The 50,018-nt window shown below is 41.3% G+C and carries 49 protein-coding genes; 5 read left to right on the top strand and 44 right to left on the bottom strand.

Annotated features, from left to right (window positions below; all coding sequences use genetic code 11):
• Positions 1 to 956 precede the first annotated feature (956 nt).
• Together IEV74_RS17345 and IEV74_RS17350 are read left to right on the top strand one after the other, a co-directional pair.
• Positions 957 to 1,700 carry a threonine/serine exporter family protein gene (locus IEV74_RS17345; protein ID WP_188456637.1) on the top strand — a complete coding sequence of 248 codons (744 nt, stop codon included), beginning with the start codon at positions 957 to 959 and terminating at the stop codon, positions 1,698 to 1,700.
• Between the two features lie 75 nt (positions 1,701 to 1,775).
• Positions 1,776 to 2,219 (top strand): threonine/serine exporter family protein, encoded by a 444-nt coding sequence (locus tag IEV74_RS17350; RefSeq protein ID WP_188456638.1) that lies wholly within the window; start codon positions 1,776 to 1,778, stop codon positions 2,217 to 2,219.
• A 191-nt stretch (positions 2,220 to 2,410) separates the two neighbouring features.
• On the opposite strand, the gene IEV74_RS17355 is transcribed toward IEV74_RS17350, so the two are convergent.
• Both IEV74_RS17355 and IEV74_RS17360 read right to left on the bottom strand, forming a co-directional pair.
• Entirely contained in the window at positions 2,411 to 5,479 is a 3,069-nt protein-coding gene (locus IEV74_RS17355; protein WP_188456639.1) for an efflux RND transporter permease subunit, read from the bottom strand.
• A complete protein-coding gene (locus IEV74_RS17360) occupies positions 5,476 to 6,330 on the bottom strand; it encodes an efflux RND transporter periplasmic adaptor subunit (RefSeq protein WP_188456640.1) in 855 nt (284 codons plus the stop codon). The genes IEV74_RS17355 and IEV74_RS17360 overlap by 4 nt, the downstream gene beginning before the upstream one ends.
• A 320-nt stretch (positions 6,331 to 6,650) precedes the next feature.
• On the opposite strand from IEV74_RS17360, the gene IEV74_RS17365 reads away from it, so the two are divergent.
• On the top strand, positions 6,651 to 6,839 hold the full coding sequence (locus tag IEV74_RS17365; RefSeq protein WP_188456641.1) for a YjfB family protein: 189 nt from the start codon (positions 6,651 to 6,653) through the stop codon (positions 6,837 to 6,839).
• A 74-nt stretch (positions 6,840 to 6,913) separates the two neighbouring features.
• Here IEV74_RS17365 and IEV74_RS17370 read toward each other — a convergent pair whose 3' ends face one another.
• On the bottom strand, positions 6,914 to 7,225 hold the full coding sequence (locus IEV74_RS17370; protein ID WP_188456642.1) for a hypothetical protein: 312 nt from the start codon (positions 7,223 to 7,225) through the stop codon (positions 6,914 to 6,916).
• A 172-nt stretch (positions 7,226 to 7,397) separates the two neighbouring features.
• On the bottom strand, positions 7,398 to 7,817 hold the full coding sequence (fabZ, locus tag IEV74_RS17375) for a 3-hydroxyacyl-ACP dehydratase FabZ (protein ID WP_188456643.1): 420 nt from the start codon (positions 7,815 to 7,817) through the stop codon (positions 7,398 to 7,400).
• 175 nt (positions 7,818 to 7,992) lie between these two features.
• Here fabZ and IEV74_RS17380 point away from each other — a divergent pair, with 175 nt between their 5' ends.
• The gene (locus tag IEV74_RS17380) at positions 7,993 to 8,139 is read left to right on the top strand and encodes a lmo0937 family membrane protein (protein WP_188456644.1); all 147 of its coding nucleotides are present in this window, start codon (positions 7,993 to 7,995) and stop codon (positions 8,137 to 8,139) included.
• 41 nt (positions 8,140 to 8,180) lie between these two features.
• Here the strand turns inward: IEV74_RS17380 and IEV74_RS19960 are convergent, their stop codons facing one another.
• The 4 genes from IEV74_RS19960 to IEV74_RS17400 all read right to left on the bottom strand — a co-directional run bounded on the left by IEV74_RS19960 (position 8,181) and on the right by IEV74_RS17400 (position 11,458).
• A complete protein-coding gene (locus IEV74_RS19960; RefSeq protein WP_188456645.1) occupies positions 8,181 to 8,648 on the bottom strand; it encodes a DNA-directed RNA polymerase subunit beta in 468 nt (155 codons plus the stop codon).
• 101 nt (positions 8,649 to 8,749) lie between these two features.
• Entirely contained in the window at positions 8,750 to 9,580 is an 831-nt protein-coding gene (locus tag IEV74_RS17390) for a flagellar hook-basal body protein (protein WP_188456646.1), read from the bottom strand.
• Positions 9,581 to 9,591: 11 nt separating this feature from the next.
• Positions 9,592 to 10,398, bottom strand: coding sequence for a flagellar hook-basal body protein (locus tag IEV74_RS17395; protein ID WP_188456647.1), 807 nt, complete (start codon positions 10,396 to 10,398; stop codon positions 9,592 to 9,594).
• A gap of 58 nt (positions 10,399 to 10,456) precedes the next feature.
• Positions 10,457 to 11,458 carry a rod shape-determining protein gene (locus tag IEV74_RS17400; protein ID WP_188456648.1) on the bottom strand — a complete coding sequence of 334 codons (1,002 nt, stop codon included), beginning with the start codon at positions 11,456 to 11,458 and terminating at the stop codon, positions 10,457 to 10,459.
• Positions 11,459 to 12,458: 1,000 nt separating this feature from the next.
• On the opposite strand from IEV74_RS17400, the gene IEV74_RS17405 reads away from it, so the two are divergent.
• Entirely contained in the window at positions 12,459 to 13,523 is a 1,065-nt protein-coding gene (locus tag IEV74_RS17405) for a nuclease-related domain-containing protein (RefSeq protein WP_229683236.1), read from the top strand.
• A gap of 174 nt (positions 13,524 to 13,697) precedes the next feature.
• Here the strand turns inward: IEV74_RS17405 and IEV74_RS17410 are convergent, their stop codons facing one another.
• The 36 genes from IEV74_RS17410 to IEV74_RS17580 all read right to left on the bottom strand — a co-directional run bounded on the left by IEV74_RS17410 (position 13,698) and on the right by IEV74_RS17580 (position 49,848).
• Positions 13,698 to 14,024 carry a hypothetical protein gene (locus IEV74_RS17410; protein ID WP_188456649.1) on the bottom strand — a complete coding sequence of 109 codons (327 nt, stop codon included), beginning with the start codon at positions 14,022 to 14,024 and terminating at the stop codon, positions 13,698 to 13,700.
• Between the two features lie 98 nt (positions 14,025 to 14,122).
• A complete protein-coding gene (gene spoIIID / locus IEV74_RS17415; RefSeq protein WP_188456650.1) occupies positions 14,123 to 14,407 on the bottom strand; it encodes a sporulation transcriptional regulator SpoIIID in 285 nt (94 codons plus the stop codon).
• Between the two features lie 461 nt (positions 14,408 to 14,868).
• Positions 14,869 to 15,000 (bottom strand): hypothetical protein, encoded by a 132-nt coding sequence (locus tag IEV74_RS19900; RefSeq protein WP_268233846.1) that lies wholly within the window; start codon positions 14,998 to 15,000, stop codon positions 14,869 to 14,871.
• 106 nt (positions 15,001 to 15,106) lie between these two features.
• The gene (locus IEV74_RS17420; RefSeq protein ID WP_229683237.1) at positions 15,107 to 16,180 is read right to left on the bottom strand and encodes an AimR family lysis-lysogeny pheromone receptor; all 1,074 of its coding nucleotides are present in this window, start codon (positions 16,178 to 16,180) and stop codon (positions 15,107 to 15,109) included.
• A gap of 245 nt (positions 16,181 to 16,425) precedes the next feature.
• The gene (gene spoIIQ, locus IEV74_RS17425) at positions 16,426 to 17,388 is read right to left on the bottom strand and encodes a stage II sporulation protein SpoIIQ (protein ID WP_188456651.1); all 963 of its coding nucleotides are present in this window, start codon (positions 17,386 to 17,388) and stop codon (positions 16,426 to 16,428) included.
• 228 nt (positions 17,389 to 17,616) lie between these two features.
• Positions 17,617 to 18,783: a stage II sporulation protein D gene (gene spoIID, locus IEV74_RS17430; protein WP_229683238.1), complete on the bottom strand. Its 1,167-nt coding sequence runs from the start codon at positions 18,781 to 18,783 to the stop codon at positions 17,617 to 17,619.
• A 348-nt stretch (positions 18,784 to 19,131) separates the two neighbouring features.
• Positions 19,132 to 20,088, bottom strand: a complete 957-nt coding sequence (locus IEV74_RS17435; protein ID WP_373284369.1) for an ABC transporter ATP-binding protein — start codon at positions 20,086 to 20,088, stop codon at positions 19,132 to 19,134.
• A 53-nt stretch (positions 20,089 to 20,141) separates the two neighbouring features.
• Entirely contained in the window at positions 20,142 to 21,092 is a 951-nt protein-coding gene (locus tag IEV74_RS17440) for a C40 family peptidase (RefSeq protein WP_188456653.1), read from the bottom strand.
• 23 nt (positions 21,093 to 21,115) lie between these two features.
• Positions 21,116 to 22,213, bottom strand: a complete 1,098-nt coding sequence (locus tag IEV74_RS17445; RefSeq protein WP_188456654.1) for a dipeptide epimerase — start codon at positions 22,211 to 22,213, stop codon at positions 21,116 to 21,118.
• 27 nt (positions 22,214 to 22,240) lie between these two features.
• On the bottom strand, positions 22,241 to 23,161 hold the full coding sequence (locus tag IEV74_RS17450; protein WP_188456655.1) for a S66 peptidase family protein: 921 nt from the start codon (positions 23,159 to 23,161) through the stop codon (positions 22,241 to 22,243).
• A 224-nt stretch (positions 23,162 to 23,385) separates the two neighbouring features.
• Positions 23,386 to 25,023 carry a peptide ABC transporter substrate-binding protein gene (locus tag IEV74_RS17455; protein WP_188456656.1) on the bottom strand — a complete coding sequence of 546 codons (1,638 nt, stop codon included), beginning with the start codon at positions 25,021 to 25,023 and terminating at the stop codon, positions 23,386 to 23,388.
• A gap of 21 nt (positions 25,024 to 25,044) precedes the next feature.
• Entirely contained in the window at positions 25,045 to 26,049 is a 1,005-nt protein-coding gene (locus IEV74_RS17460) for an ABC transporter ATP-binding protein (protein WP_188456657.1), read from the bottom strand.
• A gap of 9 nt (positions 26,050 to 26,058) precedes the next feature.
• Positions 26,059 to 27,012: an ABC transporter permease gene (locus IEV74_RS17465; protein WP_188456658.1), complete on the bottom strand. Its 954-nt coding sequence runs from the start codon at positions 27,010 to 27,012 to the stop codon at positions 26,059 to 26,061.
• Positions 27,013 to 27,948 carry an ABC transporter permease gene (locus tag IEV74_RS17470; protein WP_188456659.1) on the bottom strand — a complete coding sequence of 312 codons (936 nt, stop codon included), beginning with the start codon at positions 27,946 to 27,948 and terminating at the stop codon, positions 27,013 to 27,015. It lies immediately after the preceding gene.
• 12 nt (positions 27,949 to 27,960) lie between these two features.
• Positions 27,961 to 28,785 carry a D-aminopeptidase DppA gene (gene dppA / locus IEV74_RS17475; protein WP_188456660.1) on the bottom strand — a complete coding sequence of 275 codons (825 nt, stop codon included), beginning with the start codon at positions 28,783 to 28,785 and terminating at the stop codon, positions 27,961 to 27,963.
• Between the two features lie 896 nt (positions 28,786 to 29,681).
• A complete protein-coding gene (gene murA / locus IEV74_RS17480) occupies positions 29,682 to 31,007 on the bottom strand; it encodes a UDP-N-acetylglucosamine 1-carboxyvinyltransferase (protein WP_188456661.1) in 1,326 nt (441 codons plus the stop codon).
• A 33-nt stretch (positions 31,008 to 31,040) separates the two neighbouring features.
• A complete protein-coding gene (locus IEV74_RS17485) occupies positions 31,041 to 31,760 on the bottom strand; it encodes a YwmB family TATA-box binding protein (protein ID WP_188456662.1) in 720 nt (239 codons plus the stop codon).
• Positions 31,761 to 31,883: 123 nt separating this feature from the next.
• The gene (locus IEV74_RS17490) at positions 31,884 to 32,114 is read right to left on the bottom strand and encodes a DUF1146 family protein (protein WP_188456663.1); all 231 of its coding nucleotides are present in this window, start codon (positions 32,112 to 32,114) and stop codon (positions 31,884 to 31,886) included.
• 658 nt (positions 32,115 to 32,772) lie between these two features.
• Positions 32,773 to 33,168 carry a F0F1 ATP synthase subunit epsilon gene (locus tag IEV74_RS17495; RefSeq protein WP_188456664.1) on the bottom strand — a complete coding sequence of 132 codons (396 nt, stop codon included), beginning with the start codon at positions 33,166 to 33,168 and terminating at the stop codon, positions 32,773 to 32,775.
• 83 nt (positions 33,169 to 33,251) lie between these two features.
• Complete coding sequence (gene atpD, locus IEV74_RS17500; RefSeq protein ID WP_188456665.1) at positions 33,252 to 34,664, bottom strand: F0F1 ATP synthase subunit beta; 1,413 nt, start codon at positions 34,662 to 34,664, stop codon at positions 33,252 to 33,254.
• 39 nt (positions 34,665 to 34,703) lie between these two features.
• Complete coding sequence (gene atpG / locus IEV74_RS17505) at positions 34,704 to 35,564, bottom strand: ATP synthase F1 subunit gamma (RefSeq protein ID WP_188456666.1); 861 nt, start codon at positions 35,562 to 35,564, stop codon at positions 34,704 to 34,706.
• A gap of 99 nt (positions 35,565 to 35,663) precedes the next feature.
• Positions 35,664 to 37,175 carry a F0F1 ATP synthase subunit alpha gene (gene atpA / locus IEV74_RS17510; protein WP_188456667.1) on the bottom strand — a complete coding sequence of 504 codons (1,512 nt, stop codon included), beginning with the start codon at positions 37,173 to 37,175 and terminating at the stop codon, positions 35,664 to 35,666.
• Positions 37,176 to 37,193: 18 nt separating this feature from the next.
• Positions 37,194 to 37,727 carry a F0F1 ATP synthase subunit delta gene (locus IEV74_RS17515; protein ID WP_188456668.1) on the bottom strand — a complete coding sequence of 178 codons (534 nt, stop codon included), beginning with the start codon at positions 37,725 to 37,727 and terminating at the stop codon, positions 37,194 to 37,196.
• Positions 37,724 to 38,272 carry a F0F1 ATP synthase subunit B gene (gene atpF, locus IEV74_RS17520; RefSeq protein ID WP_188456683.1) on the bottom strand — a complete coding sequence of 183 codons (549 nt, stop codon included), beginning with the start codon at positions 38,270 to 38,272 and terminating at the stop codon, positions 37,724 to 37,726. Before atpF ends, IEV74_RS17515 begins: the two co-directional genes overlap by 4 nt.
• A 344-nt stretch (positions 38,273 to 38,616) precedes the next feature.
• Complete coding sequence (atpE, locus tag IEV74_RS17525; protein ID WP_099159400.1) at positions 38,617 to 38,829, bottom strand: F0F1 ATP synthase subunit C; 213 nt, start codon at positions 38,827 to 38,829, stop codon at positions 38,617 to 38,619.
• A 99-nt stretch (positions 38,830 to 38,928) separates the two neighbouring features.
• Positions 38,929 to 39,651 carry a F0F1 ATP synthase subunit A gene (gene atpB / locus IEV74_RS17530; protein ID WP_188456669.1) on the bottom strand — a complete coding sequence of 241 codons (723 nt, stop codon included), beginning with the start codon at positions 39,649 to 39,651 and terminating at the stop codon, positions 38,929 to 38,931.
• A gap of 23 nt (positions 39,652 to 39,674) precedes the next feature.
• Positions 39,675 to 40,043 carry an ATP synthase subunit I gene (locus IEV74_RS17535; protein ID WP_188456670.1) on the bottom strand — a complete coding sequence of 123 codons (369 nt, stop codon included), beginning with the start codon at positions 40,041 to 40,043 and terminating at the stop codon, positions 39,675 to 39,677.
• A 557-nt stretch (positions 40,044 to 40,600) separates the two neighbouring features.
• On the bottom strand, positions 40,601 to 42,790 hold the full coding sequence (locus IEV74_RS17540; protein ID WP_188456671.1) for a S8 family serine peptidase: 2,190 nt from the start codon (positions 42,788 to 42,790) through the stop codon (positions 40,601 to 40,603).
• A gap of 194 nt (positions 42,791 to 42,984) precedes the next feature.
• The gene (gene wecB, locus IEV74_RS17545; RefSeq protein ID WP_188456672.1) at positions 42,985 to 44,097 is read right to left on the bottom strand and encodes a non-hydrolyzing UDP-N-acetylglucosamine 2-epimerase; all 1,113 of its coding nucleotides are present in this window, start codon (positions 44,095 to 44,097) and stop codon (positions 42,985 to 42,987) included.
• A 30-nt stretch (positions 44,098 to 44,127) separates the two neighbouring features.
• Positions 44,128 to 44,757, bottom strand: a complete 630-nt coding sequence (gene upp / locus IEV74_RS17550) for a uracil phosphoribosyltransferase (protein WP_188456673.1) — start codon at positions 44,755 to 44,757, stop codon at positions 44,128 to 44,130.
• Between the two features lie 134 nt (positions 44,758 to 44,891).
• Entirely contained in the window at positions 44,892 to 46,148 is a 1,257-nt protein-coding gene (gene glyA / locus IEV74_RS17555; protein WP_188456674.1) for a serine hydroxymethyltransferase, read from the bottom strand.
• 24 nt (positions 46,149 to 46,172) lie between these two features.
• Entirely contained in the window at positions 46,173 to 46,748 is a 576-nt protein-coding gene (locus IEV74_RS17560) for a TIGR01440 family protein (RefSeq protein ID WP_188456675.1), read from the bottom strand.
• A 36-nt stretch (positions 46,749 to 46,784) separates the two neighbouring features.
• On the bottom strand, positions 46,785 to 47,225 hold the full coding sequence (gene rpiB, locus IEV74_RS17565) for a ribose 5-phosphate isomerase B (protein WP_188456676.1): 441 nt from the start codon (positions 47,223 to 47,225) through the stop codon (positions 46,785 to 46,787).
• 28 nt (positions 47,226 to 47,253) lie between these two features.
• A complete protein-coding gene (locus IEV74_RS17570; RefSeq protein WP_188456677.1) occupies positions 47,254 to 48,546 on the bottom strand; it encodes a methyl-accepting chemotaxis protein in 1,293 nt (430 codons plus the stop codon).
• Between the two features lie 27 nt (positions 48,547 to 48,573).
• On the bottom strand, positions 48,574 to 49,176 hold the full coding sequence (locus IEV74_RS17575; RefSeq protein ID WP_188456678.1) for a low molecular weight protein arginine phosphatase: 603 nt from the start codon (positions 49,174 to 49,176) through the stop codon (positions 48,574 to 48,576).
• A 117-nt stretch (positions 49,177 to 49,293) separates the two neighbouring features.
• A complete protein-coding gene (locus IEV74_RS17580; protein ID WP_188456679.1) occupies positions 49,294 to 49,848 on the bottom strand; it encodes a manganese efflux pump MntP in 555 nt (184 codons plus the stop codon).
• Positions 49,849 to 50,018: the final 170 nt, after the last annotated feature.

The following is a 50,018-nucleotide window of genomic DNA, read 5'->3' on the forward strand; positions in this document are numbered from 1 at the left end:
ATGTTCCTGCCCTCCGGTTGATGCTCGGGCTCTTCGGTTGATGTTCCTCGCTTTCGGGTTGATGTTCCAGCCCTCCGGTTGATGCTCGGGCTCTCCGGTTGATGTCCTGGCACTTCGGGTTGATGTGCTGGCTCTCGGGTTGATGTTCCTCGCTTTCGGGTTGATGCTCGGGCTCTCCGGTTGATGTTCCTCGCTTTCGGGTTGATGTTCCTACCCTCCGGTTGATGCTCGGGCTCTCCGGTTGATGTTCCTCGCTCTCGGGTTGATGTTCCTGCCCTCCGGTTGATGCTCGGGCTCTCCGGTTGATGCTCAGCGCTTTCGGGTTGATGTTCCTGCCCTCCGGTTGATGCTCGGGCTCTTCGGTTGATGTTCCTCGCTTTCGGGTTGATGTTCCTGCCCTCCGGTTGATGCTCGGGCTCTCCGGTTGATGTCCTGGCACTTCGGGTTGATGTGCTGGCTCTCGGGTTGATGTTCCTCGCTTTCGGGTTGATGCTCGGGCTCTCCGGTTGATGCTCGGGCTCTCCGGTTGATGTTCTGGCTCTCCGGGTTGATGTGCTGGCTCTCCGGTTGATGTGCTGGCTCTCCGGTTGATGTGCTGGCTCTCCGGTTGATGTTCCTCGCTTTCGGGTTGATGTTCCTGCCCTCGGGTTGATGCTCGGGCTCTCCGGTTGATGTTCAGCGCTTTCGGGTTGATGTGCTGCTATTCGGGTTGATGTGCTGGCTCTCCGGTTGATGTGCTGGCTCTCCTGCCGATATTCACCCTCTCCCGTCGATTTTCTACTCTCCCATAAATATTCCACCCTCCCAACAATATTTAATCAAAACCATCATTACCACAACAAAACAGCAGCATTTTTCACTTTTCCAACCGTTCCACCTTTCATTCCCCAACCATTCCCCTTATAATTATCTAGACAGATTAGTGCGGATGTTTTCATATAAAGGATGTGAAAAACATGAACAATCAACATAACATTGTAAAAGTGTGTATGCTGGCGGGAAAAATTATGCTGCAGAGTGGTGCGGAGACGTATCGTGTGGAGGATACAATGAATCGAATTGCTTCTACTTTTGGGCTTCCTAATGCACAGAGCTACGCTACGCCAACTGGCATTAATTTTTCTATCGACATATCGGAAGTCACCAATTTTATGAGGATTTCAAATCGCTCAACTGATTTACATAAAATTGCAGAAGTAAATAATATTTCGCGGATGGTTGCTGCTGGAGAGATTGAATTAAAAAAGGCTCTTACAATGCTGGAAAGTGTTGATAGGGATACGCCTACGTTTTCGAGCTGGCTTCAAGTCATTGCTGCTGCTTTTGTCAGTGGATGTTTTACCATTATGTTCGGCGGGATTTGGGCTGATTTTATTCCATCGTTTGTTATCGGCGGGATGGCCTTTGCGGGAATGCTTTGGTTTGAGCGATTAGTGGAAATTCGTTTTATTGCTGAATTTTTTGCCTCGTTTATTATTGGGGTGCTAACTCTGGCATTTGTGGATAATGGCATTGGTGTCTACATGGACAAAATCATTATTGGGGCCGTCATGCCGCTTGTGCCTGGCCTGCATATTACCAATGCAGTCCGGGATTTGATGGCAGGTCACTTGGTCGCTGGCTTGTCGAAGGGTGTTGAAGCAGTATTGACCGCTTTTGCCATTGGCGCTGGGATCGCTGTCGTTTTTGGGTTATTTTGATAGTATTCGGCAAAGAGCGGGAAATGACAAACTCACATCAAACGGAAACTTTTCCACAGAAAGGAGATAATTCACATGGTAATACTTGCACAACTTGTAACAAGTTTTATCGCCGCTGCTGGTTTCGGTATTTTATTTAATGCACCACGGAGATCGCTGATTCAATGCGGGCTTGTCGGTATGCTGGGCTGGATTTTATACTATGTGCTTGTTCTGCAGGAAATGGATGTTGTTCCCGCTACTGTACTTGCAGCAATGCTTGTTGGGGGATTAAGCCAAATCTGCGCAAAAGTTTATAAAACCCCGGTTATCATCTTTATCGTATCCGGAATTATCCCGCTCGTACCTGGTGGAAGTGCATACGATGCCATGCGCAATTTTGTGGAAAACGATTATTTTACCGCAGTACAGCTGTCAGCGAAGGTTATGCTGTTGGCGGGTGGAATTGCGATTGGGCTCATGTTTTCAGAGGTTGTAAAGCAAATGATACGGAAATGGTCGTGGAAAAGGACACGTTGATTACATTTTTGATGATGATTGATATTCTGTACGGTACTTGGCTATTTCAGTCAATATTTTCATACAGCGGTCGTTTTACCCATTGTCCAGTATCCTTACAGTCATCGAAATTCCCGCTTTTCGATCACCAATATACCTCCAAACACTACAAAAAAAGAACCACCCTCCCAGGCGGCCCTTCACACAAAAAACTATGCGCTCTCCTTCTTCTTCCTTCTCGTAATCTTTCCAGTCAAATCATCAAACAATGTATAAACAACCGGAATCAATAGCAGTGTAAATATACTTGATATCGTTAATCCGAATATAATCGTAACTGCTAATGGCTGCTGTGTTTCTGCCCCTTCGCCTAGTGCTAGGGCTAATGGCACCATTCCAAGGATTGTAGTCAATGTTGTCATTAAAATAGGTCGCAAACGGCTTGGTCCCGCTTCTAAGATGGCTTCATACCTGTCAATTCCTTTTCGCCGCAAGATATTAATATAATCCACGAGTACGATGGAGTTGTTGACGACTATTCCGGCAAGCATAATTACCCCGATGAAGGCTGGTATACTTAGTGGCAGTCCTGTTACAAACAGTCCGAGCAAGACACCAATTACGGTTGCCGGCATTGCAAACATGATGATGAGCGGGAATAGGAAATTTTCAAATTGTACTGCCATTACCGCGTACACTAGGAAAATGGAAAATACCAGTGCTAGCGCTAAATCTGAGAATGACTCAGCCATGTCCTCTGCCTGCCCGCCAATGTTGTAGCTGTAGCCTTCTGGCAGATTCATGTCAGCTAATATGGCTTCAATATCTTCCACAACTCCCGCCAGGTCACGGTCGACAACCTCACTCGTAACATTCATTTGCGGCTGTTGGTTCTCCCGCTGTAATGTTACTGGTCCTTGTACCTCTTTAAATGTCGCGACAGTTTCCAGTGGGATTGCGGTTCCTGTTTGCGATTGAATCGTCATCGTTTGCAGATCACTAATTGTACTGCGTTCATCCTCAGGATACATGAGTGTGACATTCATTTCGTGGCCTTCTTCACGATATTGTGTCGCCACCTGTCCCGTGAACTGCAGTTGAATCTGACTTGTAATTTGCTGCTGTGTTAAACCATACATGGCCGCTTTTTCTTCATCAATCGAAATGGTTTGCTGTGGTACACCCGCAGCTGCTGATGATTCAGGATTATACACACCATCAACTTCAGATATCTGAGCTACGACACGATCAGCTAATTCGCGTAACACTTGATGCTCGGGACCGTTTAACTGAATTTGTACAGGGTCACCCATCCCCATTCCACCGTCCATAACACTAACGGTAAACTCCGCACCAGCAATCGTTTGGATGTCATCATTCATTTCCTGCACAATGTCTGTCGTTGTTTTTTCCCGTTCCGATGATGGGATTAGCTGCATGGTATAGGTCGCTTGATTAGCATTTCCTCCCATTGCACCGAAACCACCGCCGCCGATACTCACATAATTTGTTTCAATATCTGCTTCATACGTTGTTAATTTTTCATTAACCTGTTCGACAATGCCTTCCGTATATTCAAGCGAACTTCCAGCTGGGGCTTCCACTTGAATTTGAACCTGTCCCTGGTCTGATGAAGGAATGAATTCCGCACCAATAAATGGTATCAGCGCAAGACTTGCTGCAATTGCCGCTGCTGTACCGATTACCGTTGTTTTCCGATGCTTTAGTACCCACTTTAATACATTGCGGTAACCGTTATTAACGCGATTCATGAAACGATCAAACCAATATCTGCGTCCATTGTCTTCCATAGCCTTTGAAAGTAATTTTGACGAAAGCATTGGTACGAGCGTTACGGCAACAACAAGTGATGCAATTAGCGAGAAGGACACTGCTAAGGCAAGTGGTGTAAATAAATCCGATGCAATTCCCTCTACATAAACAATTGGCAAAAATACAACCAAGGTAGTCGTTGTTGAAGCAATAACAGCTGGTGCGAGTTCCGATGCCCCTTTTGTTGCTGCTTCAAATAAACTATAGCCGCGCTGGCGATAGGAGTATATATTTTCTAAAATAACAATGGAGCTGTCGACCATCATTCCAAGCCCCAGCGCAAGTCCTCCGAGCGTTAATACGTTCAGCGTTTCACCGGTAAAATACATTAATGTAAACGTGGAGATAATGGCAATTGGGATAGAGATGCCGATAACAATTGTTGCACGAACGCTTTTTAAAAATAACAGTAAAACCAGGATGGAAATAATCCCGCCAAGCAGGATGTTTTGCACAACAGAGCTTATCGATAGCTTAATGAATTCCGATGTATCAATAATAACATCCAGGTTTACGCCAGGTGGCAACTTATCCTGTATTTCATCCATTCCTGCCCGAACATTGTCAGCAACTTCCACCGTATTGCTGTCGGTCTTTTTCATTACGGAGAGCACAACAGATGGTTTTCCATTTACAAGAGTCGAAGTTGATGATTCTTTAAATGTATCCTTTACCTCCGCAACATCTTCTACATGAATCTTTGCACCTTTTTCCGTTTGAACAAACGTTTGTTTAATAGCATCGATTGACTCAAATTCGCCTGTGACTCGAATTTGCAGGTCCTGGTTTCCTTTTTCAACAGACCCTGCAGATGCTGACTTATTGGAACTATTCAGTGCTTGCACAAGCATTTGCGGTGAAACACCGTATTGCTGCAATTTTGCCTGATCCAGAATAAGCTGGATTTCACGTTCTTTTCCGCCTTCAACGGTTACAGATGCGACACCGCCCTGGCGTTCAAAGAATGGTACAAGCTGCTCATCCGCAATTTGTGTTAGTGCTGCTGGGTCTTTACCGGTCAGACCAACCCAGATAACTGGCAATTGATCCGGGCTGAACCGGAGAACGCTTGGATCACCCGCACCTTCTGGCAGCATTCCTTTTACTTGATCGATTTTTTCCCTTACGTCGAGTAATGCCTGATCAAGATCGGTTCCATTTTTAAACATCATCATCACTAGTGAGGACCCAGCCTGGGATTGTGATTGAACCGTTTCAATACCCTCAACCGAACTGACGGATGACTCGATTGGCCGGCTGACTAGGTTTTCAACTTCCTGTGGTGCTGCGTCATTATATGTAGTTGCGACAACCGCGATGGGCAGATCAATCTTTGGAAATAGATCGATAACAAGGCTTCGAACAGATACGAAGCCTAATGCTAATATCGCAAGCACAATCATGATGACACCAACTGGACGTTTGACGGAGGTGTTAACTAACTTCACGATTTATTCCCCGCTTTCACAACGTTCACTTTGCTGCCATCTGCTAGTGTCAGCTGACCGCTTGTTACAACCTGGTCCCCTTTTTTCACTTCACCTTCAATGGCTGTCTTATCTGATTGTGTTTCCTTCACGGTTACATTTATTTTTGCAGCTTTATCATTGTTAACTACATAAACAAACGATTCGCCGCTTTCTTCTACAATTGCTTCTGTTGGTACAATAATTGCATCCTTAACTTTTTGCTCCGGGACATGCAGCACGGCAAAAGACCCTGGTAAAATTTCAGCATCCTCATTGTCCATTGCTGCTTCAATCGAGTATAAGCCAGTTTCGTTTGGCAATGACCCAATTGACGTTACCTTCGCCTCATGCTTTTCCCCGTCTATAACAGCATTATATGTTTCTTCTTTTTCGAGCAATGCCAGGTCATCTCCCGTAACATTAAATTGCAGGCTCAATGAACGTAAATCGGCAATTACGGCTAGCGGTTCCGAATTAGAAACTACCGATCCCTCATCAGCAGATAATTTGGCAACCTGCCCCGCTTTTGGTGCATAAATATTTCTTCCTGCAATGGTTGCAATTAAATCATTCTCATCCACTGTGTTTCCATTTTCCACTTCAAGGCTGGTAATTTCACCAGGCACCTGCACCATTACGGGTGTCTGTGAAGCCGGTTGAGTTCGACCATAAATCTCCTTTTCAATAACTAAGTCCTCTTGAATCGCTTGTGCAGTTTCCACAGGTGTAATACGGTCTTTTTTGTCCTTGTTTGTTTCATCCTCCTGATTGCATGCAGTAAGCAGTCCGGTAAAAATCACTGCAATTGCAAGTAAAACAATTTTTTTCATAATGGGTATGTACTCCTCTTTTCCTTTTTTAAAACGCTATGTCACCAAGAAGTGCAATCTTTGAATATTTCAGCTTCATATGTTATATCTTTCTCATCATACGGGCAGCGGGGTAAAATGGTTTCACTTTATTACCTTAACCTTTCTACATCATAAGTGTTTTGCCTTGTATGAAGCAAGGTTATAGTGTGAATTTTTTATTTACTTTTGGAGAAGCGGAAATAATGCACGTTCTGGAGTTTTTTTTCAAGAAGGAGTACTAAAGATTGCTGGAAATTATGTCGAAATAAGGGGGAAGGTCACAAATTAGGGGTGATTACATGGATGTAGCAGCAATGTCTGTTGTAATGGCAAATACGCAGGTACGAGCCGATGCAAGCTTAGCTGTTATGAGTAAGGTAAAGGGTCTTATGGAGCAGCAAGGACAGCAATTGATGGAATTGCTTCAACAATCAGGGCCACGTGCACCGCATCCAACTTTAGGCAATGTGGTTGATTTGGAAGTGTAGCATATTTGTGCTCCTGGGTCAGACGAAATCCCCTGCAGTACAGGGGATTTCATCCAGGCAATTATAATGATGACTTATTGATTTTTATTATCATCTTTTAGCAAGTCGTCGTTATTGTTATTATCATTGTTGTTGCCATTGCCGTTGCCGTTATCTCCATTCATGTCGCCATTCATATCCCCATTTTGGTCACCATTCAAATCACCGTTATCATCCTGAAGGTCTCCACCCTGATCATCATTTAAATCTTGATCACCATTGTCCTCCTGGTTAAGTGGTGCCTCATCGTCCTCTACCGGGTCCCCATTGTCATTGTTACCACATGCAGCGACAAGTGACAATGCCAAAATTGGAGCGCCAAACTTTATTAGCAATTTCCTTTTCATTGTTAAATTCCTCCTTTAATCGTTCACTTTCAGCCTTAGCTTAACCATTTTTTTTAATGTGATACTAATAAAGAAGAGAAATTTTATATAGTTACATTTTTACTTGGATGCCCGCAAGTTTTTAAAATTTAAAATCCCCTATACGAAAGATGTACAGGGGATTAATCAAACATTATTTAATTGCAAAGGTGATTTCCGCTTCACAGGCAACTTCGCCATCAACGGTTGCAACACCTTTACCCTTTCCGATCGGTCCTTTTAAACGCAGGATTTCCACTTCAAGCTTCAGCTGATCCCCAGGTTTGACCTGACGCTTAAATCGGCATTTATCAAGTCCAGCCAAAAAACCAATTTTTCCTTCGTTTTCTTCCTTGCTAAGCATCGCGATTGCACCAGTCTGCGCAAGCGCCTCAACAATTAACACACCTGGCATAACTGGGTAGTCCGGAAAATGTCCTTGGAAAAACGGTTCATTAATGGAAACATTTTTTATTCCAGCAACGCGTTTACCCTCTTCCATTTCTGTTACCTTGTCCACTAATAAAAACGGGTAACGATGTGGTATCGTATCTTTTATTTCCTGAATGTCCATTTAAAACGCTCCTTTAAGAAATGTATATGTATAGCTTTTCCACCATTATAACAGAGAAAAGTTTCACCTGGATGAAATAGAGGAATTTCTAAATAAAGATATAAAATGATATTAAAAGAATCCTGTATACAACTAAAGTAGGATGCAAAAAGTAACAGAAAGGAGGACACATATCATGCTTTGGACCATTATTGTAATTCTGATTGTTTTATGGGCACTGGGATTTTTATTCAAAATCGCCGGCGGACTTGTGCACGTATTACTTGTTATTGCATTAATCGTTTTGATTATACGATTAATTTTTGGGAAACGCGAGCATTAATAAAGCATGGTTGCACAAACACAGCAACCATGCTTTTCTTATTATTTTTCTTTTTTAACAATATCGATAATATGCTGCCATGTATCCATTTCCAAAACGTCTGAAGGTTTCCCGTCACCGATAACACCATACCCGACCATTAATCCGACAACCAAGGCAACAGCACAAAAAATAAGAACGACAATAATTCGCAGCCAAATTGGAAAAATACGGCGTCTTGGTTTCTTGTTTAATCGTTTCTCTTCTTTTTGCTTCTTCTTTTGTTGTTTACGGGTTACAACATCAGTTTCTGCACCTGCGTCAATTTGTTTTTCTTCCTTTTGCTTCTGCTTTCTGCGGGCTGCGTTTCCGGTTTCGTTTTCTTTTTCTGTTTTTGGCTTCCTCTTAAGCTTGTTTTCATATATATCTTTAAGCTTATTTTTGAGTTTTTTCAACAAATCTTTCAGTTGTTTTAAACCCCTTTTTGGCTGCTCTTCTACAGCGGCTTTTTCGGATTGGTTTGTCGACATGGTTTGTTTCTCCTTATTCCCTTGCATCTATATAATGAAATCATTACTGACAAATTTCATATGACAACTATAGTGTATTTTTATGCTTTTCGTCAACACTGTTAGCGAAGCTGGTTAACGAGCCCCATCATTTGATCACTCATTGAAATCGTTCTAGCATTAAATTGATAGGAACGCTGCGTCATAATCATGTCAGTCATTTGCTTGGAAATATCAACATTCGAATGCTCAAGTGCACCGCTTTTCAATTTATCCGAATTTGGATTTGCAGCTTGAATGATTTCATTAAAATTAAAATTCAATTCATTAAGATCAGGAAGACGGAAATTATTTTGTCCAGTAGCTTCCAACAGCCTTGGCCGAACTGCTTCGACAATATCCAAGTGACCAACTGTTTCAGATAGTTCCCCGCGTCTGACAACAATTTGTCCATTTGGCTGAATCGTAATGTCATCAAATCCATCCGCAAACATGATTGGACCATTTTCGCCTAAAACCGGATCACCATCTTTTGTTGTAAGCATAACGGCCTGATTATTGTTAATCGGGCTTAAATAAAAGGATCCATCCCGGGTATAGCGCGTTTCCGTAACTCCATTTTCAGTAACTTGAACTTGAAAAAGATGATTCTTTTCAAGCAATGCCGCATCAAGTGCACGATCCGTTTCCTTTATCGCACCGGGGGTCAGGTCAATATTTACTGATCCAAGTCTTGCACCTGATCCAATCCTTACACCATCAGGGGTCAGTCTGCCTTCAGCATTGGCAGGATTTGTCATGTTGTCAATTTGCTGAAACAATAATGATGCAAAATCTGCCTGCCGATTTTTGTAGCCAGGTGTTTGACTGTTAGCCATGTTATGCCCAATCACATCAAGCTTATTTTGCAGCTGATTCATCGTTACGGCTGCTTGTATCATCGTTCTTGACATAAAATCCCCTCCTAGCCTAATCGCGCAATTTCGTTTACTGCTTTACCCATACTCTCATCATACGCTTTCAAAACACGCTGATTCGTTTCAAACATGCGGTACGATTCCATCATTTGCGTCATTGCCTGTAGTGAGTCAACGTTTGAACGCTCCAGAAAACCCTGCTGCAATGTAAATGTGGCCCCATTTGGTACAGCGCCTGCATCACCTGCAAACAGACCATTTCCTTCTTTCACCAATTCATTGGCATTTGCCGCATAAGCAATGCCTAATGGAATCGTTTGCCCTTCCGCTTGCAGGAATCCATCCTGTGTAACGGTGAAATCCATTCCATTTGTTTGGATTGGATTACCCGCTTGATCCAAAACATAATATCCTTGGTCCGTTACTAAAAAGCCTTGTCCATCAACGGTAAAATTGCCATTTCTTGTATAGCGTGCTTCCCCGTCCTCATTTTGCACAGTAAAAAACAAGCTGCCTGTTTCATCCGGTAATGCCCCATTAATCAATGCCATGTCGGTCGAGATACCTGTCTCCCGTACATCCCCTTGCATATAGTTCGGCACTAATTCCTGAACATAAACTCCCGTGTTCAATGCACCGATTGGATTTTGTACGGGAAGATTCAGCCCGCCATTTACCGTTGGAATATTTTTTGTCCCCATTTGCTGCATCAATAGTTCCGGAAATGCACGCAATGTTGGCTGATCTGCTTTATATCCAGGCGTATTTGCATTGGCAATGTTATTAGAAAGTGCTTCTTGGCGCCGCTGTTGAGCCAGCATACCACTAGCCGCGGTATAAAATCCTCTAAGCAAGACGTTCATCTCCTTTATTGGCGAGTTTAGGAAATTTTAAAATAGGGTGAGTTAAAAGTTAAACGATTTTACGACGTTCAATTTTATCAATATTTTCAAGCATAATACCTGTACCTTTAGCAACACAATTCATTGGCTCTTCCGCCATAAATACAGGAACCTTTAATTCTTCCGCTAACAGCTGATCAATTCCATGAATCAATGCACCGCCGCCGGTTAAAATTACGCCACGATCGATAATATCTGCGGACAATTCTGGCGGTGTGTTCTCAAGCACTGCTTTTGCCCCTTGTGTAATCAGTGAAACAGATTCGCGCAACGCTTCTGCAATTTCATCCGAATACACAGTAATAGTGCGTGGCAAACCAGAAACCATATCACGCCCGCGGATATCCATTTCTTCTTTACGTGAATTTTTAAAAACAGTTGCAACGTTAATCTTAATGTCCTCCGCAGTACGTTCACCGATTAGCAGTTTGTATTTTTTCTTTATGTACTGAAGTATTTCCACATCAAACTTATCACCAGCCATTTTAATTGACCGGGCTGTTACGATATCCCCCATTGAAAGGACCGCAACATCTGTTGTACCGCCGCCGATATCAACGACCATATTTCCGCTTGGCTGATAAATTTCCATACCAGCACCAATTGCCGCAACCTTTGGCTCTTCCTCAAGGTAAACCTTCTTGCCGCCGGATTTCTCAGCAGCTTCTTTAATCGCCTTTTGCTCAACCTTCGTAATATTTGTCGGGCAGCAAATCAGCATTCTCGGTTTAGACAAAAATCCACGTACATTAATTTTATTTATAAAATGTTTTAACATCGCTTCTGTAACATCAAAGTCAGCAATAACGCCATCTTTCAATGGACGAATGGCTTCAATATTTCCTGGTGTACGCCCGACCATACGGCGAGCCGCTTCTCCAACTTCAAGAACCTTGCCTGTCGTACGATCCATCGCAACAACTGACGGCTCATTCAAAACAATTCCTTTACCTTTAACGTGAATCAACACATTGGCAGTTCCAAGGTCAATTCCGATATCCCTAGAAAACATGTATCTAGATCCTCCCTGCTACATTCTCTTCTCGCAATATGTAAACGAACACAATGCTACTAATATAATATTTTACCACAAAATTCAACAATTAACTGCAAATAGAGGAAAAAAGTTGGATAAATTTTGTAGGATGGTGGTGGGGGTTCTGGTTATTGGGATGATGTTCTGGTTTTCGGGTTGATGTTCTTGATTTTGGGTTGATACTCTCGCTCTCGGGTTGATGTTCTCGCTCTCCGGTTGATGCTCTCGCTTTCGGGTTGATGTTCGCGCCCTCGGGTTGATGTTCCCGCTCTCGGGTTGATGCTCTCGCTCTCGGGTTGATGTTCGCGCCCTCGGGTTGATGTTCGAGCACTCAGGTTGATGTTCCCGCTCTCGGGTTGATGCTCTCGCTCTCGGGTTGATGCTCTCGCTCTCGGGTTGATGTTCTCGCCCTCGGGTTGATGTTCCCGCTCTCGGGTTGATGTTCGAGCACTCGGGTTTGATGTTCGCTCGGGTTGATGTTCTCGCTCTCGGGTTGATGTTCGCTCTCTTGGGTTGATGTTCGCTCTCTCGGGTTGATGTTCCCGCCCTCGGGTTGATGTTCTCGCTCTCGGGTTGATGCTCTCGCTCTCGGGTTGATGCTCTCGCTCTCGGGTTGATGCTCTCGCTTTCGGGTTGATGTTCGCGCCCTCGGGTTGATGTTCCCGCTCTCGGGTTGATGCTCTCGCTCTCGGGTTGATGTTCGCGCCCTCGGGTTGATGTTCCCGCTCTCGGGTTGATGTTCTCGCTCTCCGGTTGATGTTCCCGCTCTCCGGTTGATGTTCCCGCTCTCGGGTTGATGTTCGCGCCCTCTGGTTGATGTTCCCGCTCTCGGGTTGATGTTCACACTAACGGATTGATATTCCCTCTCTTAAGATGATGTTTTAATTATACAAAAAAATTTTTTATATAAAATAAAAGGGTTTTGCTAAATTATGTCGAACTATATACCTAGACTACAAAAAAGGAGTGAATATATTTGTTCGCTGAATACCGTACTAAACCGTATGTAATTTTATGTTATGAAGCATTATTCCGATGCCTCCTGGAAAGATATCGTACAAATGAAATACTTATTGCGGATTATAACCGATACTACGCTGGATTCCGTGGAGAAAAGGATGTTGATTATAAACTGGCACTATATCCCCACAATGACTTCTTGATCCATCCTGATATTCGATTAAAAAACTTCAACCATTATTTTCAAATTGACACATTAATATTAACCAAAAAGTTCTTTTGTATATTGGAAATTAAGAATATTTCTGGAGAACTCGAGTATGATCCCGTGCTCCGGCAATTAATTCAAAAAAAGGGTGAAGTCGAAAATGGTTATAAGGATCCAATACTTCAGGCTGAAGCACAAAAGGTGAATCTGGTAACATGGCTACAAAAATTTAATATAAACATACCTGTCGAAACCATTTCTGTTATAAGTAATCCCTCCACCATAATCCGAATTAAGGAAGGAGATACTGAAATTTATAACAAGTTAATTCATGCAGAAAGCCTACATGAACACTTAGATAAGTTATCCTTGAAATATACGAAAGATGTTTTGACCAAATCAACAATTAATAAAATTAGTAACACAATATTGAATGAAAACACTCCGTACCTCCCTAATTTATTTAAAACCTATAATATATCGGAACATCATCTCATAAAAGGAATTCAGTGCCCCAACTGCCAACACTATCCAATAAACCGTTTATATAAAAAATGGTTTTGTCCAAAATGCTCTACAATTAATCATAAAGCACATGAACGCGTTATTTTGGACTATTTTCTCCTTTATAAAAACACAATCACAAATAAAAAATGCAGGCAATTACTTCAAATCACGTCTGGGAGAACAGCATATGTTATATTAAATTCAATGAAATTAAGCCAAACTGGTAAAAATAGCGCTAGAGAATACCACGCTCCTTTGTTAAAAAACTTCCCTCAAAACTCTGATTTTCTTAGCAGGAACAGATCAATACTCGATTTTAATAATAAAAATAAAAGCGAAATAGAAGATAAGTTTTATTTAAATTAGTGCGTTGGTTTTGCACTTGGGGATGATACCTACTGCTTTCCGGTTGATGTTCTCTCCCTTGGGTTGATGTTCCTCTTTTCCGGTTGATGTTCTCTCCCTGGGGTTGATGTTCCTCTTTTCCGGTTGATGTTCTCTCTCTGGTGTTGATGTTCCCCTTTTCCGGTTGATGTTCTCTCACTGGGGTTGATGCTCCCCTTTTCCGGTTGATGTTCTCTCCCTGGGGTTGATGCTCCTCTTTTCCGGTTGATGTTCTCTCCCTGGGGTTGATGCTCCCCTTTTCCGGTTGATGTTCTCCCCCTGGGATTGATGCTCCCCTTTTCCGGTTGATGTTCTCTCCCTGGGGTTGATGCTCCCCTTTTCCGGTTGATGTTCCCCTAACGATTGATGTTCTCGCTCTGGAATTGATATTCTCCTGCTCTCCCGCCGATACTCCCTCCAATAAACCACCAACACCCGAAAACCCAGCCTCAACGGCTGGGTTTTCGGTAACGCCTTCTTCATGTGGATTTTCTGCTACTAAGGATTAGCTAAGTACATCATTCGTTCACAACTGTATTAATTTTTTTGCCATCACCTCCTTTATGGAAGCATCAAGCCTATTATCCGACAGGCTCTATTGTTGATTCTTTGCTTGCTGGGTCAATTTTGTATTTTTTTCGAGTTGCTTCGCCTCCGCGGAGATGGCGGATTGATTTGTGGTATTCCAGAATATCTTTTACCTGGTTTGCTAATTCTGGGTTTATTTCCGGTAAACGCTCTGTTAAATCTTTGTGGACAGTGCTCTTTGAAACACCAAATTCTTTTGCTATCATACGGACGGTCATTTTCGTCTCGACGACATGTCTCCCTATCCTGATAGTCCTCTCCTTGATGTAATCGTGCACACCGTTCGCCTCCCTAAGTTGTCTATTTCCGAGGTGTATCTTTTGAGACAAGGTGATCGAGATTTGTTACGGGACATATAGCGGCTGGAAATGTTTCAGTGTAGTAGCTGTCATAAGAGATTATTATTGTGAAGGATCTAAAGGCAATACCGTCATAGAAGTTCTCCTTATAAATACGGTAACGCGTTTTGCCATAAAAATTTTGTATGTAATAGATGTGTGTTTGACAAGCCACACATGCTCTCACCTCAGACGTTAATTGAATGCTTGGTTTGTAACATTTTATTACTTAACTGTGGTGATTATGATTAAAATTACATCATTAGGAAGGAGGACAAGGAGTTTTTTTAAAAAGGATGGATTGCAGACCGTATTTCTTGAATGGTTACATTTTCAAACAGGGATTTTTCAAGAAAAGTTGTGTTTAAATCCGCAATCCACATCTAGGGTGATTTTCTGAATTAATCAATATCGCCTAGGCCGGGATCTTGGTTGTCTTCAAGAATGCTTGTGTCATCAGCAAATATACTTGTGCAAGGAAAAAATAGTAATGATACAGTAGTAAGAACAACTGCAATTCGCGCTTTACGCATATGTTTAGCCTCCTCTCTCCCATATTGCAGCAAGGTTTGACTGATTATTTATGGCGGACTGGGCCTATTATGAAATCCCCGTCCAATATACCTGTGGAAAGCTATGTTAAACCATCTGTTTTAACGCATTCAGTGGCAGTCTGCCGAAGAAGTGGTCACTTCTTTTTTCAATAAAGTGATTATAGGACTGAAGTAATTTGTTTTTATCTTTTTTCGCTAACCCTAAATAATATAGTCTAAATGGACTATTTATTGGAACATCATCTAGAATAGCAGCGGCTTTATCATGATTGCCTTTGGCTACTTCAAGATGCGCCTGTTCACTTCTGTCATCTGTTTCAATACCTTCCGTGCGTTTGAAGTGTGCGGATAAGAAAGGAATATTTCTGTTTTCGATTATGTTAACATTACGTTGCAAGTCATTTTGTTTTGCCAGCTTTAACGCTTCGGACATGTGATACATCCCTTGAAAATAGGTATCAAATGTATAGGTTAATCCTAGGTTAATGTGCAGATTGACCTTTGTTTTAATATTTGTTGTATGATTCAGGACGCGGAAGGCATATTTTCTCGCCATGATTAACTCGTTCCGGACCCAATAATAAACAAATAAATTTTGGTAAAGCCGGATATTGAAATAGGATACTAATAACGGATCTTCTACATCGTCAAATAAATGCTGCAATTTATCCAGGAAGTTACCCATTTCGCCAAATTCACTGATTTCGTAATATACCGCTATTTTCACAAATTCTATGACACATTTTAAATCCGATTCGTCCGTTTTAATGCGTCTTACCATTTTTAAAATGTCATGGGGGTTGTGCTTTCCTAGCCTTCTATCAATGACAAGTTGATAGACTGCCCCCCAATTCCTGTTTGATTTGTTAGCGGACTTTTTATTTTTGTTAATTAGCAGTTGCAAATCATTGTAAAACCCATTCATATATAAGAACTCCATACCTTTTTTACTAATATCAGGTGAAGTTGTTTGTAAACAGAATTTACGCATTAACTCTAGCACTGTCTGATCATCATGCTCATGAGCCAGCAGGAGACGTACTTGCTCCAACGTTAGTTCACCATTGCCTGGAAACGTTATCAAAGAATTAGCTGCAAAGTCAGTATTAGGGTATATCATGTACTCTTTCCTTTCTAAACCAGTTCGATATATAGTCATTTTCCCTTGTGTAACGCGTTACATTTAACAAAAAACACTTTTCAGCATATGTCAACATCTTAGTAGTACTTTGCCTATAATAACACAATTTTGCTAAAAAAATGGCCGCAATCGTTCGACAATTTCTGCAAGCTATTTTAGTATCGAATTTCCCCCATTATACTTACTTTCAAGTTCACTAGAATCGCAAAAAAAAATAACCCTAGTTAGAGAAACTACTAGGGTTATAACTATTTTATTTACGATTATGCACTAGCAGATGAAGCTGATGATTCAGATGTTTCGTCTGTGGGATTTTCATCGCCTGCATCTGTTTCGTCATCCTGTGATTGGCCAGGATCCTCTTGCTCGGAATCATTTGGTTCTTCAGCATTTTCATCTGACGTTGCATCAGAATCCTCTGATACATCTGAGTCGTCAGCTGCATCTGTTTCATCCGTAGCTTCCGATTCTTCCGTTGAACTTGATTCCTCTGCTGCATTTGATTCATCCGTTGCTTCGGATCCATCTTCTTCAGATAAAGCACTGTCTAAACTGCTTAATGGCTGGTTAAAAAACGCTTCCGGATTCACTTCTTTTCCATCTTTACGTAATTCGAAATGGACATGTGTGCCGATATCCTTGCCAAATAAATTTTGACCAGCAGTTCCTACAACTTCACCTTGTTTCACTTCGTCGCCAGCTTTAACATTGACTTCGCCTAGACTAGCATAGTAGGTTGTTACTTCATTCTCATGCGTCAATTCTACAACATTACCTAAAAGCGGATCTTCTTTCACATTTGTAACAGTTCCACTTAATGATGCCATTACATCAAATGCTTCCCCATCGGCTTGTGCAATGTCAATACCTGTACTTTGATAGTATCGGTTGTTATAAAGGACAAGTGCAGCTTCCTGGTCCTTTTCGTCTGCGTTGTAATCATAAAATTTAGTTACGATTTCTGCTTTATCTGGACTTTCTACAGGCATTTTAACTAGTTCCTGTTGACCAACTACAGTTTCTGCATCTTGATCTGCCGGGTTAGGTGTATAATCTTCTGTTTGCTCCTGTGCTTCATCCTGAACTTGGTTGTCCAAATTTTGATACCACACAACAACTGTCAAGAGAACAGCAGCTACGGTCAAATACACCGCCGGGAAAAACCACTTCTTACGGAAAATGCGACTCCACTTATTTTTTGGAGTGCCGTTGTTTTCCTCTTTCATAATCTCATCACCTCAACAACCATTCTGATCAGAAAAATGAAAATCTATACATCTCAATAAAAAAATTTCTTGATTTTATGCATTTTTTAAGAATAGATGGGTAAATTAAAGGTTTAATCAGGCAAAAGGAGGGTTCTAACAAGGGGACATTATAGTTTACGAGAGTATTCCTTTATGCAAGAAAAAAAGAGTAATTTGACTATAAATCAAATCACTCTAAGGTAAGTCTTATTTAGCTACAAGCGTTGGTGCTGTTTCATTTATATCACTAATGGAAACGCCTTGGTAATAATATTTAACAATATCCTTGTAGCTTTTTCCTTCTTTGGCCATACCATTGGCACCATACTGACTCATACCGATTCCATGCCCATAGCCCTTTGTTTTAAAAATCAAATGATTACTTTTCTGTTCCATTGTAAAGTCAGTCGACCGCAAATCCAATTTTTCTCTAACCTCTCTGCCCGTAAAGGACTTTCCTGCAATATTCATTTCCCGAACCCGGTGATTATCGGATCTCGTCATATTAACCGTTATATTTTCAGGCAGGTCGACACCCAGTCCCTTTTCAACCTGTTCTATGGATAGGATTTCCTGCTCTAAGAATTCTGGTGATTTCGTATCCCATGGGCTTTTAACACTTCGTAAATAAGGCAATTCATTTTCCCAGTAATCTTCTGAGTTCACCGTATAGCCATTGCTTGTTGAAAAATATGCCGGTGAGATCGGTGCATTATTGTATGTTAGAATTTGCCCCTTTGTAGCAGCGACGGCCTTCTTAATTTTGTTCATATTTTTGGTATAGTCACTGCCCCATTTTTTACGAAGGTCCGCCTCATTATTATAAACCTGGTCATTAACTGTATCCGTGATATCTGACTTGTCAGAGGCACCCTGATGGAGCATATGGTTTACAATAAACGTTCTTGCCGCCAGTGCCTGAGCCTTTAATGCTTCCAATTCAAAATCAACAGGCATTTCACCAGACACAACACGGGATACATATGTCTCCAAAGGTACATTTTCAACCTGGTCCGAATTGGCACGCATAACAGCTACAGAGAATGGCGAATCTCCCAAACTGATTTCTACTTCTTTTGGTGCTTCTTCATTTTTTACCGTTAATTCATCATCGTCATTCATATACGGCAACACGATTAATGTAGGAATAACAAGAATGATGGTGATTAGGATTGATACGAGCAGGATCGTTGGCATTTTCCAAGTCCCTGATCTCCTGTTCAGGCTCTTCAGGTTATGAAGTGCTGCAGGCTTATCCCGCTGCTTGGCAATCAATTTGTTTTGGTCGTATATCATGGGTTTCTTTCTTTTCATTGCCGTTTTCTTCTTTTTCCAAGCTTTGGGTACAGTTTTGTAGTACTTGTTCTTTTTCATTAGTCGCCTCCTTTAATGGTGAATAGTGCTGGATTTACTGTTTGTTTTGGTGTTTTTTTATCTATCATTCCTACTATTAAACTTATACAGATTGTAAAAACAATAGAACTAGAAATGTGGTTTAGTTTTGAAAAAAGAGAGGGAATAGGGGGGCGATAATAGGTTGTCTCACGCGGGGCATTTCCGTTTAACATGCCGATTGTTTAACGGTGCATAATTGGGAATGGCTGGGACAAAAAATTTTAGTCAAAAGAAATCCGAACCATGAATTCTTTCAATTAGAATTTGTATTAGTTCGGATATTCCTTTTTGGCTATTCGAAATTTTTGCTGCTAATTACCCTTCCAATCAGACCCTGGTTAATTGTTTAGTCAAATCCTTATTTTCTAATGTATCATCATACAAATGACAGGCAACATAGTGATTCTGACCGACTTCTTGCCACACTGGTTTTTTCATTGAACAAACTTCCATTGCCATTGGACAGCGTGTACGGAAAACACAGCCACTCGGCGGGTTAATTGGACTTGGCAGTTCACCTTGTAAAATAATCCGTTCCCGCGTTTCCTCAATATCCGGATCCGGAATTGGTATGGCCGATAGCAATGCCTGTGTGTATGGATGTAACGGATTTTCATATAATTCTTCACTTGCGGTCAGCTCAACCATATTTCCTAAATACATAACACCGATACGGTCGGAAATTTGTTTGACCATTGACAGATCATGGGCGATAAATAAGAACGTCAGACCTTTTTCAACCTGTAATTCCTTGAGCAAATTAACAACCTGGGCCTGAACCGATACATCAAGGGCTGAGATTGGCTCATCGGCAATGATAAAATTCGGGTTTAATGCTAAGGCACGCGCGATCCCGATACGCTGGCGCTGACCCCCGCTGAATTCGTGCGGATATCGATTAGCGTGATCACGATTTAATCCAACCTCTTCCAAAAGCTGGTACACGCGATCTAACTGCTCCCGCTTATTCTTGTATAATCCATGGACCTCCATAGGCTCAGAAATTACCTCTTTGACCGTTGATCTAGGGTTTAACGATGCATACGGATCCTGAAAAATCATTTGCATACTGCGGTAAAAATGGAATCGTTCCTTTTCGTTGAGTTCATGGACGTTTTTACCATCAAACAATACATCACCGTCTGTTTTATCATAAAGTCCCATAATCGTTCGTCCAATGGTTGACTTACCACAGCCGGATTCACCAACAAGACCGAACGTTTCACCTTTATTCACATGGAAGCTGACACCATCAACCGCTTGCAAAACACTGCCTTTTCCCATGTTAAAATATTTCTTTAATTCATGTACCTGTAAAATTTTCTCCTGGTCCATCCTTATTCCCCCACTCCTTGCCAATACCTGCTTGCAGCACAAAGTTCTTTCCCATATACGGTACCTTCTAGTTTAATGATTTCAATACCCTTACCAGTACCTGGCGAGTGAAGCATTTTTCCATCTCCATAATAGATTCCAACATGATGAAGGCTTCCTTTCCCCTCATCATATGCGAAGAAAATTAAATCTCCTGGCAGCAGCTGATTGAAGGGAACTGCAATCCCTTGCTCTGCCTGGTCACCGGCATCTCTCGGGATTTGATAGCCGTTTGCCTTTGACATGGTATAGCTGAACCCTGAACAGTCATACCCAAACGAACTCATTCCTCCCCAGAAATAAGCAAGCCCTAAATACTTTTCGCCAGCATTAACAATAGCCTTACCACCTTGCTTTTCTATACCTTCAGCAGAATTAAAAATGCTGACAGCGGGCCTTGGCAGAAACTGCTTGCCGTGTGGCGTCATTACTCCTACTCGCGTCTCGTTCTCCGAAACTACTGGCAGCATGGTCATATAGCTAAGCTTTAATAGTTTTTCGCCATCTTCCTTTTCAAGCCATGCCTTATCATCAACTATAGCTGCTGTTTTTTCTTGCTGCCAATCTGTTTTGGAAACTTCCTTTAATTGATGGAGTGGTACCCAGCCGGGATATCCCCGTTTGTCTTTTATCGATTCCTGATCCGGGATTACAACATGTGCCCACCCATCTTTTATCTCCGTTATTAGTACCGCTTCCCCATAGAGTAATTGTGTCTGTACACGATTTTCTTCACACAATGCTAGTCTGGTTTCTGGGGTAAGTGCTTTCGTCCATTCGTCTATATTTGTAGGGTTTGTTGTTCCGGGCGAATCCATCTCTCTTGCGGATTCAGGATTAGTCCATACTGTTGCCACTTGTACCGACGCAACCCATAGCTTTTCTGGAAATTGATCAAACGTTTGTTTAACCATTATGTGCCTCCTTTAATGATGTCTTAATCGATACGGACATAGTCTTGGTGTACCGCTTTTATGCCTAAACCGGTTTTACCGCCCAAATCTATTGAACTACCTTTGTATGTAATGCCACCCTCTATTAAATCGTCTGCAAGCATTAATGGCGCATCGAAATCATAGCGTGTAACATTTGGCTGGCTTGCGGCAAAATGGGCTGCTGCCGTTATGCCGATTTTCGTTTCAATCATGCTGCCTACCATGCAATCCACTCCATAAATTTGAGCCAGCTTGGCGATTTTAAGTGCTTGATGGATGCCGCCTGTCTTCATTAATTTAATGTTAATCAGATCTGCTGCTCTCATTTCCAATACTCGCTTTGCATCCATTGGTGAAAACACACTTTCGTCGGCCATTATCGGCGTATCCGTATGATCTGTAACATATTTTAGCCCTTCAAGGTCATGTGCCTTCACAGGCTGTTCGATCAATTCGATATCCAGTCCAAGATCCTCCATTTGACGGATCGCTTTAACCGCTCCTTTCGCATCCCATCCCTGGTTTGCGTCAAGACGAATGAATACATCACTGCCAATTTGCTCCCGAATTGCTTGAATCCGGGCTACATCTGTCTTTATTAAGTCTTTTCCTACCTTTACTTTTAAAACAGAAAAGCCATCGTTTACATACTGCTGTGCATCTTCGGCCATTTCCCCCGGACTGTTCACACTAACGGTATAGTCGGTTTCAATTGTTTCATGGTAACCGCCAAGGAATTGTGCAAGCGGCATTCTTGCTTGTTGTGCAATGCAATCATAAAGCGCCATATCAAGGGCTGCTTTAGCACTCGTATTTCCAACAGCTGCTGTCTGTATTTTTTCAAAAAGCTGTTCTCGGTATAACAACGACTCGCCGATTAACAGAGGTTTGAAAACTTCTGTCAGCATATAATCAACACTAGCTAAACTATCCCCTGTAATAACATGAGTCGGCGGTGCCTCTCCAAAGCCGATCACCCCATTATCACACGTAACTTTGACGACGACAGATTCTGCAATGGTAACCGTGCGCAATGCAGTTTTAAACTGCTTTTTTAATGGAATTGCTGCTTGAAATGTTTCTATATCCCTGATGTTCATCCACTCATTCCTCCAGCATGCAGGAAGCTACTTCACTCCTGCTTCAATTGTTAATGATTTTTTGTACGTCGATAGCATTGCCTGTACTCCAAGTGGCACAGCAAAATGCGGCATGCAATGGCCTATTTTGAACCCGGACATCACTGGGCAGGACAGTTTGTCGAAATAATGATGAAAAACCTGCTCCAATGTCAGAGAAGGCTTTTCTTTCTTGGGCTTGGATTTGGCAAAATCGCCAATGATAATTCCTGCTGCATCCTTTAGTTTTCCCGCAAGCTTCAGCTGGTTAAGCATAGCATCAACACGATACGGCTCTTCTCCGATATCTTCCATAAGCACTAATTTCCCTCTTGTTTCAATTTCATGTGGTGTACCAAGTGTACTTACAAGCAAAGACAAATTCCCGCCGACAAGTTCGCCGCTTGCTTCACCAGATACCATTACCTTTAATGATGATAGTTGTTCCGAATAATGAAGTCTTGTGGGAGTAAATAATTGCTGGAAAAGCTGTGCGGATAATTCGTCAAAATTGTCTTTTGCAACATCCGATTCAACCATTGGTCCATGAAATGTCACAAGCCCTGTTGCTTGACGGATCGTTGTATGGATATAGGTAATATCACTGTATCCCCAGATTATTTTTGGATTTTCTTCAACTAATTGGTAATCGATATCCGATGCAATTCTTCCAGTCCCATAGCCGCCACGGGCAAAAATAATCCCTTTAATACTTGGGTCGGCAATCATCTCATGAAAATCGGCAAGCCTCTGTTCATCTGTACCTGCTAAATAGCCGTATACTTCATCGATATGCCTGCCAAGCTTTACACGCAGTCCCAGCTGTTCAAAAAAACAAATACCTCGTTTTAAATCATTCATGTCAGGCGGGCTTGCAGGTGCAATAACCCCAATGGTATCTCCTTTTTGCAGACGTTCAGAAAGGATCATGAATTTACCTTCTTTCTTATGTACTTCAGTGAAATATGTATGAATAGGAAAAGGACGGCCCACATACATATGCAGTGAGCCTTTCCTTTTCCCCCTGGCAATGCTCGGTTGTTAACTCGGGATTGCACTTATTGCGGCAAGAATTTGCACGATGATCTTCCAGTTTCCCACTGTCTTAATTTGGTTTGCGCATTCATTCCCCGTCATTGCGAGCTAATCCTAAATTACTTTTTATCCGCCCATTTCAATTCTAAATATCCTACCGGGTGGCGAACTATACCAGTAATATCATCTTTATAAATATATACTTGGTTATAATAATGAACTGGGAAAATTGGCATTTCTTCAGCTAATAGCTTTTCAGCTTTATACATGCTTTCCCAGCGTTTTTCTTCATCTGTCTCTGTTTTCGCTTGCTGGATTAATTTATCGTATTCTTCATTTGACCAGCCTGTACGGTTCATTGAAGAATCGGTTAGGAAGCTTTCCAGGAAGTTAACCGGATCACCGTAGTCAAATAGGAATGAACTGCGTGAAAGCTGATGCTTCAGTCCTTTTTGATCTTCAAGGAATACGTTCCACTCTGTATTTTCGAGCTTAACGTCCACCCCAAGGTTATCCTTGAACATACCTTGCATTGTTTCGGCGATTGCTTTATGCGCTTCGTCCGTGTTGTATGTTAACGTTACTGGCGGCAATTCATCATAGCCTTCTTCTTTCATGCCTTCTTCTAATAACTTCTTCGCTTCCTTAGGATTAAATGTAACAAGATCACCGTTTACTTCGCGGAAGTCCTTGCCATTTGGTCCAACAAACCCTGGAGAAACAAAGCCTTTCGCTGCTTCTTCTTTATTTTTTGTTACGAAATCAACAATATCCTGCTGATTGACTGCCAATGCGAACGCTTTTCTGATTTTTGCATTTTGGAAAGGTTCTTTTTCTACATTAAAGCGATAGAAATAAAGTCCTGCCTGATCTTCTACGATAACGTTATCTCCGTTAATCAGCTGTTCAGCCATGTCAGAAGGAATTTCCGTCATATCCAGTTCATCACTTTCGAACATTTGATATTCTGTATTTGTATCGTTAACCATTGCCCAATGAATTTTATCAAGTTTTACAGTGTCTTTATCCCAATATTGGTCATTTTTCACAAATACCATTTCACTATTATGCTTCCATGATTCAAGCTTGAATGGGCCGTTGGAAACGAATGAATCTGCCTCCGCATACCATTCTGGGTTTTCATTTGCAACCTTCTCGTTAACCGGGAAGAATGCTGGATTTGTAATAACATGCAGGAAAAATCCTGTTGGAGCTGTCAGTGTTACTTCAAACGTTTTTTCATCTACTGCTTTTACTGCAACATCATCTGCTGATCCCTCACCAGCGTTGTATGCCTCGCCGCCCTCGATAAAATAGCCAAGGAATGATGTTGAGAATGCATTGTCAGGATTTAATAATTGTTTCCAGGCATATACAAAATCGCCTGCTGTTACTGGATCGCCATTTGACCAATTCGCATTTTCACGGAGGTGGAATGTATAAGTTTTACCATCCTCTGAGATATCCCAGCTTTCGGCCATTGCTGGCTGCGGTTTGTCATCTTTGCCTAAACGGGTTAAGCCCTCCATTAGGTTGTTTAATGAAGTCCATGATACAGAGTCAAAACCTTCAGGCGGGTTAAACGATGTAGGCTCATCGCCATTATTCATGTAAAGCACTTTTTCTTCTGTTGTCTCAGTGCCCTCATCCGCCCCTCCTCCTTCATCATCTTTCTTGCCAGCACTTTCATTAGCTGTACACGCTGCTAAAACGATAACTGTTAGTGCTGCCAACAGCAATAAAAGCCATTTTTTCATAAAACTTTTCCCCCTTGTTTTTTATTTTGCGGCTGAGGTAGCCAAAAGCTGTTTTGCCCTCTCATCCTGAAGCCAGCATTCCACATGGTGTGTGTCTGAAAGCTCAGATTGGAAAGGATAAACTTTATCACACACCTCCATCGCAAACGGACATCTTGCTGTAAACGGACATCCCGTTGGAGGTGAGAATAAATCTGGTGGTGTACCATCAATTGGGGTCAGTTTCTCCCCTTTTAAGTCCAGCCTTGGAACTGATTTAAGCAATCCTTGTGTATAGGGATGCTCCGGCTGATAAAAAATTTCCCGTTTCGTTCCAACTTCGATTATTTTCCCAGCGTACATCACGGCAATTCGATCAGCGATTTTCGCCACTACTCCTAAATCGTGCGTGATTAATATAATCGAAACGCCGGTTGTATCCTGTATTTTTTCAAAGAGCTCCAGAATCTGGGCCTGAATCGTCACATCGAGTGCTGTTGTTGGTTCATCCGCGATTAGCAGCTCTGGTTCACAGATCAGCGCTATCGCAATCACAATACGCTGACGCATCCCTCCGCTAAATTGGTGCGGATACTGTTTCATGCGGACTTCCGGATTTGGGATACCGACTAAATCCATCATTTCCAGAGCTTTCTTTTTAGCGTTTTCACTTGAAATTTTATGATGCTGACGCAATCCTTCGATAAGCTGGCTTCCAATCGTTAACGTTGGGTTCAGCGCGGTCATCGGATCCTGAAATATCATCGAGATGTCTACACCGCGGATCTGCCGCATTTCTTTTTCTGTAAGTTTCGTTAAATCTTTTCCATTGAACAGGATCGACCCGTTGGAAATTTTACCTGGAGGATCGGGAATTAATCGCATAATCGCGTTTGATGTAACACTTTTCCCGCATCCTGACTCACCAACAATCGCTAATGTTTCCCCTTTATTTAAATGAAAATTAACTCCACGCACAGCCTTTACGGTACCTCCATATGTCGTAAACGTGACATGGAGATCATTTACTTCAAGAATTTTTTCCAATAGTCCCACCTACTTTCTCAGCTTCGGATCAAGTGCATCCTGAAGTCCATCTCCCAATACGTTAAAAGCAAACATCGTAAAAGAGATAAAAAATGCCGGGAAGAATAATGTCCACCAATATCCCGAAAGTATCGCTCCTAATGCGTCATTTGCCATGACACCCCAGCTTGCAAATGGAGATTGTATACCTAGCCCAAGGAAGCTTAGGAATGCTTCAGCAAAAATGGCACTTGGTACAGTTAATGTCATTTGTACGATGATTGGCCCCATCGTATTGGGGAGCAAATTTTTACGAATAATCCGCTTCGTCTTCGTTCCAAATGACTTCGAGGCTAGAACAAATTCATAGTTTTTAATTTGCAGCACCTGCCCCCTTACGATCCTGGCCATTCCTACCCAGCCGGTTACAGTAAGCGCTATGATAATGGTTGTAAGACTTGGCCCCAATACGACTAATAATAGAATTACTACTAATAGATATGGAAGACCGTATAACACTTCTACGATACGCATCATAATATTGTCTGTGCGCCCGCCCTTATAGCCTGAGATACCGCCATAAACGACGCCTACGAAGAAATCTATTAACGCTGCCATCAAACCGACAAATAAGGAGATTCTGGCACCATACCATGTTCTCGTAAACACATCACGGCCAAGCGAGTCTGTACCAAACCAATGATCCCCTGATGGAGGCAAAAACTGGTTCGGCAAATCGTTTCCATCTACTTTATACGGTGACAGCATTGGTCCGATAATAGCCATCACAGTTAAAAGAACAAGGAAAATAAGTCCTGCCATTGCTAATTTATTTTTCACCAGTCGTTTCCATGCATCCTGCCAATAAGACAATGATGGCCGTGCAACCGATTCTGCTTTACTTAAGTCTTTCTCCTTCCATTTAAACCAGTCGTCCTGAACTGCTGCAGGTGATGGAGAATGATTCGTCTTTCTTGGTTTCATTTATTCTCCCCCGCCCTTTTTGTGTATTTTGATACGTGGATCCAGTATGCCGTATGCGATATCAACTAGAAACAGCATAAAAATCAGAAAAGCACTATAGAAAACGGTTGTACCCATAATAACCGGGTAGTCACGCTGGTTGATGCTTTCCACAAAATACCTTCCCATGCCAGGTATTGCGAAGATTTTTTCAATGACAAATGTTCCAGTCAGAATACCTGCAAGCAAGGTTCCCATAATCGTTACTACAGGCATAAGTGCATTTTTCAGTGCATGTTTAAAAATAATTTTCCATGGAGACAGCCCTTTTGCACGAGCCATTTTTATGTAATCCTGCGTCAGTACTTCCAGCATGGTTGATCTGGTTAATCTGGCGATGATTGCCATCGGTCCCGTCGCTAAAGCAATTACAGGCAGAACCATATGCGCCGGACTTGACCATGTTGCAGGCGGCAGCAAATTCCAATCGACGGCCAGTTTTTGAATAAGTAACGTTGCTAAGACAAAGTTAGGAATAGATATCCCCAGAACGGCAAAACTCATAGCCAAATAGTCTATAATGCCGTTGTGCCTGAGCGCGGCAAGTATTCCTAGGATTATCCCAGAGATTACTGCGACAATGATAGTCACAATCCCCAATTCAAAGGAAATTGGAAACCCGCGTCCAAGCAAATCATTAACGGTTTCTGTTGGTTGTTTAATAGATGGACCGAAATCAAATGTAACGATAGATTTTAAGTAAAGTAAATATTGAACGATATATGGTTCATCAAGGTTGTAATGTGCCTCTAAGTTTGCCTGAACGGTTTCGTTTGTTGTACGTTCTTCGTTAAAAGGCGAACCAGGGACCGCTTTCATCAAAACAAATGTCAGCGTCACAATGATCCATATCGTTATGATCATCATCAGTAATCGTTTTAATATGTATCGCGTCATTTCTCCTCACTCCTATGAAAAGGTTGTACGCATAGCGAGCTCGGTCATCACAAGCATTGCCTGATACGCCTCTACAATATCTTTTGCATTGTATTTTACAATTGTCGTTCCAGGTACAATTTCTGTGCCTGGCATAAGGTTGCCCCATTCAGCCTGACCATGGTTGTTAAATTCAATTTTTAACACAGGATTTTCCGGTGGTACGAGCGGCTGCACATTATGTCTATTTTCCAATGCTTGTGTTACTTTTTGCGTTAACAGTTCCCCTGCCTTTTTTGGTGTCAAGCTTTTAACCGATGAGCGGGAAATCGTTTCCTTTACCGCCGCAGTTGTAATATTGGGGATTAGCTCCTCGGCCTCTTTTGCAGCCTGATCGTCACCCGCTACCAGTAATACCGGCACACCAAAATGACCCGCAACATAAGCATTAAAGCCAAGCTCCCCAATTGGTTTATCATTAATGTAGAAATTTCGAACAGCATGAATCATCGCATGCGACATAACACCAAATTGCCCCGCACGCGCATGGTAGCCTACAAACATCGCACCCTCGTATGTACGATCAAGCCCCTGAACCATTGATAACGGCTTCACTTCTCCCGTAATTAGCTGTGCATCAGGGTGTAATTGATCAATTAAAATATTGTTCATTTTTGAATGACTGTCATTAACTAAAATATCCCCGCAGCCAAATTTATAAGCTGCATCAATCACATAATTTACTTCATCAGTCATAATCTTACGTGCTCTCCCATAGTTATGCATGGAGGAATCTACATATGTATAATCAGGTAAACCAGTAATACCCTCCATATCCACTGACACGTATAGCTTCATGTTGTACGCCCCTTTGTTAAGTATTAGTAATTTTCTTTCAATTCTATCACACTATTATTGAAATTTAAAGACAGTTTTGATTTTACAGAAAGGTAAATTGTGGTGTTGGGGGTGTATGTAGATTTGTGGATTGGGTTGATGTTTTTGCTCTGGGGTTGATGTTTTGTGGCTCGGGTTGATGTGCTAGCTTTGGGGTTGATGTGCTGGCTCTCGGGTTGATGTTCCTGCCTCTCGGGTTGATGTTCCCACTCTCGGGTTGATGTTCCCGCTCTGGGGTTGATGTGCTGGCTCTCGGGTTGATGTTCCTGCCTCTCGGGTTGATGTTCCGCCCCTCGGGTTGATGTTCCCGCTCTCGGGTTGATGTTCCCTCTCTCGGGTTGATGTTCCTGCCTATCGAGTTGATGTTCCTGCCCCTCGGGTTGATGTTCCCGTCCTCGGGTTGATGTTCCCGTCCTCGGGTTGATGTTCCCTCTCTCGGGTTGATGTTCCCTCTCTCGGGTTGATGTTACGCCCCTCGCGTTGATGTTCCTGCCTCTCGGGTTGATGTTCCGCCCCTCGGGTTGATGTTCCCGTCCTCGGGTTGATGTTCCCGCCTCTGGGGTTGATGTTCCCTCTCTCGGGTTGATGTTACGCCCCTCGGATTGATGTTCCTGCCTCTCGGGTTGATGTTCCGCCCCTCGGGTTGATGTTCCCGCCTATCGTGTTGATGTTCCCTCTCTCGCGTTGATGTTACGCCCCTCGGGTTAATGCTTTCACCAATATTTCGCCTCTTCCTCCGATATCCCCCCTCCTCCCAATGTTCATGCAGCACTCGACGATTTCCAGTAAATTTCTGCATACAAAAAACAGGTGATGCGTATAATTGCATCACCTGTTGGTAATAATAAATAATAAGTTTAAGATAACTCTGCTAATCTATCAGTCTGGTAATCTATTTCAGCAAAAGATTTTACGACATTACCGTTTTCATCAACACGTTCGATGTCTGCTCCTAATGATGCTAGTTTTCCAGCAAAATTCACATAGCCGCGATCGAGATGCTTAAGCTCTGTTACCCGAGTAAAGCCGTCTGCTCTTAATCCAGCCAAAATTAATGCTGCCGCAGCACGTAAATCAGTTGCTGCAACCTCAGCACCTTGCAAGTCTGAATCACCCTCGATTATAACACTGCGTCCTTCAATCTTCATTTTAGCATTCATTCTTCTAAATTCTTCAACATGCATAAAACGATTCTCAAAAACTGTTTCCGTTATAACACTTGTACCTTGTGCATATGTCATTAATGCCATCATTTGTGATTGCATGTCTGTTGGGAAACCGGGGTGTGGCAATGTTTTGATATCCGTTGCTTTCAATTGTTCTGGTCCAATAACCCGAAGCCCGCCATTTTCATCAAGAATCTCCACATTCATTTCCTCTAATTTAGAAATAACAGAACGTAAATGTTCACTTACTGCGTTTTCAATTAAGACATTTCCGCCAGTTAAAGCTGCAGCCACCATAAACGTTCCTGCCTCAATTCGATCTGGAATAATGGTATGCTCCGTTCCTTGCAGCTTCTCAACTCCATGGATACGGATCGTTTCTGTACCAGCACCTACTATTCTAGCGCCCATTTTATTTAAGAAATTAGCTAAGTCAACTATTTCTGGCTCTTTTGCACAATTTTCGAGAATAGTTTTGCCCTCCGCTAGAGCAGCAGCCATCATAATATTTTCCGTAGCTCCAACACTTGGTACGTCTAAGTAAATCTTAGCACCCTGAAGTCTTCCATCTACTTTCACTTCAACGAAACCGTTACCAACATGCACATCTGCACCCATTGCCTCGAAGCCTTTTAAATGCAAATCTATTGGACGCGATCCAATAGCACATCCTCCAGGCATAGCAACTTTCGCATGACCATAACGGGCTAATAGAGGTCCTAATACTAAAACGGATGCACGCATTTTGCGAACATACTCAAAAGGCGCCTCTGTCATTAACTTTTGTGACGCATCTACTGTAATTGTATTATTTTCAAATTGAACATCAGCATTCATATTTCGTATAACTTCATTAATTGTATAAACATCAGCCAGAACAGGAACGTCATGTAAAACGCTTTTTCCTTCACTTGCAATAATACTTGCAGCGATAACAGGCAGCACTGCATTCTTAGCACCTTCAACCTTAACGGCGCCAGTTAATTGTCTCCCGCCGCGAACGATGATCTTTTCCATGTTTCAATCTCCTTCAGTCCCAATTTCACTATATTAATATTCAGTAATCAAGATAGGTGTTCCTATCGTGAATTTCGTGCTTTCGTTTTTATCAGCTCTAACCGCGAGCTGAACGTTCATGGGTTTATCCATTATAGTGATTTGTTGATTCCATAATGATGTATACCCGTATATTATTTTTTCATGCATAGAGTTTTGTATTGAATCGTATTGTGTCGATATATGTTGCAGATTTAGTTTCTGTTTTACTTTATTAAAAAAATAATCACTACTAATTGTATCATTACTTTCAGTTGTCAGACAAGCAAATTTTTTGGCGGATTGTGTAAAAAATTGTTCTGTCATCGAATTGACCTTTTGCTGATAGATTTTACTAATAGAATTGTTCCAAACCTTGCCACTTAAAATTCCTACTATTTCTGCCTGATACGCTTTATTTTTTGGGATGATAACTTTATAGCTTTCGTTAACTTCACCCGAATTATGAGCGTCACTAAATGAATATTTTATAACGTTTTCGTCTTCACTGGTAGTGACTAAATAACTATTTTTCAATTGCTTTATTTTATATTGTATTCCATTATGATCAATTTGTTCTTTGATTGTGACCTGCCACTTATCAACGGTTAAAGCACTTTCTAGGGCAAGTGCTGCTAAATCCACCATTTCATCATTTTCAGGTGCAGCATTATAGGCTAATGCCTTTGTCGTACAACATAATATTAAAATAAAAATAATACCTGCTTTCTTCATAAAAAATCCTCCTTATTCAAAACTATAACTATAGTATGAACAGGAGGATTTAGAAACATACCTCATAAATTCCGACAGATTTATAGAATACTAGATTTTTAATAAGGAACCTTGTTTAGCATCCTAGAAGAGTAATCTAAGATCCTGAGACCATCGAAGGAATTCAAGGAAGAACCTGCTGACACCGGTACCGATTACTATTGTGATAAACAATAGAAGAATTCGTGCTTCAGTAGCGCGGCCCTTTCTTATTAACGGATCGAAATTAATTGTCTGTACTAGCCTCCATGTAATAAAAATAAAAAGTAAATGGGAGATCATACTAGTTAGTGCTAATTGACCGATTGAAAACATATATCTTCACACCTTGCCTTTAAAATAACTTTTCACTAATGTTACTTTGCCAGTAATGCATGGAATTGTCAACGGATTTAATGCAGGGGTTTATTGAATGAAGTGTCAAATTGTGTTGAAGCAGGAACAGGAAATAATCAATATTTAGCATTTCCCGGGAAATATCGACTTCATTTTCCCGCAAAGTATGAAATAAAGGTGCTGGTTTCCCAGTTGCGTGACTATGGGTATTGTCATATTCCGTCCGTATCTCCATAACAGTCAATATTTCTTTTTACGATTTATTTCCTTCCGTATTTGTCGTTAATTTCCCTTTTCAATAAATTTACCGCCGTACTTGGCATATTCCCTTTTCGATCATTCTGCCACTGCATTTGTCGTTATTTCCGTTTGATTTCTCGCCTTACCTGACATTTTCCTTTTTGCTTGAATCCACCGCACTTGCTGTTATTCCTTTCCGATATATTTCCCGCCGCACTTGCCGATTCGCCTGAATTCTGCAATCTGGCTAATACTATCTCTAGTCAATCGATTTCCCATCACATCGGGTCGGAGCTTCCTCATTTCCAATTATCCACTAATCTTGTATCTATTTTATTCCAATTTAAAGCCTTAACTACACAAAAAGCCCCCCACAAAAGTGAGAAGCTTTCCAAAATTATCCTACAATATCCAATCTGTTCATTGCTCGTTTGAGTGCTAATTCAGCCCTTTGGAAGTCGATATCGTCTTGTTTAGACTGGAGGCGTTGTTCTGCGCGTGATTTTGCTTCTTTCGCGCGTTCAACATTGATGTCTGAAGGTGTTTCTGCAGATTGGGCAAGAATTGTTACCTTTTCTGGGCGCACCTCCAAAAATCCGCCACTAACAGCTAATCGTTTTGAATCATTGCCATTTTTTAATCGTACGGCACTGATTGTCAGCGGAGCGACTAATGGAATGTGCCCTGGCAAAATACCAAGTTCACCACTTTCCGCTTTACAGCTAACCATTTCAAAGCTATCTTCCAAAACCGGACCATCAGGAGTAACAACACTCACAGTTAGTGTTTTCAATGTAACCCCTCCTACAGACTTAATGCAGGTTGGGAAATCATTTTAAAATTTCCCAACTAATTGCGTCAGTTAAGTCTTCGTTATTATTCCATTTCTTTTGCTTTTTCAACTACTTCTTCGATACGGCCAACTAAACGGAATGCATCTTCCGGCAAATCATCATATTTACCTTCTAAAACCTCTTTGAAGCCTTTTACAGTTTCCTGTACTGGTACATAAGAACCTTTTTGTCCAGTAAACTGTTCAGCAACGTGGAAGTTTTGAGAAAGGAAGTTTTGAATACGACGTGCTCGTTGTACCGTTTGTTTATCTTCATCAGAAAGCTCATCCATACCAAGAATTGCGATAATATCTTGCAGTTCTTTATACTTTTGCAGTGTACGCTGAACTTCAGTTGCTACTTCATAATGTTCTGCGCCTACAATTTCAGGATCTAATGCACGTGATGTAGATGCCAATGGGTCCACAGCAGGGTAAATACCTTGCTCAGAAAGTTTACGCTCTAGGTTTGTTGTTGCATCCAAGTGAGCAAATGTTGTCGCTGGCGCTGGATCTGTATAGTCATCGGCAGGTACATAGATAGCCTGGATTGATGTTACAGAACCTTTATTTGTTGACGTAATACGCTCTTGCAGTTTACCCATTTCAGTTGCAAGTGTCGGCTGGTAACCAACGGCAGATGGCATCCGGCCTAATAATGCGGAAACCTCTGAACCCGCTTGTGTAAAACGGAAAATATTATCAATGAAAAGCAACACATCCTGGCCTTGCTCATCACGGAAATATTCAGCCATTGTCAGACCTGTTAATGCAACACGCATACGCGCACCAGGCGGTTCGTTCATTTGACCGAATACCATGGCAGTTTTTGCAATAACGCCTGAATCTTTCATTTCATAGTAAAGGTCATTACCTTCACGAGTACGTTCACCAACACCGGCAAATACGGAAATACCGCCATGTTCTTGTGCGATGTTGTTGATTAATTCCTGAATTAAAACTGTTTTACCTACACCGGCACCACCAAACAAACCGATTTTACCACCTTTGATATATGGTGCTAATAAGTCAACAACTTTAATACCAGTTTCTAAAATTTCTGTTTCCGTTGCAAGATTTTCAAATTCCGGTGACTCGCGGTGAATTGGATCCTTACGAACACCAGCATCTAATGGTTCGTCCAGGTCAATGTTTTCACCTAGTACGTTAAATACGCGACCAAGTGTCACATCGCCAACCGGTACTGAAATTGCTCTGCCTAAATCTTCAACTTCCATTCCGCGCTGTACACCATCTGTTGATGACATCGCAATTGTACGAACAGAGTTGTCACCTAGATGAAGTGCTACTTCTAATGTAAGTTCAATGCTTACTTTAGAATCGTCCTGTGCTTCAAACTGGACTACTAATGCGTTATATATGTCTGGGAGCTGACCGTCCTCGAATTTCACATCGACTACGGGCCCCATGACTTGTGAAACATAACCTTTCGTCATCGAATTTCCCTCCTAACTTACTGTTGAATGGTCAAGGAGCTATTCTAGTGCAGCTACTCCACCAATAATTTCTGTAATTTCTTGTGTGATAGCTGCTTGGCGGGCACGGTTGTATGACAATGTAAGGTCTCCGATAATTTCATCAGCATTATCAGACGCACTTCTCATTGCTGTCATCCGCGCTGCATGTTCACTCGCTTTACCGTCAAGCAATGCGCCATAAATTAAGCTCTCGGCATATTGCGGTAAAAGTACTTCCAATATTTCCTCTTGATCTGGTTCATATTCATATTGACTGCCCGAAACAGTGCCCTCCTGCAAATTAGTAAGTGGCAGTAATTTCTTAGAGGTCACTTGTTGCGAGATAACACTAATATAATGGTTATAATAAATATTCAGCTCATCAATTTCTTCATTAATATACATTTGTACTGTTTCTGAAGCCAATTCTTTGATATCAGCAAAATTCGGTTGATCGGCAAGTCCAAGAACACTTTTAACGATTGGCATATTGCGTTTTTTGAAATACTCATAGCCAACACGTCCAGCAACAATTATGACATATTCATCTGTTGAGTTGTGTTTCTCTTTAATCGTTTGATGCAATTTACGTAACACACTGCTGTTGTATGCTCCTGCAAGTCCACGATCCGATGTTATGACAAGGTATCCTGTCTTTTTCACATCACGGCTGTTAAGCATTGGATTGTCAATGTTTTTGCTGCTTTGTGCGATGCTTGCAACAACTTCCTGAATTTTTTCACTGTACGGCAAAAATGAATGAACATTTTCTTCGGCACGATTCATTTTAGAAGCAGAAACCATTTCCATTGCCTTGGTAATTTGTTTCATTTTCTTTGTAGAATCGATTTTGGTTTTAATATCTCTTAGTGATGCCAAGCTTTTTCACCACCCTTTCATTTCAAAGGTTGCGTGCATATATTAACTTAAACTTTTAGCTCAGACGGACTAGCATTTGCAAGTCCGCTTCGCCTTTGTTTACTTATCTGAAGGTAAAAATGTTTTCTTAAATGAATCTACTGCATCGTTCATATCGTTTGCTTCTGGAAGTTGACCAGTATCACGGATCGATGCAAGTAATTCCGAACGGTTTTCATCTAGCCATAAATGGAATTGTTCTTCAAAGCGTGTAATATCCTCTACAGGAATATCATCTAAGAAGCCTTTTGTCAGTGCATAAATGATCATAACTTGTTTTTCAACAGCTAGTGGTTTATGCAATCCTTGTTTTAAAACTTCAACTGTACGTGCTCCACGATTCAGTTTTGCTGCAGTAGCTTTATCAAGATCAGAGCCAAACTGTGCAAATGCCTCTAATTCACGGAAAGATGCAAGGTCAAGACGTAATGTACCTGCAACCTTTCTCATCGCTTTAACCTGTGCAGATCCACCAACACGTGATACCGAAAGCCCTGCGTTAATCGCCGGACGTACACCAGAGAAGAATAAATCTGATTGCAAGAAGATTTGTCCATCAGTGATCGAGATTACGTTTGTTGGGATATATGCTGAAATATCGCCTGCTTGTGTTTCAACAAATGGCAATGCAGTTAATGAACCGCCGCCTTTTGCGTCACTTAACTTCGCTGCACGTTCTAATAAACGAGAGTGCAGGTAGAATACATCCCCTGGGAATGCTTCACGACCTGGAGGACGACGTAAAAGCAATGAAAGTTCACGGTATGCTACCGCTTGTTTTGATAAGTCATCATATACAACTAATACATGTTTACCGTTATACATGAACTCTTCACCCATTGATACACCTGCATATGGTGCAAGGTATAATAATGGTGCTGGATCTGATGCTCCGGCAGATACAACGATAGTATAATCAAGTGCACCGTAACGGCGAAGTGTTTCAACTGTTCCGCGAACGGTTGAATCCTTCTGACCGATTGCAACATAGATACAAATCATGTCTTGGTCTTTCTGGTTAATAATTGTATCAATCGCTACAGTTGTTTTACCTGTTTGACGGTCACCAATGATAAGCTCACGCTGTCCGCGGCCAATTGGCACAAGTGCGTCAATCGCTTTAATACCAGTTTGCAGTGGTTCATCAACTGATTTACGATCCATAACACCTGGTGCTTCCGATTCGATTGGGCGAGATTTAGTTGTTTCAACCGGACCTCTTCCATCAATTGGCTGACCAAGCGGATTCACCACGCGTCCAAGCAATTCCTCTCCAACTGGTACTTGCATGATTCTGCCTGTACGACGAACTTCATCGCCTTCTTTAATTTCTGTATATGGTCCAAGGATAACGATACCAACGTTTGATTCCTCAAGGTTTTGCGCCATACCCATTACACCATTTGAAAATTCAACAAGCTCTCCAGCCATGACATTATCAAGGCCATGAGCACGTGCGATACCGTCACCAATTTCAATAACTGTTCCGACATCACTTACTTCAATTTCCGAGTCAAAACTCTCAATTTGCTGTTTAATCAGTGTACTGATTTCTTCAGCTTTGATGCTCATACCATTTCACCCCTATCATCATTTGTTTACAATATTCCGTTCGATGCGTTTTAATTTACCGCTGATGGAGCCATCATAAATGGTATTCCCCATACGGATTTTAACGCCGCCAATAATTGAAGGATCTACTACATTTTCAAGCTTGAGTGCTGTCTTATTAAAGCGTTTAGCAAACGTGCTTTCAAGCTCTGCTTTTTCGGCATCAGACAATTCACGAACAGAATAAACAAGCGCTTCTGCAGTTCCTTTAGCATCGTTCACCATTTGCGATAAATGATCAATAATGGATGGAATGCTATCTGCACGATGACGTTCAACAAGTAATTTTAACGTGTTGATTACATCGGTTGAAAGACCTTGAAACACTTCCTGCAAAAATTGTTTCTTCTTCTCATTATTTACTCGTGGATGCTCTAGGAATGTATAAAGTTTTTGGTTGCTTTGAAAGACTTCTTTAACAACGCGTAATTCTTCAACTATTGTTTCTAAAGTTGCTTTTTCATTTCCGAGTTGAAAAAGAGCTTCTGCATATCGTTTAGCAACTATACTCATCGCTCTTCTCCTACCTCTTTAATGTATTCATTGATCAGTTTTTCCTGATCTTGTGCACTTATTTCTTTTTCAATTACTTTACTTGCAATAAGAACTGATAATGATGCCACTTGATCCTGAAGTGCTTGGATTGCTTTTTCTTTTTCATTTTGGATTTCTTCTTGTGCGGCAAGTTTAATACGATCTGCTTCGTTACGTGCAGACTGTATAATTTCCTGTTCTTGCTTTACGCCGGCACTCTTGGCATCCTCGATGATCTTCTGTGCCTCTTGCTTTGTTTGCTTAAGTTGTTTAGTAGCTTCCTGTGATGCTTTTTCAGCTTCAGCGCGGCTTTTCTCAGCAGCTTCTATTTCCGAAGCAATATATTCTTCACGTTTTTGCATCATACCCATAATAGGGCCCCACGCATATTTACGCAGCAATACTAGCAATATAATAAAGAAAATTAATTGGACCAGCATATCTCCAACGTGCAGTCCACCAATTGCAGCATTAATCGTAGAAATTCCAGTGTATGCTTGCACAGAATTCACTCCTTTCACCATACATTTAGGCATTACAATGATTAATCAAACGTTTGATCAACCTATAATTATTAAGCATTTCAATTGTTATTCCAGTAATCTCGAATTGTTTAGGAATGTATAAAATTTGTGGCGCTGTAAAGTTATAAACAGAATAAGCCACGTCCAGCTCCAGCGCTAAAGCTGTGATGGACTTCCCTCACCTCCGTACGATAAGGTCAACATCGACGCTTAAGCTCACCCGAGTTTCCTTTATCTCCTGCGAAGGAATGTTCAGCTAAAACGGGCGTTTCCGCTTTTGTTAATTGCATAAACAACGGCGAAGATTCTATGGAAAGTCGAACTTCGCCATTTACTTATTATTACTATTGACCCATTACCATAAATGCGATAACTACTGCGATAATCGGCATAACCTCAACCAAACCAACACCAATGAACATTACAGTTTGAAGCTGACCTTTAAGTTCTGGCTGACGAGCAATACCTTCTACTGTACGACTTACGATAATACCGTTACCAATACCGCCACCAACTGCGGCTAATCCTACTGCTATTGCAGCTGCTAAAATTCCCATTATGAAATCCTCCTCATAAATATGTTTGTTTTTTTAATAATATCCTGTTCAAACAGAGGGTTTCTGTTCAAACTGGTTCATTACCAATTGTAAAAAAGCTTAGTGATCTGTGCTGACTTTGTGTGACATGTAAACCAATGTCAGCAATGTAAAGATAAATGCTTGAATGGCACCAACGAATATACTAAATCCTTGCCATGCCAACATAGGAATAGCACCGCCTATGAAACCGACAGCTCCTGATGTCATCAATCCTGCTAATAAACCTAACAGGACTTCCCCTGCATAAATGTTACCAAATAACCGAAGACCGAGAGTAAGAGAGTTTGCCAGTTCTTCTATTATTTTTATTGGCAAAAATATAGGGTAAGGTTTGATAAAGTCTTTCATATATTCCTTTCCACCTCGAATTTTCACTCCGTAAAAATTCGTCAGCAGAATAACCATTACTGATAGCGTTAATGTTATACCAGCATCAGACGTTGGGGATTTCCACCATAAATCGTGGCCAAATGTAGCCATTGTTATAACACCTAACATGTTACTTACAAATATATACGTGATAAGTGTTAATGCTAATGGCAAGAAGCTCTTTCCTGTCTTCCAATCCATTGCATCGTTGACCATTCCTTTGACAAAATCAATGATCCACTCCATAACGTTCTGTGCACCGGTCGGCTTTAACTGCAGGCTCTTGGCACCTAACACACAGAGAACGAATACAATTAATGATGCGATTGCGATCATCAAAACATTGGATAAATTAAAATCAAGCCAAGAAATTCCAAGTACATCTTCAACTATTGGTGCTTCATGATCCAACTTTTTCACCCCTTTTCTTAGCATTACTTTTTAGATTCATGCACAAAAAAATCTATCATAATGACAAGGTATGATGTCATTAATCCAATAACAACAGCGATAATGTGAAAATAGTCTTCATAGCGAAGTGCAATAACTACTGCTAAAGCGACTGCGGCCAATCGTGAAAGCGTACCGACTCCACGGACCGATTTCCCTTGTCCAACAGCCTCTGCTACATCATTAGTCTTCTTTTGTAATAGATATAAATTATAAAAACTAACCACACTTCCTAATAGAAGTCCGAGGAAGATACGCAGATACGGTGTAAAACCGGCTCCTAGTACCAAGATTGCGAGTAGGTAGAACATCCACTTGCGCTCGCGGGCTATCATATTTTGATATTGCGACATGATTTATACTTCCCCCGTGAATTTTTGAACAAAATGCAAGTATTCTGTAAATAATAGATAATCCTTTAGATTAAACCTTTAAAAATACTTCAGCACGCTGCCCAGAAAGCAAGTTGCGGGCAATTATCGGTAAAGACAATTGCATACAGTAGTTTAACGCTGCAAAAAACATAAGAAAAACCGGAGCTCCATAGTGATATACATCACTGACTAGAGATACTGAATCCGATATACTTATGTAACAAAAATTCGACTAAAAGACGCAATTATTGCAGTTTAATGAAAACCTTACCATTCCACACTAAGCAAGTGTACAATAGCCCCACCTTGTTGTCAATCAGTTTGTGAGAGAAACTACAAATTGGTAATTACTCTAATTTCGACCTGTTTTCGGAATGGTATTTTGTCGATTTTCTGCGTATTTTTGCACTAATAGCCATTACAATGGGGTTCATTTGTTAAACTGATTTTTAAAATCTAGAAAACCTTCCCATCTCCACTAATATTATAAATGATAATAGTAGACAAATTCATGACATTTTTGTGAACGAATGCACTTAATCTATTTGGATTTCAGTTTCGTAACTATCATAAGTTCCATTTTCCAATTCTAATGTAATCAGTGCCTTGTATATACCTGGTTCTCCAATGTCCTGCTTTTTTATATTTCCTTCATTCATACCTGCTTTCGGATCTTCAATTTCTAAGAATTCCCGTTCATAAAGTAATGTATCAGGGTTGTACAAATTTACATTAACTTGTTTAACCTGTTCCGTAAGATATAGCTGATAAAGGTACGTATCATCCGAAAATGGCTTTAATAAGAATTGGAAGCCCATTGCTTTCGGATTGTCCGCTTGCTTACTGACAAAAAGATATGGCAAATGAAAAACTTCTTCCCCTTGATTTAGCTTTAGCCATCCCTCATGTATACCATCTTTAAGCTGCTGTGTGACGACACTTAATTCAACTGGTATTGTTTTTTGTTCATTCTTTTTCAATGTAAATGTCTGCGGAAGATTCCAGCTAATTCCCTTTTCCTTTTTCGGGAACTCAAACGAATAGCGTTGCTCATGGTTTGATGTATTTTCTATCGTTAATGCAAGTTTGTTTGTTTCCTTATAATCATTAATTTTTCCAAAGGATAACAATGGTTCATAAATAATCGTTTCCGTGTTTACTGCTAGTTCTGGCTGAATTTGGCCCATCCCTTGGACAATTGGTTCGAAAAGTGTTCCATGATCGTCTTGAATTGGCTGGGCAGTTGTTTTTAATGCTCCAGTGATTTGTTCGACTGACCAATTCGGGTGCGCTTCTTTTAGTAAAGCAATCGCACCTGTTACATGGGGGGCTGCCATGCTAGTCCCTTGTAATTCTTTGTATCCGCCTGGAACTGTACTAAGAATATTTGCTCCCGGTGCAATAACATCGGGCTTTATATCCCAGTTAACTGCAACAGGTCCACGAGAACTAAATCCGGCTACACCCTCCATCGTTTCCTTATAGATTGATTCCAGATAAAGGGGGTCCACCTTGGATTGTTCCATTATCCATTCGCCAGCCTCCTTTGAAATGGCCGCTACAGGAATTGTTAGTGGAGCTTGGTCATTTTCTACCGATCCTTGAAAATACCCCTCTTCGTTATTATAAATTACTGCCGCCACAGCCCCTATTTCTTGTGCTTTTTTGGCCTTCTCATAAAAAGGAATTTTACCACGCTGGATGAGTACAATTTTCCCATGTGCATCGTGCAGCTGGTCCGTTAATTGGACAATTGGATAATCTTTTTCAAGGGTCCATGCGGGTGAGCCTAGCATTGTCGTTAATCCAATTGAAACATCCTCGGCCGGTTCGTAAAGGTATGGAACCTTTTGCGGCATAGTTGATGCTCCGACTGACATTGCCTTTGCAGCAGTCGCAGGGGAACCAACCGTCCAGTTCTTTGGTCCGCTATTCCCATTTGCAATAACAACGGCAACACCAAGATTAACCGCCCGATTGACGGCTATACTAGTAGGATAATCTGGTCCATTTACCGAATTGCCTAAGGACAAATTAATAACATCCATCCCATCTTCCACTGCTTGTTCAAGGGCCGCGATCACCTGTACCGATGTCCCCATTCCACCGGGTCCTAAAGCACGGTATGCATAAATATCCGCATCAGGCGCAACACCTTTTATTTTTCCATCGGCAGCTATAATACCAGCAACATGTGTCCCGTGTAATGTTGGCATACCTTGGGAGGCGATAGTTTCCATTGGATCATCATCAAGATCCACAAGATCATACCCATCAACAAAATTTGCTGACAGGTCTGGATGATTATAATCAATTCCAGTATCGATAATCCCTACCTTTACACCCTCACCAGTGTAATCAGTATCATTAATAGAAGCGGGGATAACTGAATTTGATGTCTCTGTTTCCTCTGAAGATTGATAGATTGCCTCGTATTTTGATACTGGATGAATCGCCTTAATAAAATCAAGTGAATCCATTCTTGCCATATCACCTGGATCACCTTGCAATGCAATGCCATTAAATAATTTATCATATGTAGCAACAACATCTACGTACGGATAGTATGCTTCCAAATATTCTTTGTGTTTTTCCGGATCCCCTTCCACCTCTATTATTATCGAGACTTTTTCATCGGGCATATCTGCGGGAGATGGTGCTGCTGGTATGATTGTTGGCATGAATAAGGTTGCTAGAATAGTGGTAATAACTAGAAAGCATCGCATTGGGGAATCCTCCTTTTCCCATTATTATTTGTAAAAAATGGATAATCATGCATGGTATTGGTTTTTTTCGTGCTTCGGATGTTTGCATTTTTGCTCTCCTGCCGATGTTCCCGTTCTCCTGCCGATATTCCTGCACCAAATATTCCTATCGACCCATCAAAAAGGACCCAGCGTCGTCTGCTGGGTCCTCAATCCTATTTAAAATAATCAACAATCGCATCGGCTATACGTTCAGATGCTTGTCCATCTCCGTATGGGTTTGATGCTTTTGCCATTTTTTCGTATGCCAATCCATCGGTTAGTAATTCATGTGCTAAGTTAAAAATAGTATCTTCGTCAGTACCGGCCAATTTTAACGTCCCTGCTTCGATGCCTTCTGGGCGTTCCGTTGTATCACGCAGGACTAGAACCGGAACTCCCAGTGATGGTGCTTCTTCTTGAACTCCGCCTGAATCCGTTAAAATTAAATGAGACCGTGCGGCGAAATTATGAAAATCAACAACGCCTAATGGTTCGATTAATTTAATACGGTCGTCATTTCCTAAAATCTCATTTGCTGTTTCCTGGACGACTGGGTTTAAATGTACAGGATAGATCACCTGTACATCATTGTGCTCTTCTACAATTCGCTTAATCGCGCGGAACATCTGCTGCATGTTATTACCAAGATTTTCACGGCGATGTGCAGTCATAAGCACTAGCCGCTTATCGCCAATTTCTTCTAAAATTGGACTAGCGTAACCGTCATCAACGGTTGTTTTTAACGCATCAATCGCTGTATTTCCTGTCACAACAATTCGGTCAGCTTGTTTATTTTCGTCCAATAGATTTTGTTTTGATTTATCTGTTGGAGCAAAATGAAGGTCTGCCATAACCCCTGTCAGCTGACGGTTCATCTCTTCCGGATATGGTGAGTATTTATCCCATGTCCTAAGTCCCGCTTCTACATGCCCTACTGCAATCTGGTTATAGTATGCTGCAAGTGAGGCAGCAAATGTAGTACTGGTATCACCGTGCACTAGAACGATATCTGGTTTCGTTTCTTTCATCACCTCGTCCAAGCCCTCTAATGCCCGTGTTGTAATTTGTGCCAGTGTTTGTTTTTGTTTCATAATGTTTAAATCATAGTCAGGTGTTATGTTGAAAATTTCAAGCACCTGGTCGAGCATTTCTCTGTGCTGTGCTGTTACCGTTACGATGGATTCAAACTCTTCCTCGCGCTTCTGCAATTCCAAAACAAGTGGTGCCATTTTAATCGCTTCTGGTCTCGTCCCAAAAATCGTCATTACTTTAATGCGCTTACTCATTTCTCGTCACTCCACATTTATTTTTCCGTTCTATTTGGTGCCATAAAGTCGGTCACCAGCGTCACCTAATCCAGGAACGATATAGCCATGGTCATCCAGCTTTTCATCCAATGCGGCTAGATAAACATCAACATCAGGATGTTCTTCCTGTATCTTTTTAACGCCCTCAGGTGCTGCAATCAAACACATTAAGCGGATTTGTTTTGCACCGCGTTTTTTCAATGAATGGATCGCATCATTTGCCGAACCGCCTGTTGCAAGCATTGGATCAAGCACGATCAGCTCACGTTCTGATATATCTGATGGCAATTTAATATAGTATTCTACTGGTTGTAAAGATTCGGGGTCACGGTATAGCCCAACATGACCAACACGTGCTGCTGGGATAAGGCTCAACATACCATCCACCATGCCAAGTCCTGCACGAAGAATTGGAATTAACCCAATTTTCTTCCCTGCTAATACTTTTGTTGTAGCTTCCATAACGGGTGTTTCAGTGGTAATTTCCTGAAGAGGCAGATCACGAGTAATTTCAAAGGCCATTAACATTGCTACCTCGTCAACAAGCTCGCGGAATTCTTTAGTTCCAGTATTCTTATCTCGTATGTACGTTAATTTATGCTGAATTAACGGATGATCCAGTACATGTACTTTTCCCATTTCGGTGATCACTCCTAACTATTAGTTACATCCTACAAATTGTACTGAAAAAATCACAGTGTTTCAAGCAATGATATCAGATTGTTATCATAAAAAGAGGATGTTCTGTATTTGGAACATCCTCACATTATTTATTATGCGTAAAGTGGAAAACGATCTGTTAATACTTTCACACGATCTGCCGCTTCCTGTAATTTCGCTTCATCTTCATGGTTTTTAAGCGTGAGTGAAATAATTGCTGCAATTTCATTCATCTCAGCTTCCTTAAATCCACGCGTTGTCACAGCAGCTGTGCCGATACGTACTCCGCTTGTTACAAAAGGGCTTTCCGTATCAAATGGAATCGTATTTTTGTTTGTTGTAATACCAATGTCGTCAAGTACTTTTTCTGCAACCTTTCCTGTTAGGCTAAGCGGTGTTACGTCTAAAAGTAATAAATGGTTGTCAGTGCCGCCTGAAACAATGCGGATTCCTTCGTCCTTCAATGCCTCGCCTAAGACTTTGGCATTTTTGACAATTTGTCTTGTGTATGCTTTAAAATCATCTGATAATGCCTCTTTAAATGACGTTGCTTTTGCAGCAATAATGTGCATCAACGGACCGCCTTGCATACCAGGGAAAACGGACTTATCAATTTTCTTAGCAAATTCTTCTTTACACAAAATCATACCGCCACGCGGGCCTCTTAATGTTTTATGTGTTGTTGTTGTAACAAAATCAGCATGCGGCACTGGATTTGGGTGAAGTCCTGTAGCAACAAGACCAGCAATGTGCGCCATATCTACCATTAAATAAGCTCCTACTGCATCTGCAATTTCACGGAACTTAGCAAAATCAATTGAACGGGAATATGCACTAGCACCAGCAACAATTAGCTTCGGCTGAACTTCTTTCGCTTTTTCCAATACGGCATCATAATCTAGCTGCTCTGAATCTTTATCCACACCATATTCAACAAAGTTATAAAGCTTACCACTAAAATTCACCGGACTGCCATGTGTTAAATGGCCACCATGGTTCAAGTTCATACCAAGTACAGTGTCACCTGGTTCTAAAGCAGTGAAATATACCGCCATGTTCGCTTGTGCACCTGAATGCGGCTGTACATTAGCATGTTCAGCATTAAACAGTTCCTTCGCACGGTCTCTAGCTAAATTTTCCACTACATCAACAAATTCACAGCCGCCATAATAACGTTTGCCAGGGTAGCCTTCCGCATATTTATTCGTTAACACAGATCCCATTGCTTCCATAACCGCTTCTGACACAAAGTTCTCTGATGCGATCAGTTCAATTTTTTCCTGCTGACGTGTTTTTTCATTTTGCATTGCTTCGTATAGCTCTTGATCCGCTTGAGATAGGTTTTTAACTGCTTGTTTCACTTGTTCCATTTGTATAGCCTCCTATGTATTTGATTAGTTACAGCTGTTATTTATTGCGGTGTCATGATACATTGCTCGTTCACCGCCAATTAATTTTGGCCTGGTACGTGCTGCTGTTACACGGGCATTCCCAATCATACGCTGGCTAAAACGCACCGGAACTGCAACCTGTTTAAGATGCATCCCGATCATCGTTTCACCAACGTCTATGCCCGCATGTGCTTGGATCGTTTCGACAACTACTGGATTTTCCATATGTTTATAGGCATAAGAAGCCATTGACCCACCAGCAGTTGGAACAGGAATTACAGATACTTGTTCAAGCTGATGAGCGTCCATTGTTTCCTGTTCAACGACTAATGCACGATTTAAATGTTCACAGCATTGAAAGGCAAGCTTGATAGCCGTCTTGTTTTTCAATACTTCCAGCTCATTAAAAACGATTGCCGCTAATTCTTCACTTCCGGCGGTTCCAATATGTTTCCCAGCTATTTCGCTTGTGGAACAGCCTATGACAAAAAGATTCCCTTTGTGCAGATGCTTGCTTGAAATCCATTCACCGATAAGTGCATGACAATCTTCTTGCACGTGCTTGCTGAAATCTACCATGTCTATCACCTGCCATGTGAAATGCATACATTAAACTTATTTATCCTCATACGTTGTAATTTTGCCAATCCGATTTGCGTGTCGGCCGCCATCAAATTCGGACTCAAGCCAGTTCTTTGCGATTTCACGGGCCAATCCAGGTCCAATAACCCGCTCGCCCATTGCCAGTACATTTGAATCATTGTGCTGTCGGGTTAATTTTGCTGTATAAACATCATGTACCAATGCACAGCGGATACCCTTTACCTTATTTGCTGTGATGGACATGCCAATCCCGGTTCCGCAAATAAAAATACCGCGGTCAAATTCACCTTTAGCTACACGTTCTGCAGCTGGAAGTGCGTAATCTGGATAATCTACTGAACTTTGGCAATCACAGCCAGTGTCCTCGTAGTCAATCCCCATTTCGTCTAATAGATTTTTCACTTCATTACGGATTGTCATCCCCGCATGATCTGCTGTAATAATAACCTTCATCATTGCCACTCCTTCTCTTAAGGTGATATTAGGAGACGTTAAATTTCCGGATTTGCTTATTTAACGTCGTTGCCTGATCTTCTAAATCATATGCCAAATGATCAACTTGCTCAATTATGCTTGCCTGTTCCTGAATGGATGCATTTATTTCCTCTGCCCCAGCAGACGTTTCTTCAGCGATAGCTGCAACTTCCTGTGATTGTTTAACGGTTGCCTGAATAGACTCCAGCTGACTATTTACCAATTGCGAAATCGCATCAATTTCACCTGCTACATCATTAATGGATTTTGACATTTGCTCAATGGCACCATTTGTTTGTTCGCCTTTTTGTGCCTCTTTATTAGCATATTGCACATTTTCATTAATTTTATTTACTACGTGTGAGACATCTTCCTGGATCGTTTTGATTAAATCAGAAATGCGCTGCACTGCTTTTGCACTTTGGTCTGCCAATTTGCGAATTTCATCGGCAACTACCGCAAATCCTTTACCATGCTCACCCGCTTGAGCGGCTTCAATCGATGCGTTTAAAGCCAATAGATTTGTTCGGGCGGCAATTTCACCGACCATCGTTATAACCGTTTCTATTTGCGAGGCATTTTGCTTTAGATGATCAACATCCTGCAACGATTTTTCCTGATCGCTTGCAAGCTGCTGGATACCCGCAACCAACTCATTTACCACAGCTTTACTCGTATTTAGTGTATCAATCATGTTGTTTGATTTTTCTTTCGATTGACTTGCCTTGTTTTGTACTTCACCAGCAAGTTCTGTTGCCACCTCAACGGACTCTGCCGTTTGCTGAATGGCCTCGGACGAGCTTTCTGCACCCTTAGCTATTTCATCAATAGATGCACCAATTGCTTTCGAGTATTGAGCAGCCCGATCCGATGAGTTCTTGATGTTTATTACAGATTGGTTCGTATGATCAAAGTGCTTATCTATATTATGGACCATATCGGTTAAATTTTTAAGCATCTTGTCAAAAGCAATACTAAGTGAGCGAATTTCATCGTCAGAATTTGATATTTCTACGGTCTGATTTAAATTTCCGTTTGCTGCATTGGTTGCAGCAATTTCAAGACTTTCCAATGGCTTTGTAATAAAACGGGCAGCGAAATATGCTAATACACCCGACCAAAAAATCCCCATTGCTAACGTAATAATTGTGAACCAATTTTCTGACACGTTCCAAAATGACTGAACATAATTGAAAACAAAATAAATGAAAATAGCACTAAAGGTATACGTAATAATCGCCAATAGTGTTGTCAGCAAAACTAATTTCAATCGTAAACTAAATCGATATTTTCTTTTCATGGATGCTTCCCCTTACACCTGCATACTTTATTTTATCTTTTTAATTAGTGAATCAATATATTTATCTAATTCATTTAATGTTTCCTGATATATTTTCAGATCCCCGCCAAACGGATCAGAAATATCGTAATTAATTAAACTTGCTTCCAGCTGCTGAATGTAGTCTAAATCGTCTCTTAAATGCTGTTCGAGCTCATATTCCAGTTTACTATTATTCAGTTTCTGCTGGTTTTCCTGGATAAATATGGATCGTTTTTCTTCATAGTTTGCATAGGCATGTTTAAGTTCGCTCCATACTTTTTTATCTGCTTCTGAAACGTATTCCTTTAAAGTGAAATATTTATCCTGAAATTTCGGATGCTGCAAAATAAGTGATTGTTTATGCTGTGTCGTCATCGTTAAAACGAGATCTGCCCAGTGCAGCAATTTATCCGTAACAGGCTGTGAACGATGATCCAATGTGATTCCTTTTCGTTCAAGTGCCTCCATCGCGGTTTGATTTGCACGTTGATTTTGCCCGGCAAAAATCCCCGCCGACTGAACCTTGGCCTCTTTGAATTTATGTTTGATTAACGCTTCCGCCATCGGGCTCCGGCACGTATTTCCTGTACAAATAAACAAGATTTTCATAATGCAACCCCCGTAAAAAAACTCTTAACTAAAATATAACATAGAAATAAATCAATTGTTAGAAAAAATGCGGGACAAGGGGTGACCCCTTGTCCCGCATTTTTTCCACTTTTTTACTCATCCAAAAATCAGCTTTAATCCAAAGCCGCATAATATACTTCCACCTAATATTTCACTATATACTCCTAGTAATCCATGTACCTTTTTCCCAAGGATCATGCCCATCCATGTCAGCACCATGCTGGCCGCTCCAAACAGAAAAAGGGCAATGGCAGTTTTTACGCCTGACATGCCAAGGCTAAGCCCAACAGAAAAGCTGTCCATGCTGACACTTAATGCAAAAAGCAGCAGTCCGATCCCCATTGGCTGAACGATCTTTTTTATTTCATGATTAAATGCAGAAAAAAGCATCTGTGCACCGATTGCAATTAATAGAAAACCTCCGATAAGAATCGTAATTTCACCGATTTGGTTGGAGATTGCCTTTCCTACTATTATACCGATAAAAGGCATTATCATATGAAATAGCCCGATAACTACACCAATCAAGGCAATTCGTTTCAGCCGTATCCTTTGCATTCCCATACCAAGGCTCACTGAAAATGCATCCATTCCCAGTGCTACCGCCATAAAAACTAATGAAACAATTTCTCCCAATTGATACGCTGACATAAAATATCCCCCTCGGACATGCTTATAAATAATATGCATGTCCAAGGGGGATTATGAATCGATAATACGGGGCTGCCCTTGGAACCGGTGTCATGGGACAAGGGGTCTGACCCACTAGCGTTGCACAGCTTACAGAAACTGTAAATTAGTAATTTGTATATGTAGACAAA

Origin of the sequence: Virgibacillus oceani, assembly GCF_014638995.1 — a bacterium.
GTDB lineage: Bacteria > Bacillota > Bacilli > Bacillales > Amphibacillaceae > Virgibacillus_E > Virgibacillus_E oceani.

Coding starts and splice junctions, on each gene's coding strand:
- IEV74_RS17345 (WP_188456637.1), top strand. CDS start 957: ATGAACAATCAACATAACATTGTAAAAGTGTGTATGCTGGCGGGAAAA.
- IEV74_RS17350 (WP_188456638.1), top strand. CDS start 1,776: ATGGTAATACTTGCACAACTTGTAACAAGTTTTATCGCCGCTGCTGGT.
- IEV74_RS17360 (WP_188456640.1), bottom strand. CDS start 6,330: ATGAAAAAAATTGTTTTACTTGCAATTGCAGTGATTTTTACCGGACTG.
- IEV74_RS17365 (WP_188456641.1), top strand. CDS start 6,651: ATGGATGTAGCAGCAATGTCTGTTGTAATGGCAAATACGCAGGTACGA.
- IEV74_RS17370 (WP_188456642.1), bottom strand. CDS start 7,225: ATGAAAAGGAAATTGCTAATAAAGTTTGGCGCTCCAATTTTGGCATTG.
- fabZ (WP_188456643.1), bottom strand. CDS start 7,817: ATGGACATTCAGGAAATAAAAGATACGATACCACATCGTTACCCGTTT.
- IEV74_RS17380 (WP_188456644.1), top strand. CDS start 7,993: ATGCTTTGGACCATTATTGTAATTCTGATTGTTTTATGGGCACTGGGA.
- IEV74_RS19960 (WP_188456645.1), bottom strand. CDS start 8,648: ATGTCGACAAACCAATCCGAAAAAGCCGCTGTAGAAGAGCAGCCAAAA.
- IEV74_RS17390 (WP_188456646.1), bottom strand. CDS start 9,580: ATGTCAAGAACGATGATACAAGCAGCCGTAACGATGAATCAGCTGCAA.
- IEV74_RS17400 (WP_188456648.1), bottom strand. CDS start 11,458: ATGTTTTCTAGGGATATCGGAATTGACCTTGGAACTGCCAATGTGTTG.
- IEV74_RS17410 (WP_188456649.1), bottom strand. CDS start 14,024: ATGAAGAAGGCGTTACCGAAAACCCAGCCGTTGAGGCTGGGTTTTCGG.
- IEV74_RS19900 (WP_268233846.1), bottom strand. CDS start 15,000: ATGCGTAAAGCGCGAATTGCAGTTGTTCTTACTACTGTATCATTACTA.
- IEV74_RS17420 (WP_229683237.1), bottom strand. CDS start 16,180: ATGACTATATATCGAACTGGTTTAGAAAGGAAAGAGTACATGATATAC.
- spoIIQ (WP_188456651.1), bottom strand. CDS start 17,388: ATGAAAGAGGAAAACAACGGCACTCCAAAAAATAAGTGGAGTCGCATT.
- spoIID (WP_229683238.1), bottom strand. CDS start 18,783: ATGAAAAAGAACAAGTACTACAAAACTGTACCCAAAGCTTGGAAAAAG.
- IEV74_RS17435 (WP_373284369.1), bottom strand. CDS start 20,088: ATGGGAAAAGGCAGTGTTTTGCAAGCGGTTGATGGTGTCAGCTTCCAT.
- IEV74_RS17440 (WP_188456653.1), bottom strand. CDS start 21,092: ATGGTTAAACAAACGTTTGATCAATTTCCAGAAAAGCTATGGGTTGCG.
- IEV74_RS17445 (WP_188456654.1), bottom strand. CDS start 22,213: ATGAACATCAGGGATATAGAAACATTTCAAGCAGCAATTCCATTAAAA.
- IEV74_RS17450 (WP_188456655.1), bottom strand. CDS start 23,161: ATGATCCTTTCTGAACGTCTGCAAAAAGGAGATACCATTGGGGTTATT.
- IEV74_RS17455 (WP_188456656.1), bottom strand. CDS start 25,023: ATGAAAAAATGGCTTTTATTGCTGTTGGCAGCACTAACAGTTATCGTT.
- IEV74_RS17465 (WP_188456658.1), bottom strand. CDS start 27,012: ATGAAACCAAGAAAGACGAATCATTCTCCATCACCTGCAGCAGTTCAG.
- IEV74_RS17470 (WP_188456659.1), bottom strand. CDS start 27,948: ATGACGCGATACATATTAAAACGATTACTGATGATGATCATAACGATA.
- dppA (WP_188456660.1), bottom strand. CDS start 28,785: ATGAAGCTATACGTGTCAGTGGATATGGAGGGTATTACTGGTTTACCT.
- murA (WP_188456661.1), bottom strand. CDS start 31,007: ATGGAAAAGATCATCGTTCGCGGCGGGAGACAATTAACTGGCGCCGTT.
- IEV74_RS17485 (WP_188456662.1), bottom strand. CDS start 31,760: ATGAAGAAAGCAGGTATTATTTTTATTTTAATATTATGTTGTACGACA.
- IEV74_RS17490 (WP_188456663.1), bottom strand. CDS start 32,114: ATGTTTTCAATCGGTCAATTAGCACTAACTAGTATGATCTCCCATTTA.
- atpD (WP_188456665.1), bottom strand. CDS start 34,664: ATGACGAAAGGTTATGTTTCACAAGTCATGGGGCCCGTAGTCGATGTG.
- atpA (WP_188456667.1), bottom strand. CDS start 37,175: ATGAGCATCAAAGCTGAAGAAATCAGTACACTGATTAAACAGCAAATT.
- IEV74_RS17515 (WP_188456668.1), bottom strand. CDS start 37,727: ATGAGTATAGTTGCTAAACGATATGCAGAAGCTCTTTTTCAACTCGGA.
- atpF (WP_188456683.1), bottom strand. CDS start 38,272: ATGGTGAAAGGAGTGAATTCTGTGCAAGCATACACTGGAATTTCTACG.
- atpE (WP_099159400.1), bottom strand. CDS start 38,829: ATGGGAATTTTAGCAGCTGCAATAGCAGTAGGATTAGCCGCAGTTGGT.
- IEV74_RS17535 (WP_188456670.1), bottom strand. CDS start 40,043: ATGTCGCAATATCAAAATATGATAGCCCGCGAGCGCAAGTGGATGTTC.
- IEV74_RS17540 (WP_188456671.1), bottom strand. CDS start 42,790: ATGCGATGCTTTCTAGTTATTACCACTATTCTAGCAACCTTATTCATG.
- wecB (WP_188456672.1), bottom strand. CDS start 44,097: ATGAGTAAGCGCATTAAAGTAATGACGATTTTTGGGACGAGACCAGAA.
- upp (WP_188456673.1), bottom strand. CDS start 44,757: ATGGGAAAAGTACATGTACTGGATCATCCGTTAATTCAGCATAAATTA.
- glyA (WP_188456674.1), bottom strand. CDS start 46,148: ATGGAACAAGTGAAACAAGCAGTTAAAAACCTATCTCAAGCGGATCAA.
- IEV74_RS17560 (WP_188456675.1), bottom strand. CDS start 46,748: ATGGTAGATTTCAGCAAGCACGTGCAAGAAGATTGTCATGCACTTATC.
- rpiB (WP_188456676.1), bottom strand. CDS start 47,225: ATGAAGGTTATTATTACAGCAGATCATGCGGGGATGACAATCCGTAAT.
- IEV74_RS17570 (WP_188456677.1), bottom strand. CDS start 48,546: ATGAAAAGAAAATATCGATTTAGTTTACGATTGAAATTAGTTTTGCTG.
- IEV74_RS17575 (WP_188456678.1), bottom strand. CDS start 49,176: ATGAAAATCTTGTTTATTTGTACAGGAAATACGTGCCGGAGCCCGATG.
- IEV74_RS17580 (WP_188456679.1), bottom strand. CDS start 49,848: ATGTCAGCGTATCAATTGGGAGAAATTGTTTCATTAGTTTTTATGGCG.